The sequence below is a fragment of the Oceanobacillus polygoni genome (assembly GCF_008304605.1).
Lineage (GTDB): Bacteria > Bacillota > Bacilli > Bacillales > Amphibacillaceae > Oceanobacillus > Oceanobacillus polygoni.
Genome location: NZ_PIJY01000026.1, coordinates 1 through 57,671, shown reverse-complemented (window position 1 = coordinate 57,671; position 57,671 = coordinate 1). Strand labels below are relative to the sequence as shown.

Annotated in this window: 54 protein-coding genes (1 of these 54 running past the window's edge); 40 read left to right on the top strand and 14 right to left on the bottom strand. The window is 37.3% G+C overall.

Translation table 11 applies throughout. From position 1 onward, the window contains the following. On the top strand, positions 1-271 hold the 3' end of the coding sequence (gene tkt / locus F1560_RS12175; protein ID WP_149474905.1) for a transketolase. Its footprint begins 1,727 nt before the window's first position; only the last 271 of its 1,998 coding nucleotides appear in the window; the start codon falls outside the window, past its left edge; its stop codon occupies positions 269-271. A gap of 93 nt (positions 272-364) precedes the next feature. Next, positions 365-1,165, top strand: coding sequence for a histidinol-phosphatase HisJ family protein (locus F1560_RS12170; protein ID WP_149474904.1), 801 nt, complete (start codon positions 365-367; stop codon positions 1,163-1,165). A gap of 186 nt (positions 1,166-1,351) precedes the next feature. Here F1560_RS12170 and F1560_RS12165 read toward each other — a convergent pair whose 3' ends face one another. The 5 genes from F1560_RS12165 to F1560_RS12145 all read right to left on the bottom strand — a co-directional run bounded on the left by F1560_RS12165 (position 1,352) and on the right by F1560_RS12145 (position 5,512). Continuing rightward, the gene (locus tag F1560_RS12165) at positions 1,352-2,206 is read right to left on the bottom strand and encodes an ROK family protein (RefSeq protein ID WP_149474903.1); all 855 of its coding nucleotides are present in this window, start codon (positions 2,204-2,206) and stop codon (positions 1,352-1,354) included. 349 nt (positions 2,207-2,555) lie between these two features. Further along, a complete protein-coding gene (locus F1560_RS12160; protein WP_149474902.1) occupies positions 2,556-3,233 on the bottom strand; it encodes an N-acetylmannosamine-6-phosphate 2-epimerase in 678 nt (225 codons plus the stop codon). A gap of 17 nt (positions 3,234-3,250) precedes the next feature. Then, on the bottom strand, positions 3,251-4,135 hold the full coding sequence (locus tag F1560_RS12155) for an ROK family protein (protein ID WP_149474901.1): 885 nt from the start codon (positions 4,133-4,135) through the stop codon (positions 3,251-3,253). Between the two features lie 10 nt (positions 4,136-4,145). Then, positions 4,146-4,817: a FadR/GntR family transcriptional regulator gene (locus F1560_RS12150; RefSeq protein ID WP_149475323.1), complete on the bottom strand. Its 672-nt coding sequence runs from the start codon at positions 4,815-4,817 to the stop codon at positions 4,146-4,148. Positions 4,818-4,819: 2 nt separating this feature from the next. After that, complete coding sequence (locus F1560_RS12145) at positions 4,820-5,512, bottom strand: FadR/GntR family transcriptional regulator (protein ID WP_149474900.1); 693 nt, start codon at positions 5,510-5,512, stop codon at positions 4,820-4,822. Positions 5,513-5,688: 176 nt separating this feature from the next. Here F1560_RS12145 and F1560_RS12140 point away from each other — a divergent pair, with 176 nt between their 5' ends. From F1560_RS12140 to F1560_RS12100, 9 genes are all read left to right on the top strand, one after another. Next, on the top strand, positions 5,689-6,558 hold the full coding sequence (locus F1560_RS12140) for an N-acetylneuraminate lyase (protein WP_149474899.1): 870 nt from the start codon (positions 5,689-5,691) through the stop codon (positions 6,556-6,558). Between the two features lie 272 nt (positions 6,559-6,830). Continuing rightward, positions 6,831-8,342, top strand: coding sequence for a sodium:solute symporter family protein (locus tag F1560_RS12135; RefSeq protein ID WP_149474898.1), 1,512 nt, complete (start codon positions 6,831-6,833; stop codon positions 8,340-8,342). A gap of 210 nt (positions 8,343-8,552) precedes the next feature. Continuing rightward, complete coding sequence (locus F1560_RS12130; RefSeq protein ID WP_149474897.1) at positions 8,553-9,476, top strand: Gfo/Idh/MocA family protein; 924 nt, start codon at positions 8,553-8,555, stop codon at positions 9,474-9,476. 213 nt (positions 9,477-9,689) lie between these two features. After that, positions 9,690-9,998 carry a PTS sugar transporter subunit IIB gene (locus F1560_RS12125; protein WP_149474896.1) on the top strand — a complete coding sequence of 103 codons (309 nt, stop codon included), beginning with the start codon at positions 9,690-9,692 and terminating at the stop codon, positions 9,996-9,998. A 23-nt stretch (positions 9,999-10,021) separates the two neighbouring features. Then, complete coding sequence (gene celB, locus F1560_RS12120) at positions 10,022-11,305, top strand: PTS cellobiose transporter subunit IIC (RefSeq protein WP_149474895.1); 1,284 nt, start codon at positions 10,022-10,024, stop codon at positions 11,303-11,305. 84 nt (positions 11,306-11,389) lie between these two features. Next, a complete protein-coding gene (locus F1560_RS12115) occupies positions 11,390-11,695 on the top strand; it encodes a PTS sugar transporter subunit IIA (protein WP_149474894.1) in 306 nt (101 codons plus the stop codon). A 16-nt stretch (positions 11,696-11,711) separates the two neighbouring features. Beyond that, the gene (locus tag F1560_RS12110) at positions 11,712-13,100 is read left to right on the top strand and encodes a glycoside hydrolase family 1 protein (protein ID WP_149474893.1); all 1,389 of its coding nucleotides are present in this window, start codon (positions 11,712-11,714) and stop codon (positions 13,098-13,100) included. Between the two features lie 250 nt (positions 13,101-13,350). Continuing rightward, a complete protein-coding gene (locus F1560_RS12105; RefSeq protein ID WP_149474892.1) occupies positions 13,351-15,273 on the top strand; it encodes a BglG family transcription antiterminator in 1,923 nt (640 codons plus the stop codon). A 249-nt stretch (positions 15,274-15,522) separates the two neighbouring features. Next, complete coding sequence (locus F1560_RS12100) at positions 15,523-16,302, top strand: Cof-type HAD-IIB family hydrolase (protein ID WP_149474891.1); 780 nt, start codon at positions 15,523-15,525, stop codon at positions 16,300-16,302. An 89-nt stretch (positions 16,303-16,391) separates the two neighbouring features. Here F1560_RS12100 and F1560_RS12095 read toward each other — a convergent pair whose 3' ends face one another. Beyond that, positions 16,392-17,846: a DASS family sodium-coupled anion symporter gene (locus F1560_RS12095; RefSeq protein WP_149474890.1), complete on the bottom strand. Its 1,455-nt coding sequence runs from the start codon at positions 17,844-17,846 to the stop codon at positions 16,392-16,394. Positions 17,847-18,537: 691 nt separating this feature from the next. Beyond that, positions 18,538-19,455: an SDR family oxidoreductase gene (locus F1560_RS12090; RefSeq protein ID WP_149474889.1), complete on the bottom strand. Its 918-nt coding sequence runs from the start codon at positions 19,453-19,455 to the stop codon at positions 18,538-18,540. 137 nt (positions 19,456-19,592) lie between these two features. Between F1560_RS12090 and F1560_RS22150 the strand changes: the two genes are divergently transcribed. From F1560_RS22150 to F1560_RS12045, 9 genes are all read left to right on the top strand, one after another. After that, the gene (locus F1560_RS22150; protein WP_187773718.1) at positions 19,593-19,763 is read left to right on the top strand and encodes a hypothetical protein; all 171 of its coding nucleotides are present in this window, start codon (positions 19,593-19,595) and stop codon (positions 19,761-19,763) included. A gap of 141 nt (positions 19,764-19,904) precedes the next feature. Further along, on the top strand, positions 19,905-20,816 hold the full coding sequence (locus F1560_RS12085) for a DMT family transporter (RefSeq protein WP_245347584.1): 912 nt from the start codon (positions 19,905-19,907) through the stop codon (positions 20,814-20,816). Positions 20,817-21,350: 534 nt separating this feature from the next. Further along, positions 21,351-21,755, top strand: a complete 405-nt coding sequence (locus F1560_RS12080) for a hypothetical protein (RefSeq protein WP_149474887.1) — start codon at positions 21,351-21,353, stop codon at positions 21,753-21,755. A 751-nt stretch (positions 21,756-22,506) separates the two neighbouring features. Further along, positions 22,507-23,142 (top strand): YdhK family protein, encoded by a 636-nt coding sequence (locus F1560_RS12075; RefSeq protein ID WP_149474886.1) that lies wholly within the window; start codon positions 22,507-22,509, stop codon positions 23,140-23,142. Positions 23,143-23,487: 345 nt separating this feature from the next. Then, positions 23,488-24,042, top strand: coding sequence for a hypothetical protein (locus F1560_RS12070; RefSeq protein ID WP_149474885.1), 555 nt, complete (start codon positions 23,488-23,490; stop codon positions 24,040-24,042). A gap of 834 nt (positions 24,043-24,876) precedes the next feature. Beyond that, on the top strand, positions 24,877-26,289 hold the full coding sequence (gene nhaC, locus F1560_RS12060; RefSeq protein WP_149474884.1) for a Na+/H+ antiporter NhaC: 1,413 nt from the start codon (positions 24,877-24,879) through the stop codon (positions 26,287-26,289). Beyond that, positions 26,289-27,143, top strand: coding sequence for an MBL fold metallo-hydrolase (locus tag F1560_RS12055; RefSeq protein ID WP_149474883.1), 855 nt, complete (start codon positions 26,289-26,291; stop codon positions 27,141-27,143). Before nhaC ends, F1560_RS12055 begins: the two co-directional genes overlap by 1 nt. A 528-nt stretch (positions 27,144-27,671) precedes the next feature. After that, positions 27,672-28,550, top strand: a complete 879-nt coding sequence (locus F1560_RS12050; protein WP_149474882.1) for an ATP-binding protein — start codon at positions 27,672-27,674, stop codon at positions 28,548-28,550. A gap of 15 nt (positions 28,551-28,565) precedes the next feature. After that, positions 28,566-30,479, top strand: coding sequence for a vWA domain-containing protein (locus tag F1560_RS12045; RefSeq protein WP_149474881.1), 1,914 nt, complete (start codon positions 28,566-28,568; stop codon positions 30,477-30,479). 114 nt (positions 30,480-30,593) lie between these two features. Here F1560_RS12045 and F1560_RS12040 read toward each other — a convergent pair whose 3' ends face one another. Continuing rightward, positions 30,594-30,902: a hypothetical protein gene (locus F1560_RS12040; protein WP_149474880.1), complete on the bottom strand. Its 309-nt coding sequence runs from the start codon at positions 30,900-30,902 to the stop codon at positions 30,594-30,596. Between the two features lie 242 nt (positions 30,903-31,144). Between F1560_RS12040 and F1560_RS12035 the strand changes: the two genes are divergently transcribed. Continuing rightward, positions 31,145-32,113, top strand: a complete 969-nt coding sequence (locus F1560_RS12035) for a ring-cleaving dioxygenase (protein ID WP_149474879.1) — start codon at positions 31,145-31,147, stop codon at positions 32,111-32,113. 43 nt (positions 32,114-32,156) lie between these two features. On the opposite strand, the gene rpsN is transcribed toward F1560_RS12035, so the two are convergent. The 5 genes from rpsN to F1560_RS12010 all read right to left on the bottom strand — a co-directional run bounded on the left by rpsN (position 32,157) and on the right by F1560_RS12010 (position 37,132). Then, positions 32,157-32,426, bottom strand: coding sequence for a 30S ribosomal protein S14 (rpsN, locus tag F1560_RS12030; RefSeq protein ID WP_149474878.1), 270 nt, complete (start codon positions 32,424-32,426; stop codon positions 32,157-32,159). 31 nt (positions 32,427-32,457) lie between these two features. After that, the gene (locus F1560_RS12025; protein WP_149474877.1) at positions 32,458-33,438 is read right to left on the bottom strand and encodes a CobW family GTP-binding protein; all 981 of its coding nucleotides are present in this window, start codon (positions 33,436-33,438) and stop codon (positions 32,458-32,460) included. 128 nt (positions 33,439-33,566) lie between these two features. Beyond that, positions 33,567-34,910 carry a metal ABC transporter solute-binding protein, Zn/Mn family gene (locus F1560_RS12020; protein ID WP_149474876.1) on the bottom strand — a complete coding sequence of 448 codons (1,344 nt, stop codon included), beginning with the start codon at positions 34,908-34,910 and terminating at the stop codon, positions 33,567-33,569. A gap of 433 nt (positions 34,911-35,343) precedes the next feature. Continuing rightward, positions 35,344-35,817: a DUF3887 domain-containing protein gene (locus F1560_RS12015; RefSeq protein WP_187773717.1), complete on the bottom strand. Its 474-nt coding sequence runs from the start codon at positions 35,815-35,817 to the stop codon at positions 35,344-35,346. Positions 35,818-35,833: 16 nt separating this feature from the next. Further along, positions 35,834-37,132, bottom strand: coding sequence for an alpha/beta hydrolase (locus F1560_RS12010; protein ID WP_149474874.1), 1,299 nt, complete (start codon positions 37,130-37,132; stop codon positions 35,834-35,836). Between the two features lie 129 nt (positions 37,133-37,261). On the opposite strand from F1560_RS12010, the gene F1560_RS12005 reads away from it, so the two are divergent. The 4 genes from F1560_RS12005 to F1560_RS11990 all read left to right on the top strand — a co-directional run bounded on the left by F1560_RS12005 (position 37,262) and on the right by F1560_RS11990 (position 40,714). Next, the gene (locus tag F1560_RS12005) at positions 37,262-37,669 is read left to right on the top strand and encodes a secondary thiamine-phosphate synthase enzyme YjbQ (RefSeq protein WP_149474873.1); all 408 of its coding nucleotides are present in this window, start codon (positions 37,262-37,264) and stop codon (positions 37,667-37,669) included. Positions 37,670-38,005: 336 nt separating this feature from the next. After that, entirely contained in the window at positions 38,006-39,016 is a 1,011-nt protein-coding gene (locus F1560_RS12000) for a DUF3231 family protein (RefSeq protein WP_149474872.1), read from the top strand. Between the two features lie 24 nt (positions 39,017-39,040). Next, entirely contained in the window at positions 39,041-39,502 is a 462-nt protein-coding gene (locus F1560_RS11995) for a hypothetical protein (protein ID WP_149474871.1), read from the top strand. Positions 39,503-39,772: 270 nt separating this feature from the next. Next, entirely contained in the window at positions 39,773-40,714 is a 942-nt protein-coding gene (locus F1560_RS11990) for a nuclease-related domain-containing protein (protein WP_149474870.1), read from the top strand. A 485-nt stretch (positions 40,715-41,199) separates the two neighbouring features. Here the strand turns inward: F1560_RS11990 and F1560_RS11985 are convergent, their stop codons facing one another. Then, a complete protein-coding gene (locus tag F1560_RS11985; protein WP_275955840.1) occupies positions 41,200-42,285 on the bottom strand; it encodes a C40 family peptidase in 1,086 nt (361 codons plus the stop codon). A gap of 533 nt (positions 42,286-42,818) precedes the next feature. On the opposite strand from F1560_RS11985, the gene F1560_RS11980 reads away from it, so the two are divergent. The 15 genes from F1560_RS11980 to F1560_RS11910 all read left to right on the top strand — a co-directional run bounded on the left by F1560_RS11980 (position 42,819) and on the right by F1560_RS11910 (position 57,075). Next, positions 42,819-43,583 (top strand): YveK family protein, encoded by a 765-nt coding sequence (locus tag F1560_RS11980; RefSeq protein WP_149474869.1) that lies wholly within the window; start codon positions 42,819-42,821, stop codon positions 43,581-43,583. Next, a complete protein-coding gene (locus F1560_RS11975) occupies positions 43,561-44,253 on the top strand; it encodes a CpsD/CapB family tyrosine-protein kinase (protein ID WP_149474868.1) in 693 nt (230 codons plus the stop codon). The genes F1560_RS11980 and F1560_RS11975 overlap by 23 nt, the downstream gene beginning before the upstream one ends. Positions 44,254-44,747: 494 nt before the next feature. After that, the gene (locus F1560_RS11970; protein WP_149474867.1) at positions 44,748-45,512 is read left to right on the top strand and encodes a tyrosine-protein phosphatase; all 765 of its coding nucleotides are present in this window, start codon (positions 44,748-44,750) and stop codon (positions 45,510-45,512) included. Between the two features lie 81 nt (positions 45,513-45,593). Beyond that, a complete protein-coding gene (locus tag F1560_RS11965) occupies positions 45,594-46,247 on the top strand; it encodes a response regulator (protein WP_149474866.1) in 654 nt (217 codons plus the stop codon). Between the two features lie 113 nt (positions 46,248-46,360). After that, entirely contained in the window at positions 46,361-46,555 is a 195-nt protein-coding gene (locus F1560_RS11960; protein WP_149474865.1) for a hypothetical protein, read from the top strand. A gap of 21 nt (positions 46,556-46,576) precedes the next feature. After that, entirely contained in the window at positions 46,577-47,041 is a 465-nt protein-coding gene (locus F1560_RS11955) for a LuxR C-terminal-related transcriptional regulator (protein ID WP_149474864.1), read from the top strand. 34 nt (positions 47,042-47,075) lie between these two features. Further along, complete coding sequence (locus F1560_RS11950; RefSeq protein ID WP_149474863.1) at positions 47,076-48,905, top strand: polysaccharide biosynthesis protein; 1,830 nt, start codon at positions 47,076-47,078, stop codon at positions 48,903-48,905. A 100-nt stretch (positions 48,906-49,005) separates the two neighbouring features. Beyond that, a complete protein-coding gene (locus F1560_RS11945; RefSeq protein ID WP_149474862.1) occupies positions 49,006-50,352 on the top strand; it encodes a nucleotide sugar dehydrogenase in 1,347 nt (448 codons plus the stop codon). An 87-nt stretch (positions 50,353-50,439) separates the two neighbouring features. Beyond that, positions 50,440-51,324, top strand: a complete 885-nt coding sequence (gene galU / locus F1560_RS11940) for a UTP--glucose-1-phosphate uridylyltransferase GalU (RefSeq protein WP_149474861.1) — start codon at positions 50,440-50,442, stop codon at positions 51,322-51,324. 39 nt (positions 51,325-51,363) lie between these two features. Next, complete coding sequence (locus F1560_RS11935) at positions 51,364-52,017, top strand: sugar transferase (RefSeq protein WP_149475321.1); 654 nt, start codon at positions 51,364-51,366, stop codon at positions 52,015-52,017. Next, the gene (locus tag F1560_RS11930) at positions 51,992-52,858 is read left to right on the top strand and encodes an NAD-dependent epimerase/dehydratase family protein (RefSeq protein ID WP_149474860.1); all 867 of its coding nucleotides are present in this window, start codon (positions 51,992-51,994) and stop codon (positions 52,856-52,858) included. Before F1560_RS11935 ends, F1560_RS11930 begins: the two co-directional genes overlap by 26 nt. Continuing rightward, positions 52,845-53,681, top strand: coding sequence for a glycosyltransferase (locus tag F1560_RS11925; protein ID WP_149474859.1), 837 nt, complete (start codon positions 52,845-52,847; stop codon positions 53,679-53,681). The genes F1560_RS11930 and F1560_RS11925 overlap by 14 nt, the downstream gene beginning before the upstream one ends. A gap of 16 nt (positions 53,682-53,697) precedes the next feature. After that, positions 53,698-54,957 (top strand): TolB-like translocation protein, encoded by a 1,260-nt coding sequence (locus F1560_RS11920; RefSeq protein WP_149474858.1) that lies wholly within the window; start codon positions 53,698-53,700, stop codon positions 54,955-54,957. Continuing rightward, the gene (locus F1560_RS11915) at positions 54,950-55,885 is read left to right on the top strand and encodes a glycosyltransferase family 2 protein (RefSeq protein WP_149474857.1); all 936 of its coding nucleotides are present in this window, start codon (positions 54,950-54,952) and stop codon (positions 55,883-55,885) included. Before F1560_RS11920 ends, F1560_RS11915 begins: the two co-directional genes overlap by 8 nt. A gap of 140 nt (positions 55,886-56,025) precedes the next feature. Continuing rightward, positions 56,026-57,075, top strand: a complete 1,050-nt coding sequence (locus F1560_RS11910) for a glycosyltransferase (protein WP_149474856.1) — start codon at positions 56,026-56,028, stop codon at positions 57,073-57,075. The last annotated feature ends 596 nt before the right edge of the window (positions 57,076-57,671 follow it).

Below are 57,671 nucleotides of genomic sequence, written 5' to 3'. Positions count from 1 at the left end.
AGGCATCCATGTAAATGTTGTAAGCATGCCATCATGGGACCTTTTTGATAAACAATCAGCAGAATATCAAGAAAGCGTATTTCCTAGCAATCTACAAAAACGTTTAACAGTAGAAATGGGCTCTAAGCTTGGATGGAGAGAGTATGCTGGAAGTGAGGGTGACGTAATGAGCATTGATACATTCGGCGCATCGGCTCCAGGAGACCAAGTAATTGAAGAATATGGTTTTACTGTAGAAAACGTCGTAAATAAATTTAAAGCATTATTGTAATGGATAGAAACAAAAAGGTAGCCTTTATGGTTACCTTTTTGTTTAAACTGAATAAAGGAATAGTTACTCCAACTAGAAGAGGTGAAATTAGACATGTATCTTACTGAATATCATCATCATACAGATAACTCATTTGACTCCAAAGCTAGAATGGATGATGTCTGTGCAGAAGCTGTAAAAAGAGGGATTGATGAGATCTGTTTTACAGAGCATTTTTCAGTCAATCCGAATCTTCCAACTTATGGACATCTAGATTTTGAACGATATTTTTCTCAAATCCACCATGTCCAAGATAAATATAGAGGAAGCCTTGTAATCAAAGCAGGCATCGAACTCTGTGAGCCACATTTAATGAAGGATGAATACAATCAAGTACTACAAGAATTGGAATTAGACTTTATTCTTGGATCTGTTCATAATATTGATGAAATAAAGTTGAGAAAGTACATGGAAGATAAGAAACCGTTTGATGTGTATCACGACTATTTTACTGAGGTTTATAAGCTTGTCTCTGAAGCAGATATTGATGTTATTGCTCATTTGGATTTAATGAAACGTTATGCGACGGAGGCGAAGGGTAATTATCAATTTAACGATTTCAACGAGATTTTGGAAGCGATTCTTAGAAAGGCTATTGAACGAGGGATTGGTATTGAAATTAACACATCGGGTATTTCTAATGTGAAGGTTAAAAAGGCATTTCCGACACAGAGCATTTTAAAACGATACCAATCTCTTGGTGGTGAAATATTGACAATAGGTTCTGATTCTCACCGGGCAGAAACGGTAGGTTCCCACCTTGATGATGCCCTAAACATGGCTAAAGCTGCTGGATTTAAGTATGTTTTTACATTTGATAAACGAAATGCGCGTGGGGTGAAACTGGATATATAGTGGAGGAGGGTATAAAAGTTTACTTCTTAATGTAACGAATGCAGTTACTTTCTCGAATAGCGGCCATGACAGAAATCAACCATTAGTTCATGAAAATCATTCTACAAAAAAGGTTCCTTCACAAAGGCTGTTGCTCGGAACCTTTTTTACGTTATTCATGAATAGTTATGTCTCAGCTTTTCCCGTTCACCCCAACAAAGCTAACGCAATAGCACCCTTAATCCCCTGCTCATCATTTAATTTTGGAGCTACAATCATCTTATCCAAATTTTCAAGCTGCATATATGTATTCGAAAGATCACGTACTTTCTTACGGATTAGTGGGTACAACTGCTCTTGTTTCATTACGCCGCCACCAATAATCACTTTTTCAGGAGAAATAATAAGAAGATAATTAATGATTGCTTGTGCTAAATAGTCTGCTACCATATCCCATGCAACATGATCTGCTGTTAATAAATCTCCTTTTTTACCAAAGCGTTTTTCAATCGCTGGTCCTGAGGCTAAACCTTCTAAACAGGTACCATGGTAAGGACAGTTTCCTTCAAAGTTATCGTCTTTTCTTTGTTGAATAAAGATATGGCCCATTTCGGGATGGCTTTTGCCAATATAAGTTTGGCCGTCTTTCACAAACCCAGCTCCAATACCAGTTCCTACAGTGATATAAAGGACACTAGCAGCTTTTCTTGCAGCACCATATTTGTATTCTCCTAAGGCTGCAGCATTGACATCTGTATCTAATGTTACTGGTATATTATAATCTTGTTTTAGCTGATCTAATAGATGGAACTGCTTCCATTTTAGTTTTGGCGTATTTAAAATACTGCCAAATGTTTTGCTTTTTTTATTCAAGTCCACAGGGCCGAAGCTTCCCACTCCTAGTGCTTGGATATCATGTTTGTTGAAGAATTGCTTTGCTGCATCTAGTGTTTTGGCTGGGTCTTCTGTAGGAAATGTTACCTTGTCGAAAATATTTCCAGATTCATCACCAACAGCACATACAAATTTAGTACCACCTGCTTCAATTCCACCTATAAGCATATCGTTCCTCCCCTAAATAATATTTTTATCATTATACATTATATAATAACAACATAAACGTACATTAACACAAAGAGTAGCATTAATGTTATTGTAAAAACCACTATAAAGGTAGATTTAAAGCCATAATCTAAATTACTCAACCAAGGAAGAGTTAGTGTTAAGTGGCAGTAGCCAAAAGAACGATGTCATTTGTAAAAAGTTTAAAAGCTCCAAATCTATCAATTCAAATTTTCGGGGTTGTTGTTAAAGAACTACGCAATACTACGAACCAAATTCTAGAAAACCCGGTGTGGGGGAAATCCGCACTCCGGGTTCTGAGGTATTATTCACCAATCCTACTTAATTGTCACTCCATCATTCCAACAAAACGTTTCGTAATCTCTTTCGGTCTTGTAATCGCTCCACCAACGACACTCGAATATGCGCCAAGTTCCATGCAACGCTTGTACATCTCTGGTGTGATCACATTCCCTTCAGCAATAATTGGTATGTTCACATTTTCCAAAACATCCTTCAAAAATTTAAAGTCATCATGGTAAAGCTTTTTACCTTTTGTTATTTCGGTGTAACCATGCAAAGTAGTGGATATGCAGTCAAACCCAAGCTGCTCTGCCTGAACCGCCTCATCGAGTGTAGCAATATCGGCCATGAGCTGAATAGTACTATTCTTTTCCCGTGTATAGCTCACAAGCTCTGCAAGTTCAATATTATTTGGGCGTTTCCTGTTTGTCGCATCCATTGCAATCATTTCACAGTCGCTTTCCATTAATTCGTCTATTTCTTTATAAGTTGCAGTTATAAAAACAGAGCTATCTTCATAATCACGTTTTACAATACCTACTACTGGCAGATCGACTTCTTTTTTAATTTCGATAATATCCTCTTTAGAGTTGGCTCGAATGCCTTTTGCTCCACCTTCCAGTGCTGCTAATGCCATTTTGGACATAATAAATGAACTATGTAATGGTTCATCAGGTAATGCCTGACAGGATACAATCAAATTTCCTTTTATATTTTCTAGCATATCTTATTTCCCCCTATTCAAAAAGTGTTATTTTTCTTATTTAAAAAAGGATACACAGCTCCATATAATGCAGCGTCATTAAATAATTCAGCTATCTTCAGCTCCGTTTTCAGGAAATTATCCGGTAAGAATACTTCGAGCTGATTTTGAATCTGTTTGAGAAGATAATCACCTTGAGCTGAGACGCCACCACCTATTAGAATGCATTTTGGGTCTGTTATTAAAATAATTTGCGCTAATCCCTTTGCTACTTCTTTTGCCCAGGACTCAATAATGGAAATACAGGATTCATTTCCATTTTTCGCATGTTCAAAAACGGATTGCACTGAAAATTCGCTTCCTAATTCTTCTTCTATTCTCTTATGTAAAGCTGCTGTTGACGCGCGTTCTTCATAGTTTGTTCCTGTTTCTTGGTCATACAATAAATATCCCACTGAATTTGCCTGGTGATTAAATCCATCCTTTAGTTGGTGATCATAGTGTGCACCGCCAATTCCTGTACCCAAGGTAATGCATATAACATGATTCTGATTTCTGGCAGCACCTTTCCAAATTTCTCCGAGCAGTGCTGCATTTACATCATTCTCAACATGGACCGGCAGCTTGTATTTGTCAGTCAGCAAAGATTTGAAAGATGTACCTTTATAGTCTTTAATGGTCGGTCCAGCGTAAATTATTTCCCCTTCTGTCCTGTCTACAATCCCTGCAGTGCTGATGCCGACTCCATCAATCTCGTACTTAACTGTTGTGTTCTCTACTATTGTTTCAATCTGTTTTAAAATGGCATGGTTGATATTTACGGGTGTATCAATCTTCTGATGGTTATAAAGTCTATGCTGCTCATCCATCAGGGCATATTTAATGTATGTACCCCCAATATCAATGGACAGGTAAATCCCCATATGAATCCCCCTATACCTTTGTGTTTTGTATATGTCTTGTGAGTAATGATTTTGCTTGTTCAGCATTCCCTTTAATCATTGCTTCTACAATTTGTAAATGTTCTGATGTAGCTTTTTGATATTCGTCTATTGTCATTTCAATATATTCTGTTTTGAAAAAATAGGTTGTAATCATGTTCGTCATTTGAATAAACAGCTTATTATTAGTTGCTTCTAGAAGATGCTTATGAAAAGCAATATCCGCTTCTCTGAATTTCTCCAATGATTGGCAGTTTTTACTGTCATCCACCATGTGTTTTAATTCATTTAGTTCGTCCATTCGATTTTGCCGAATAATTTCATCAATGGCACTTGACTCAAAAATGATTCTTAAGCTTAATATGTCCTCGATTTGCCCATCATTAACCTGCCAAAGGAAGAAAAAGCTGTTCAGGAGATTTTCTATGTTTGATTCATTTATGAATGCGCCTTTTCCCTGTGTTGTTGTAATAACTCCAGTATTTTCGAGATAACTTAAGGCCTCTCTGACCACAGACCTACTTACCCCGAACATCATAGTGAATGTGCGCTCTGTTGGAAGTTTGTCTCCTGCCTTTAGTTGCTTATCGATTATATATTTTTTAATTTCCTGTATGACTGTTTTTTTGAGAGACGTTCTTTCTGTCATTTCCACTGGATCCATTTTCACGATTCTTCCTCCATTTTCTTAATAAAAGTAAAAATAGGTTCAAAGTGGTCATTCATTGTTTTCTGCGCATGAAGCAGATCATTATCCTTAATAGCATCAACAATTTCATTGTGCTGTTTGTACGATTTTATTAAGGATTCCTGATTCTCTGTTAAATCTATTCTTACGAGAGCAAAGTACTGATGAATAATTTCACTGAAGTCATAAAAGGTATCATTATCAGTTGCTTTAATAAGGGATTGATGGAAAATACGATCGAATTTTTTCGTATCCCCATTGGTTGTAATCGCTTGTAGATAGGACTCATTTATTTCTCTCAGCTGTTGTATATCCAATGGAACCTGCTTTTCAATAATCAGACGCAATGCCCCAAGTTCGATGATTTTTCGAATTTCGATTAATTCCCTTATTTTTACACCATGTGTTTCATAATGATGTTTTAAAATGGAATTGATCGTTCCAAGCTTCGTGTCCGCAATATAGATTCCGCCACCGGGCTTAATCTTTAAAATCCCGACAGCTTGAAGTGAAATTAACGCTTCTCTTACTACAGTTCGGCTCACCTTCAGCTGCTCCGTCAGCTCTTTTTCCGTTAAAAATTTATCATTTGGTTTTAACTTATTTTCTAAAATATAGTTTTTAATTTTTTCGATAACAATATTCACCAGTGAAGTCTTTTGAATTACCACGTTGATCCCTCGTTTTTTCCTAAATCATATCATATTTTCATAGTTGTAATGAAACCCCTTACGAAAAGAGTTGACATTTTATGAAAACCCTTTTATGATGAAATTGAAAATTGGTCTGACAATATTATAACTTTATGAATGCGTTTTAGCAATTATAAAATGAAGGAGGATTTTTCATGAAAGGTATATTTTCAGCATTACTCGTTCCTTTTGATGATCAGGGGAGAATTAAAGAACAGGGGTTACGTGAAGTAATCAGAAATAATATCGACGTGCAGCAAGTTGATGGGTTATATGTAAACGGCAGTTCTGGAGAGAACTTCATGCTGACAACCGACCAGAAGAAGCAAATTTTTAAAATTACACATGAAGAAACGAATGGAGCAATTAAATTAATCGCACAAGTTGGCTCAATCAATCTAGATGAGGCTGTGGAACTTGGGAAGTATGCAACAGAATTGGGTTATGACAGCCTTTCAGCTGTTACGCCATTCTATTATAAATTTACGTTTGATGAGATCAAAAATTATTATGAAACGATTATTGAAGCAACAGGCAACAATATGATTATTTACGCTATTCCAGCTTTGACAGGCGTATCCATGTCATTGGAACAGTTTGATGTACTTTTCCAAAATGAAAAGGTTATCGGTGTTAAATATACAGATGGCAATTTCTTTATGTTAGAGCGTCTGCGTAAGAAATATCCAAATAAACTGATCTATTCAGGATTTGACGAAATGCTAATATATGGCGCGGTATCCGGGGTGGACGGTGCAATAGGAAGTACCTATAATATTCATGGTAATCTTGCAAAACAAATTTTTGAAATGGTGGAGCAAGGCGAAGTTGCAAGGGCCTATGAAGTGCAGCATATCATGAACGATATCATAGAAAAAGTTTTAGAACTTGGGTTGTATCAGACATTGAAGGAAATATTGAATGTGAAGGGCATCGATGCCGGAACAGTGAAGCAGCCAATGAGTCCATTTGATTCAGGTAAAAGGGAAGCTGTGGAAAAACTGGTGAAAGATTTTAATTTGTGATTGAAGCAAAAAGTATATTCATATTTTTTCTTTACAAGTGGGCGGGTAATACTTCAAAAGCACTTGTATGCAGAATTATGCCCGCTCAGAAAGCTTGTATTTAAAGAATAGAATAAGAGTTTCTAAGAAAGCAAAATAGGCTTTCAAGAATTCCTTTACCGAATGCCAAGTTTTCATAAGACCAAACAAGGAAAAGTAGTTATACTGCTTTTCCTATCAATTAATTTTTTGAATAATAAATATTTAAGCGCATACAAAGAGGGGGAAAAATAATGGAAAAAGTGGGTCTTGGTACAGTAAACTGGATCGTATTAGTTGTTTATTTAATCGCTATGCTCGGCGTAGGTCTATACTTCACGAAAAAGGCCGGTAAGGATACGGATGCCTTCTTTAAAGCAAGTGGTAAAATTCCTGCATGGGCAGCGGGATTTAGTATTTATGCGACAACTTTGAGTGCTATTACATTTATGTCTACACCAGAGCAGGCATTTTTAACGGACTGGTCCTATGCAGCAGGGAACCTTGCAATATTTGCAATTATCCCGATACTGATTTATTTCTACATTCCATTCTTCAGAAAGCTTAATATAACAACAGCGTATGAATATTTGGAAGAAAGATTCGGACCTTCACTAAGGGTAATTGGAAGCTTATTATTTGTTTTATTTCATATTGGACGAGTAGCGATTGTTATTTACTTACCAACATTGGCCATTACTTCCGTATCAGACATTAATCCAGTGCTCATTGCTGCAGCTGTTGGAGGGTTGTGTATTATCTACACATTCTTAGGTGGTATGGAAGGCGTAATCTGGAGTGATGTTATTCAAGGGATTTTATTACTCGGTGGTGCAATCTTAGTTGTTGTACTTGGTATCTCAGCAGTTAATGGTGGTTTTTCAACTATATTGAGTGATGCGATTTCTAATGAAAAATTTATTACAGCGCAAAACTTTCAGTTTGGTACTGCAGCTGCAGCAATACCAATTATTTTCCTTGGTTCCATTTTCAATAACCTGCATCAGTATACCGCGAGTCAGGATGTGGTACAGCGCTATCAGACAACAAGTTCTATCAAGGATACAAATAAATCCTTGTGGACAAATGGAATTCTTGCATTAATCACAATTCCTATATTTTATGGTATGGGGACGGTGCTTTACAGCTATTACAATAATGTGGAAGCTCTTCCTGAAGGATTCAACACATCAGCAATCGTTCCATATTTCATTGTAACGTCATTGCCAGTCGGTGTTGCAGGTTTACTAATTGCTGCTATTTTCGCGGCTGCTCAATCTACCATTTCATCAAGTCTTAATAGTATTTCAGCTTGTATATTAGTTGACTTTAAGCAACGATTTTTCAATAAAGATAAATCAAATGATGTTGCACTTGCAAGATGGGTAGTTATCATTGCCGGTATTCTTGGATTAGCTGCTGCTTTGTATCTCATTTCCACGAATCGGGCTGAAACATGGAACTTATTTTTGGCTATAACTGGATTATTTGGTGTGCCGATTGCTGGTATATTTGCACTTGGGATCTTCACGAAACGTGCAAATGCTCCAGGTGTATTAGTTGGATTATTCCTTAGTGCAATTGCTTCGTACTTTATCCAACAAACTGAGTTAACCCCATTTGCTGTAAGTATGGTTTCTTTCTTCACATCGTTTGGATTTGGATATATCGCAAGTTTCTTCTTTCCTAAATTCAATAAAAACACAACTGGTCTTACAATATTCAGTAAGAATGAAAAGTATGTGAAAGAAAAAATAGGAGCTTAAAGTAATTATCGAGTAATCACAGATAGAAGTGATTACTCGTTTTTTTGTTTGTAATGCTATTGTTTATGGGCGGATTAAAAGCACCGACATGAATCTTAAAAAACTCCAATAAGCATGTTTCACATCTACTAAGTACTTGTTTTCTTACTCCATATAAAATAACATGAAAGCGCATAAATAAAAAGAATAGCTTAGTTGAGGAGTGTTTAAATGAAACAACCAAGAATTGCCATGATTGGTCTTGGAGGTATCGCACAAAAAGCTTATTTACCAATTTTAACGAAAGAAACGGAGTGGCAATTTGTCGGTGCTTTTTCTCCGAACGCGAAAAAAAGAAAACAAATTTGCCAGCAATATCGAATTCAGGATTTCCATAGTATCTCAGCATTAATACAAGCAAGTGATGCGGTATTTGTTCATAGCTCTACGGAATCTCATTTTGAACTAGTATCGGAACTTCTTAGAAATGGAAAAGATGTTTATGTGGATAAGCCACTTGCTGCTACAGTTGAAGAAGCGGAAAAACTAGTCGAGTTAGGTGAAAAAAATCGTCGAAAGCTAATGGTTGGATTTAATCGTCGTTTTGCACCGATGTATGTGGAAGCGAAGCGAGGTGCAGGGGAGCCTGCTGCAATTTATGTTGAGAAACACCGTACAAATAGCATCGATCCGGCTAATTATCGTTTTACGATGCTTGATGATTACATTCACATCGTTGACTTAATAAGGTGGTTTGCTGGTGGTGAATTAAAGTTGATGTATCAAAAGCTAAAAACTAATTTGGCTGAACAGCTCGTTTTTGCTCAGCATGTTTTTGAAGCGGACAATGGAACTTCCTTTAATCTTTCTATGCATCGAAAGGCTGGAACGAATTTAGAGCAATTAAGGTTACTTACCGATGGGGCACTAATTAAAGTAAAAAACTTAAATGTGATGGAAACGGATCTAGATGGTAAACTTACCATCCAAGCATCTCCTTCTTGGGAAACGATTTTAAAGCAAAAGGGTTTTGTTGATGCGGTTGAACATTTCGTGGAATGTGTTACCCACGACTCACAACCTCTCGTCGATGGGGTAGAGGGATTAAAATCACAACTAGTTGTAGAAGAGTTACTGGTTAAAGCTGAAAGTTAAATGGTAAAACTCCTTACTGATGGTAGGGAGTTTTTAATTCTACTAATGAATAATAATTGCGATTTTTGGCTGATAAAATATTCAAACAATGAAAGCGTTTAATAACTTCCTCTTTAAAGAGGAAAAACAATGCGTGTTAATGAAACCGCTTTAGCGGTACTATAAATATAGATACAAAAACAAATTGCATTATAATCCAGGGGGAATTATCAGATGAAAAATATATTATTAGCATGCTCATCAGGAATGTCAACAAGTCTTTTAGTGAACAAGATGAAGGAATCAGCTGCTTCTAAAGGGATTGAAGTCAATATTTGGGCTGTTGCACAAGATAAAGCACCAAGTGAAATAGAAAAGGCAGATGTTCTTTTAATCGGTCCGCAAATGAGATTTATGAAGAAGAAATTTTCTGTAGTTGCAGAGAAAGCTGGAGTTCCATTAGACATTATTGATCCCATGGCTTATGGTCGCGTAGATGGAGAAGCGGTTTTAAATAAAGCATTGGAGTTAATTGGTGAATAATTACCAAGAGGGGGAGCAAAAAAATGAACAGGTTTATGGAGGTCTTGGAAAATATTCTATTACCAATTGCAGACAAGCTAAATAATAACAAATATTTGACGGCTTTGCGTGATGGTTTCATGGTTTCATTACCATTAATTATTTTTGGTTCAATATTCGTTGTTTTAGCAAACCTGCCATTCTTAGATAAGCTAATTGGTGAAGAGGCATTTGCAACGTATCAAACTGCATTAGGGCCAGCTTCAGCCGCAACCTTAAGTATTATGGGCTTGTTCGTCATAATTGGTATCGGATATAAGCTAACTGAGCAATATGGTTTGGAGGCTATTTATGGTGGAGCAGCTGCTTTAGCTTCGTTCTTAATCTTAACACCGCAAGTTCTTGAGGGAGTAGCAGGTGTTATTCCAACAGTAAGCTTAGGTGCACAAGGTATGTTCTTAGGAATCATTACGGCGTTTGTTTCGGCTGAGCTATACCGGTTCTTTACTCAGAAAAATTGGACAATCAAAATGCCACCAGGCGTTCCGGATGCAGTTTCTAAATCATTTAGTGCATTAATTCCAATCACGTTAACGTTATCATTCTTTTTAATAATTCGTATTATTTTCAGCTATACACCATTTGAAACCATACAGAACTTTATATATACCATTATTCAACAGCCATTGACTACTCTAGGTAGTGGTTTGCCAGCAACTATTATTGCAGTACTTTTAATTCAAGTTTTCTGGTTCTTTGGATTACATGGTCAGATTATCGTAAACTCTGTATTTGATCCAATTTGGTACACCTTAAACGATGAAAATTTACAAGCATTCCAAGCAGGTCTTGAGTTGCCAAACGTTGTAACAAAACAGTTTATTGATACTTTCTTAGTTGGTATGGGTGGAACTGGTATGACGTTAGCGGTTATCATTCTTATCTTTATGATAGGCAGAAGCAGGCAGTTAAAAGAGCTAGGGAAGCTCGGTGCGCCAGCGGGCATATTCAACGTAAACGAGCCAATTATCTTTGGATTGCCGATTGTTATGAACCCATTAGTCCTGATTCCTTGGATTATCGCTCCAGTGGTTATAACGATTATTACGTATATTGCGATGTCAACTGGAATAGTACCGAAGCCAGCTGGAATTATTGTCCCGTGGACTACGCCGCCGCTGATAAGTGGATTTTTAGCAACAGGTAATGCGTGGCAAGGTGCAGTACTGCAGGCATTTAATTTAATGGTTGTTATGGTGATCTGGTGGCCGTTCTTGAAAATTCTGGATAAAAACTATTATGAGAAAGAGAAAAGCGGGAGTAAGTAGGTAAAATAGTGGCCCCATTTTATAAAATTGGGGTCATCCTATTTGGGGATAGATGGAGCTAGCAACTTAGAGAGGTGAAGGGGAATGGACAACATAACAGAAATTGCATTTCAAATTATTTTATATGCAGGAAATGGACGTTCTAGTGCAATGGAGGCTATCCAAGATGCGAAAGAGGGGAATTTTGAAGAGGCTGATCGAAAAATAGTAGAAGCGGGTGAAGAGCTAACAAAGGCACATGGTTTCCAGACTAAGCTATTACAAGAAGAAGCTAGTGGTGAAGGGGTAAATGTGAATGTTATTTTAATTCATTCACAGGATCATTTAATGAACGCCATGACTGTTCGTGATTTGGCAGTAGAATTTATTGAACTTTATCGCAGCAAATAATGAGGAGGTATATGAAATGTCAGTTCAATATAAATTTCCAGAAGGATTTTGGTGGGGAAGTGCAACATCGGCAACGCAAATGGAGGGAGCAGCCAATGAAGGAGGAAAGGGAAAAAATATCTGGGACCATTGGTACGAAGTCGAACCAAATCGTTTTTTTGAAGGTGTAGGTCCAGAATCCACATCTGACTTTTATTACCGTTATAAAGAAGATATCCAATTAATGAAGGAGATTGGTCACAATACATTCCGTCTATCAATCTCTTGGTCTCGCCTAATCCCTGGTGGACGTGGTAAGGTAAATCAAGAGGCTGTGAAGTTCTACAATAATATAATTGATGAACTACTTGCTAATGGGATTGAGCCTTTTGTAAACCTATACCATTTTGATATGCCATTCGAGTTACAAGAAGAAGGTGGCTGGGAAAGCAGGTCTGTCGTTGATGAATATGCAGCATATGCCAAAGAAGCTTTCCGCCTGTTTGGTGATCGTGTTTCAAAATGGTTTACATTCAACGAGCCAATTGTACCGGTAGAAGGCGGCTATCTATATGATTTCCATTATCCAAATGTAGTCGACGGAAGACGTGCGGTACAAGTTGCTTATCATACAATGGTTGCTCATGCAAAAGCGGTGGAGGTTTTCCGTACATTTGATATTAACGAGGGGAAAATTGGTATCATTTTAAATCTGACGCCATCTTATCCGCGTAGCCAAAACTCCGCTGACTTAAAAGCATCTCGAATTGCGGATTTATTCTTTAACCGTAGTTTCTTGGATCCAGCAGTCTTAGGAGAGTACCCTGAAGAGTTAATCGAAATTTTGCGTGAACACGGTCAATTACCTATGACAGAAAATGGAGATCGCGAGCTAATTAAAGCAAACACTGCTGATATTCTAGGTGTTAATTATTATCAACCACGCCGTGTTAAAGCAAAAGAACATTTGCCAAATCCATATGGACCTTTCATGCCAGATTGGTTCTTCGATAATTATGAAATGCCTGGACGTAAAATGAATCCATATCGCGGTTGGGAAATCTATGAAAAAGGCATCTATGACATTATGATTAATCTAAAAGAAAACTATGGCAACATTGAATCCTTTATCTCGGAAAATGGTATGGGAGTTCAGGATGAAGAACGGTTCCTAGAAGACGGGGAAATCCAAGACGACTACCGAATTGACTTTATCCGGGAACATCTAACGTGGCTGCACAAAGCAATTCAGGAAGGCTGTAACGCAAAAGGCTATCACCTATGGACGTTTATGGACAACTGGTCCTGGATGAACGCCTACAAAAATCGATATGGATTCTTCTCAGTCGATGTAAAGACAAAAGAGCGCAAACCGAAGAAAAGTGCACACTGGATCAAAGAGGTATCCGAGCAAAACGGGTTCTAATAAGAATTAGATAGTTTTCCTTTTGCATAATAAGGAACAACTAATAAAATAATTGTGCGGTTTAGAGGAAGTTTATAAAAATGAGCGGAATTATAGGCAGCTCTATTATAATAGTATTTTTTGTGAAAGGTTCTGGTTCTGCATAGGTATCAGAGCCTTTTATAGTTAAAATAAATATAGAGGGCAAAATTAGGTATAAAAGGTTCGTGTTAATAGTAATTGTTACACCGAAAGTAGGTGGAATAAAAAGATGCTAGAATATAGAATGAAAATGATATTACGAGAATTAATTGCAGTTGAGGCCCCTATTACAGGTACCTACTTAGCTTCTATTACCCAGGTAACGGTACGAACCACAAGAGAAGATATTAAAAACCTTTGTACGTTACTAGAGGGAAACGGAGCTATGATTGAGTCATTAATGGCGAAGGGATATCAGCTGAAAATTATGGATGAACAACTTTTTCGGGACTTTTTAACAGAAATATCAAGTGATGATCAGTCAATGAAAGAGTTTGTTCCAAATACACCTGAAGAAAGAACGAAATATATCATCATACGACTTCTGCTTCATAAAAATTATATTAAGTTAGATGATTTAGCAGATGAGATGTATATTAGCAGGTCTACTATTCAAAATGATTTAAAGCAAGTAAGAGAAATATTGTCTAAATATGATCTTAACTTAGAAGTGCGTCCAAATTATGGTTTGAAAGTAAAAGGGAATGAAATGAAGCTTCGTTTTTGTATGGCTGAATATATTTTTGATTGGGATGAAGATATTGGAGAGCAATTGATGGATTCATATTTAGCCTCCTTTGATCAGAAAGCACTCGATGTTTTTTTGAAGATTATCATCAAGCAAATTAACTCCCATTGCATCACTTTATCAGACATAGCTTTAAATAACTTACTTGTTCATATTGCCATCGCTTATAAGCGGATAAAAAGTGGTAATCATGTGAAATTATACCATATGGATTTACAGGATATTTTGAAACAAAAAGAATATCAAGTGGCTCAGGAAATCGTAAATGAGATAGAAGAGAAGTGCCAGGTTGAATTTCCACAATTGGAGGTAGCTTATATTGCAATACATTTACTTGGGACAAAAATGCTTTCGCAGGCAAATGATGCCGTGGAAGAGGTAATTGATGAGGATATACTTCATCTTGTGACATTGGCGTTGGATAAAATCGAGCAGGAATTAAACCTTGGAATTAATGATGATAAGGAGTTAATTCTTGGATTGAGTCTTCATTTGAAGCCGGCTGTTAATCGGTATAAGTATGGCATGAATATCCGTAATCCGATGCTGGAAGATATTAAAAAGAATTATCCATTGGCATTTGAAGCAGCTATTTATGCCGGAATAATAATTGGCAAAGAAACAGGAACTGAAATAGACGAACCCGAAGTTGGCTATATTGCGCTTCATATAGGAGCAGCGATTGAAAGAAGGAAGCTGAAAAGTGGACCAAAACGCTGTTTAATCGTCTGTGCATCTGGCTTTGGAACAGCGCAACTAATTTATTATAAATTGAAAAATCAATTTGGTAAGGATTTGGATGTTGTTGGAACAACGGAATATTATAAATTACGTGAGTACAATTTGAATGATATAGATTTTATTGTCAGTTCGATTCCAATTCAAGATAATATCCCAGTACCGGTTATTCAAGTTAATGCTATTTTAGGTGATAGTGATTTAAGAAAGATTGGACGATTTGTCGTGGAGCAGGCTCACTCTATGAATACTTATTTTAGTGAGGAGCTAATGTTTCTTCGGAAAAAATATCAAACGATGGATGAGGTTTTGAGTTTTCTAAATGATGAATTGTTTAAAAGAGGAATAGTAGACGAGACGTTTTTAGAAGCAGTTTATGAAAGAGAAAAAGTGGCACCAACTTCATATGGCAATTTAGTAGCAATACCACATCCCATAACACCTAAGACGGAAAAAACTTTTCTAACTATATGTACCTTAGAAAAGCCAATAAAATGGATGGATAAACCTGTGCAATTTATTTGCCTCCTATGTGTTAAAAGAAATTCTCAAGAAGACCTGCAGGCAATGTACGAAATGCTTGGGGAGATAATTGATAGTAGTACAATCGTTGAAAGGTTGATTAAAGCAAGGAATTATAAAGAGTTTGTTGGGAGTTTGCAGTAATGGGACGTTTTTAATGCGTCTCATTTTTCGTTTAAGTAGGCTAAGGATAAAGGTACTTTACTCCATAAAAGGCCGATGACGGAAGGGGAATTAAGGATAAGATTTCAGCAGGAAAGGAAGGTCGACTGTCTATTTTTATAATAATTAGAAAATTATAGTTTCCTACCATTTCCTCAACCGAATCAATTGCATTCCCCCACCATTTCCCGTAAGCTAAACAATAGAAATACCATAGAAAGAGGTATCAACATGCAAAAAAAGTTAATTATTTTTGATATAGATGGAACACTGTATGATGATGAGAAACTACTTCCTGCTTCAACAAAGCAAGCTATTCAAGGACTGCAGGAAGAAGGACATGAAATTGCAATTGCAACAGGGCGTTCGCCGTTTAACTTTAAAGACCTGCGCGAAGAGTTAAATATCAACACATTTATAAGTTTTAACGGGCAATATGTCGTTCGGGACGAAGAAGTTGTTTTCAAAAATCCAATCAAACGAGACTTGCTGGAGCAATTAACTGCTCATGCCGGGAAGCAGGAACATCCGCTGATCTACATGGATCATGAAGGCTGGTATTCAAATGTGGAAGACCATGCTGAATTGGCTGAAGCAATTGATACGTTGAAAGTGAATAATAAAGTAGGCTTTGACCCGAGTTTCTATGAAAATAATGAGATCTACCAAACGTTGCTTTTTTGTAAGGATGAGCATGAAGCAGTATACAAAGAGGCAGTGGATCAACTCGATTTTGTCCGCTGGCATCAATATTCTGTAGACGTTTTGCCATTAGGCGGGTCAAAAGCGAAGGGCATCGAAAATCTAGTAAAGCATTTAGGAGTTTCCCCTGAGCATGTTTATGCATTTGGTGATGGGTTAAACGATGTTGAGATGCTGACGTATGTTCACAATAGCGTTGCAATGGGCAATGGACATGATTTAGCTAAAAAAGCTGCTAAATACGTTACGAAAGATGTAGGCGAAGATGGAATTTTACACGGACTGCAGTTGGTTGGTCTGTTGAAGTAGCATAGTATACATTAATATGGGGAGCTTGAATTTAGAAAAAAGGGCAGTCGCTTTGGGCTGCCCTCTTTTCATTTGATGTCGTTGATCGTTTACAACAATCCGACCCATTTCCAATATGTTGCACTGAACAGAAGGATAAGCAAGTAACCGACGACCGTAAGTGGGATACCGGATTTCAGCAGCTGTTTCATCGTAAATGTACCTGTTCCATATGCAAGCATATTCTGTGGTGCGCTGACAGGTAATAGGAACCCGAAGCTAATTACAAATTGCATAATTAATACAAGACCTGGACCATTGAATGATGTTGGTTCCATCGAGCCAACGAGTGCGATAACAATTGGAATAAATGCAGATGCTAAACTTGTTGCACTTGCAAATCCTAGATGAATTAAAATATTAAATAGTGCAAGAACCGCAATCATTAATACCAAAGGCATAGCTGTTACACCAAGTGCCTCAAATGAATTAGACGATAGCCATGTTGCTCCTTCTGTCGCTAATAGAACGGTTCCTAAGGAAATGCCTGTCGCAAATACAATTAATGTCCCCCATGGAACTTTGGCCTGCACTTCTTTCCAAGAAAAAATTCCGATTATCGGTGTTAACATAACAGCTACTGCTATAATCGTAATTGTCGTTGAATCTAGTGGATGTAATGTTCCCTCTGTTGACCAAAAGAGTAATAATAATCCCGCTATGATAATTAGCCGTAACTCTTTTCCACTGATTTTTCCGAGCTCCTGCAGTTGCTTTTTAATGCTTGCTCCTTCTTGAAATTCCGACATATCCGGCTTAATCAGATTGACCATAACAAAGTAGAGGAGAATCGACATCAGAATCGCCCACGGGGCAGCGTATAAGAACCATTCTCCCCATGTAACATCAATTCCAAATGCCGTTTCCATAAAACCAAGAGCAACCATGTTTTGAGCTGCCGCGGTTTTAATCCCGATATTCCAAATGGAAATCGATTGGACAGCTGTAATCATCAGTAATGCAGCTAATTTGCTTTCTTTAGCCAGTCCAAATGCAGCGATAATACCAAGCAGGATTGGAACCAATGTACCTGCACGAGCAGTTGCGCTTGGAACAAATAATGCAAGCACGAAGCTAACGATAATCGTCCCGAGAACGAGTGCACCAGGCTTTGTCCCAACTTTTGACATAATGTACAGGGCAATTCGTCTGTGCAATCCGGTAAGTTCCATTGCTGTTGCAAGAACAAGCGCTCCACCGACAAGCAATACAGCGGATGAACTAAATCCATCGACGGCCATACTGAGGCCTTGTTTCGTACCATATACAATTGTCGGATCTTCCACTGTTGGGGAAATACCAATAAGAACAGCCAGCAAACTAACAATCATGACAGCACTTACAGGATACGTTACAGCTTCTGTCACCCACAGGATAACAGCAAATGCAAGTACAGCAAGCGCACGCTGACCTACAATAGGAAGCGAATCTGGATTCGGTAACAAAATAATAATAATCAGTACTGCAAATGCAAGTAAAAGGGCAACTAAATCTTTCTTTTTCATAGGAAAAACCTCCCTTTATCTACCTTTATTATAAGCTATAAATAGTCGAATGTAAGCGATTTTCATGTTACAAAAAAGTAAATAAGTGATATGATTCACAAATAGTTCAAATCTTGATTAAGAAAGGCTTTTTTAGTATGGTTTATTTTCAGGTGTACATGTAAGGAAATAGAAAAATAAGTATCAAGTAAAAGATTGATCATAATTGCTAACTAATTACCCATTTATAAAGTAAACAAAACAAACGAAGAATGGAATAAGACACCATAAGGCCCTGCTAAAGCACCAAATCAAGAAATAAGACACCATAAGCCCCTGCTATAGCACCAAAACTAAAAATAACGCACCATAAGGCCCCGCTAAAGCACCAAAACTAAAAATAACGCACCATAAGGCCCCGCTATAGCACCAAAACTAGAAATAAGACACGATAAGGCCCTGCTATAGCACCAAAACTAGAAATAAGACACCATAAGGCCTTGCTATAGCACCAAAACTAGAAATAAGACACGATAAGGCCCTGCTATAGCACCAAAACTAAAAATAACGCACCATCTCCGCACGTAACGCTCCACCCGCTCTAGAAAATAACGCTCTTCTCACACTCAACATTTCTCCAAATAAAAAAACTCTCCATATTAATACAGGTGAAGAGTTTTTCGCTCGCTAATTTATGAGAATAGTCCAGTACTTATGAAAGCACCTGCCCGCCATTCACATGCAGCGTTTGGCCAGTTACGAATCTTGAATCATCTGAGGCAAGGTAGACGAAGGTTGGTGCTACTTCGAATGGCTGACCTTGGCGATCCATAGGATTACCAGAAAGAGGAACTTGATCAGCAGAAAAACTGGATGGAATAAGCGGTGTCCAAATCCGTCCTGGTGCGATTGCATTAACACGAATACCTTTACTTACTAAGCTGTTTGCCAATGCTCGTGTAAAGCCAATGTTTGCAGCTTTAGTTGCTGTGTAATCAATAAGCTGGTTATTTCCGTCAAAAGCAACAACAGAAGAGGTGTTAATAATGGAGCTACCTGCTTCTAAGTATTTAAGAGCAGCGCGTGTGGTATAAAAATGAGAATAGATATTTACCTTAAACGTGTCATCGAATTGTTCGTCGGTAATATCGAGCAAGCTTAATTGTTGAAATTGAATACCTACGTGATTGCACAGAATGTCAAGCTTCCCGAAAGTCTTGATCGTCTCTTCAACGATATCGATACATTGCTGTTTATTTCTTAGGTCACCAGGTAACAGGAGGCAACGCTTGCCCAGCTCGTGGATTCTGTTTTTCGTTCGGTTCGCATCATCATGTTCATCCAAATAGGAAATAGCTATATTTGCTCCTTCTTTTGCAAAGGCTATGGCTGCAGCAGCTCCCATCCCACTGTCACCGCCAGTAATCAGCGCAACTTTACCCTTTAATTTTCCACTTCCACTATAATTCGGATTTTCGATGATTGGTCTTGGGACCATTTTGGCTTCTACACCCGGCTGCCGGTACTGACGTTGCTCGGGTACCGTAATAGCGATATCTTCGTAACGCGTAATCTTTCCGTAATTGGGATACATGGGATAGGCTTGCTCATTTCCGTAATCCTTTGTCATCGTATTCCCTCCATCATTCATGCTGAAATTAATTTATGTAAGATGGGCGCATGTTGTGCATTGTATAAATGTACGTGCTCATGAATGGTGTGAGGCGAATAAAGTAATTGGGAAGCATAGGCAGGAGGTTTATAACAATGCATGATTATTACAATCCAGAGGTAAAGCTGTTATTAGTGACACATTCCGATGAAAAAGAAAAAATGCGGTATGATGATAATCCGAATTTGTGGCTCGTTCCGAAAATCGGCCCAAGACCACCTTATTACTGTAATCCGAGATATGAGCAGTATTATCCGAATATTTAACGGTATAGACATAGCCCGGCTAAATCCAGCTGGGCTATTTTACATGCTCTGCATTGCTTGACCAAATCCCCATCTATAAGCTACATTAGACTATTGTTACTACTAGAAGAATTAGCAGGAGATGAATCAAACGTGAAAAACATGTTTCAACATAAATGGGCAGTCATTGGGATTGCAGTTTTTTGCTCGCTATTATGGGGGAGCGCTTTTCCTGTTTTAAAGGTAAGCTATGAAGAACTGCAGATGGCGCCAGATGATACATTCGCAAAAATTGTCTTTGCAGGATGGCGGTTTTTACTAGCTGGAATTATTGTACTTGTTGGACTGCTTCTAACCAATCCGAAGAAAGTCATCATAACAAAAAGACAGCTGATGGTCATCGTTATTCTTGGATTTATCCAAACGTCCTTGCAATACTTTTTCTTTTACAATGGTTTAGCAAAAGTGTCAGGCATGCAAGGCTCTATTTTATCAGCAAGTGCCACCTTCTTTACCGTTATCCTAGCACATTACTACTACCGAAATGATCGGATGAATTGGAAAAAGGTTATCGGTTTAATCGCCGGTTTTGCCGGAATTATCGTTGCAAATTGGGGACAAGAATTCGAGCTGGCATTCCAGTTCACTGGAGAAGGCTACATGATATTAGCCGCACTGACAGGAGCAATTGGAACAATCATGGCAAAAGAATTAGCGGTTGGTATCCATCCATTCGCATTGACAGGCTGGCAGCTGACGATAGGTGCCGTACTTCTACTTGCAGTCGGCTATCCGCAGCTCGGTGAAAATGCAATTACCTTTAATGGACTCGGAACGATTTTATTTATCTATTCCGCAATTCTATCTGCCGTTGCATTTGCACTCTGGTACTCGATTTTAAAATATAACAAAGCTGGCGAGATAAGTATTTACAAATTTGTCGTCCCTGTTTCGGGAACTGTGCTATCAGCGATGTTTATTCCTGGGGAGACGTTGAATGTGTTTATTCTTTTTGCGATTTTGCTGGTGGCGGCTGGGATTATTGTGATTAATTGGCGGGGACGAGCCTCTTGATTCATGACTTGGGATTTAGTTATGGGGTCTAAATGCTTTGTACACAAGTAACAGATGCGAGGAAACTTATAAAAAAACCGCTATTCTCCCACTCCATTTAAATCAATGGGAGAATAGCGGTTTTTAAAACTCTGGTTATTTCCTGATTTCGATTGCTGAAGCATTGTTGTTCCAATCCGAAGCCATATTAGCTGTTTTACCATACCAATCGGAATGTCTAAATGAGACTCCTTTGCCTTTTCCTTGATTTGACGTATGCTCCCATAGAATTGAATTAGGAGAACGGATAAACTCTCCTCTACCTCCCCACTTTCTTATGAAGTATTACATTTTGATCTTACTTATTTATATGTCAATTATTATTTTTCATTTTTAATACATTATTTTCAGTCCGATTAAATAACAGTAAATACTCTGTAAATAGCCAATATTTCAGGAAAGGCTTGTATATATTAGTTTTAGATATAGCGAAAGGAGTTGAAACGCAGACATTTAAGTAAACCATCACTAATGAAATCTTTAGGAGGAGTAAAAATGAATTTTAAAAAACGAATGGCGGTATCCGTACTTTTATTAACGCCTTTCTTTGCTACAGCATGTAGTAATGGACAAGAAGAACCTGCTAATGGAGAAATGGAAATGGAAGATCCAGCATCAGAAGAGTTTGAAGATCCATCCGGTGGTGAAGGAGAAGATCCAGCATCAGGATTTGAAGATCCATCAGGTGGTGAGGGAGAAGATCCAGCATCAGGATTTGAAGATCCATCAGGCGGTGAGGGAGAAGACCCGGCATCAGGGTTTGAAGATCCATCAGGTAGTGAGGGAGAAGACCCGGCATCAGGGTTTGAAGATCCATCAAGTGGTGAGGGAGAAGACCCAGCGTCAGGATTTGAAGATCCATCAGGTAGTGAGGGAGAAGACCCTACATCGGGAGAGTAAGATAGATCTTTACAATAAATAATTATAGAAAAAATATTGCTTATCTATCTTTCAAAGAATGTGTTGAATCACAAAATAAAAATGTACAATGAATGGAGCATCAAAACTAAATATAATTTGATGCTCTTTTTTTGTTTTTATTCCAAAGCTTCGCAAATTATAAATTGCCGATTGTTATTAATAAACAGTAGCAATGTTTTGTGAATACATGTATTAGTTCGTTAATTCTAGAAGGATTAACGCCATGTGTTAGTGGGAGGGCAGTACGGTTGTTATTGTATAGTATCAAAAAGAAGGCGCTATCCAATATACAATATGGGAGAACAACGGAATCTGAAATTTCTACTTTTGAAGGTGACAATACCTGCATAACAATGATGCAGTTGATATAGTAGATAGAATATATGTGGGTAAATATGATGGTTAATTTTTCTTGATAAGGCCTGATATAAATTTTATTCCATGTATGTTTAAACATACATAAGGAGTGGAAAGTATATTAGTGTTAGATTTTTATGTAAAATGATTTTATAGGATAAGGCAATCTTAAATGTTATTTTCCAAGTGCAATGTATTTGCACTTTTCTCTTTCGTAAAAATATACCATACGGGGGAAGAGGATAATGACCAGGGAAATGTTGTGCAATTTTTATTGCACTGAAATTGCGGCAAAGTGAAGAATGCATTGGACCTAGTAATGCTTAGCGTCTAAATAATGAAGTTGGACAAATTTATAAAATGGAGGGGAAAAATGATGAATAAGAAATTAATGATAGGAATTGTGGCTTTATTGATGGCTGTTGGATTAGCAGCTTGTGGCGGAAATGAGGAAACTGCACCTGATAGTAACACAGATACTGAGAATGACTCAAGCGAAAACACGGAAATGAATGAAGAATCTAACTCTGAAGAAGAAAATGATTCCATGAAAAAAACAGATCATTCAGGTATGGATCATTCAAGTTCAGGTGAAGTTCCTGAGGATTTAGCGAATGCAGAGGATCCAACATATCCAGTGGGAAGTGAAGCTGTGATCAGTGCAGATCACATGAAAGGCATGGATGGTGCTGTTGCAACCATTGAAGGCGCTTATGACACAACAGTTTATGCTGTAACCTATACACCTACAACTGGTGGAGAAGAAGTGGAAAATCATAAATGGGTTATCCATGAAGAAATTGAAAATCCAGAAGAACAACCATATGAGCATCGAGATGAAGTTGTGTTAAATGCAGATCATATGGAAGGAATGAAAGGAGCTTCGGCTATCATTGATTCTGCAGAAGACAACAATGTCTATATGGTAAGCTATACAGATTCAGAGACTGGAGAAAAAGTTGAAAATCATAAATGGGTAACGGAAAACGAACTATCACCAGTTGAATAATATAATTCGTAAACAAAAATCCCTCATTTAATAAAAGTGAGGGTTTTTTTGAATAAAAGTTTAAAAAGGTGGATTCTTGCAGTGGTTAACGCCTTGCGCTGTATGGTATGTGTTACGATTGTATTATAGACTTACTCCATTAACTGGTAAAATAGTTAGATAAGATGATTCTAAAAAACTTAAATAGAATAGACCATTAAACCATTTCTTTCAATATATATTGAAAAAATAGTCGAGAAATGTAAAACGATTATTAAAGGAATTTCGTTCCCTCTTGTAGAAATGAATTAGTATAAGGACATTGTCTCGGGAGCACTAATCGAATATACAAGGAAGGTGAACGATATGCTCAAGAAAAATTTTCTTTCAAGAACTTTATTAAGATGGATGCCAACCAATGAACAAAGTGTGTATGAAAAAAAACTTATTGGTGTTATGAAACGTTTAAAGGTTCAAAATTACAAGTTTAATTGGGATCGTACGAGCTGCTTTGTTGAATTTAGTTACAATGGGAACCTTTACAGACTCGAACACTCTATTGAAAAGGCAAAGAAAAATGGATTTTTTTTACACAATGGATTGGATTGTTTGATGGAGTTGACCCAGTCATTGGAAGATCTATGCGGTATAATTGATAGAGGAATGTATGACTTCGAAACATGGATATCCGGCATGAAACAGTCACCTTCAGAAACAATGAAGCCTGGATTCCAAGAAGAATTTGAAATAAGATATAAGACAATGGAAAGACAACCTCTTGCGGTATATAACACAGAGGAACTGAAAGAACTTTTCCCTTTTGGAACGGAACGACCACTAAAAGAATTTAAATCAAATCAGAATAATCAACGATCACTAAATAAAAAAGCTAGATTTGAAGAAATAGTAGGCAAGATATAGGAATATAAACGTCAACATTATTTTATATTTGTATTTCTGTATCTTTCTATACGAGAGTATTGAGAATACGATGGAGAAAGCACTTAACGCGGATAATTATGATATAAAATTCATATTGATGGATGTTCATCCCAAGTTATGAATTAAATTTTTTCTATAACCATTGCTTTATTCAAATAACTTTGATGGCTTTCATTTAAACAAAACTAGTTTAATGCGAGCACATCCTTTATTGCACTATAGTTAAAAGGAGCAACGTAAATTATTTGCGTTGCTCTTTGGATTCTTAAAATATTTTGTATAAAATCTTGCCGGAGTCTTCCACTTAATTCCGCATAAATTTGAGTAGCCTCGCTTTTTTCATGTTCTAGAAGACTTTGTTGGACAAAGTCAGGAGAAGTACCTTTGTTATAAAAAATCTCAAATTATATTTTGCTTAAATTTAGATAAAGCGAGATGAAATTGCGATAAACACACTATGGCTTCTATTATTTATTGCGTTCCGTACTCTTCCTTTTATCGCTATGCTGACATAAAAGGATTTAAAGATCTAAATTATTTAGCAAGAAGTATACATAAAATTTATGTATAACTTTTAAATAAGCGTAGAGCATATTAAGTAGCTTTTAATCTTAATAATTCCAAATTTCCCTTTGTTTATCCATTCGATCACAAAATAGTCGCTGTTGTTTGGAAGGAAAGCTCTTAAAATCTCCAACTTCCTAAATCTAGTAATACATTTTCTACTATTGACGTAATTTTTCAAACAATATAAAGTAGTCATATATTAATTTGCAACTAAGATAAGATGCGTCATGAAAGGGAGTTTATGTGATGAAAGGAAGAGAACCAAATCTAGTACTGGCACTCGTTCCGCTTATTATTTTAATAGGTGCTGCAGCGATGTCGATTTTTTACTGGGATGCAGGAATGTTTATCCCGCTTATTAGTGGAATTATAGCCGCATGTATCGTTGGGAAAATACTAGGATACCAATGGGATGATTTGCAAAAGTCCCTTTCCGATGGTGTTTCGAAGGCACTTCCAGCTGTTTTTATTTTATTTATTATCGGTACCATTATTGGAACATGGATTTTAAGTGGAGTTATCCCAACGCTTATTTATTATGGACTTGCAATTGTGAATCCTACTTTTTTCGTCCCGCTTGTATGTCTTGTAACGGGGGTTGTCTCCTTAATACTAGGAAGCTCTTTTACTTCCATTGCCACTGTTGGACTGGCATTTATCGCAATTGGCCAAGGGATGGATTTTCCGCTGCCACTCGTTGCAGGGGCTGTGATTTCCGGAGCTTATTTCGGTGATAAATTATCACCGTTATCTGATACGACAAACGTAGCGCCTGCGATGGTTGGTGAAAATTTATTTGATCATGTGCGTCATATGCTATGGGACACGATTCCAGCTTTTGTATGCTCGATCGTATTATATTGGATTGTCGGTCTGAATTATGTGTCCACCGCCGCTAGTCTGGAAAAAATCGGGGTAATCATGCAAGGATTGGAAGCCCAGTTTTTTATCCATCCATTGCTTTTTGTTGTCCCAATCTTTACATTATTTTTAATGCTAAAGCAATATCCAGCGATTCCTTCTCTTTTACTCATAGCAGTTCTGGGTGGCGTTACAGCTATGCTTGTGCAAGGGAGTAATTTGACAGAGGTTGTACAGGCAATGACTTCTGGATATGTGTCTGGAAGTGGAATAGACGAAATTGATTCATTGCTGTCCAATGGCGGCATCAACTCGATGCTCAGTACGATTGGCCTTATTATTATAGCAACAGCACTTGGAGGCGTGCTTGAAGCTACTGGCGTATTTAAAACAATTGTTTCTACCATTGTTTCTAGAATTCGTTCGGTAGGCTCATTGATTTTATCAACCATTCTATCAACCTTTATTGTAGCTTTTGCCAGTGGTGCACAATTTCTTGCAATCATATTACCTGCAAGGGGTTTCCTACAGTCGTATAAAAAGTTCGGGCTTTCGCCATTGAATTTATCGAGAAGCGTAGAGGCCGCGGGAACAGTAGGGATAAACCTTGTTCCATGGGGAGTGCCAGCTGTCTTTGCAGCAAGTGTGCTTGGTGTTCCGGCAATTGAATTTATTCCGTTTATCTTTTTTGCCTTTCTTGTACCACTCATAAATATTATATTTGGCTACACAGGATTCTCGATAAAACGGATTCCCGCGACTTCATCATTGCAAAATACAAAGGAGAAGATCAAATAATGTTTGTCAAAGTTCTAGGAACAGCACAAGACGCAGGAGTTCCTCATCCAAATTGCTTTTGTGAAAACTGTGAGCAAGCAAGGCTGGATAAAAATTTTCGCCGCTTTGCTGCATCACTATCATTACATTTCGAGGAAAGTAATAAGTGGTATATGATCGACCCATCGCCAGATTTCAAAGAACAGCTTATGATGGTCCAGCAACAAAAGCAATGGAGAAAAATGATGGATGGCATTTACCTTACCCATGCACACATTGGCCACTACACAGGTCTGATGTTTCTAGGGAAAGAAGCAGTTTCAACTAGCAAGCTCCCTGTCATGGCGGGGGAAAAGATGAACGATTTTCTATCCTCTCATTATCCGTGGAAGCAGTTAATTGATTTTGAAAATATTGATTTACACCCATTACAAGCGGGACAAGCCTATGATTTACCAGAAGGTGCGAGTATTATACCGCTATCTGTCCCACATCGGAATGAGTTTTCCGAGACGTTTTGCTTCCTTATACAAGGGAAACGAAAACGATTATTATATATTCCAGATATCGACAGATGGGAACAATGGGATATAAATCTCGATGAACTAATGAAAGACATCGACTATTGCTTTATTGATGGTACGTTTTATTCTACGGAAGAGTTTGAACAAATTGGTAGATCGTATAACGATATTCCTCATCCATTAATAACTGTTTCAATGGAAAAGTTTAAAGCCTATAAAGATACATGCAATATTTATTTCACCCACTTTAATCATTCGAATCCCGTAATTGGTTTGAATAAAAAATATAGAGAATGGATTGAAGCGGCTGGATTTTTTATTTTGGAGGATGGACAGGAGTTTTGTTTGTAACTTTATCTATTGCTTGATTAGCTAATAACTGAATATAAGATTTAACTACAAATAGGGATAGCTTATTAGATGAGGGCTTTTCCCTTTTTGTTGTACCGCTCGTCTAAGCACCAAACCCAAAAATAAGACACCATCCCCACACGCTAAAGCACCAAAAGCAAAAATAAGACACCATTCCCACCCGCTAAAGCACCAAACACAAAAATAAGACACCATCGCCACCCGCTAAAGCACCAAACGCAAAAATAAGACACCATCGCCACCCGCTAAAGCACCAAACGCAAAAATAAGACACCATTCCCACACGCTAAAGCACCAAACGCAAAAATAAGGCACCATTCCCACAAGCTAAAGCACCAAAAGCAAAAATAAGACACCACCGCCACAAGCTAAAGCACCAAACACAAAAATAAGACACCATTCCCACACGCACTCCCTCCAAAAAAATAGCATCGCCATAAAGCAGAAGCCAATCTTTGATTTCTCCCCCCAATCACGTATACAATGTCCTAGGAAGGAGTTTTTACAATGAATATAAACTATCAGTTACCTGAAAATATAAAACAACAACTAGAGGAAACTCTAGAAGTAAGACAGGACGAGGAGTTTCAAGATTTAATACGAGATGGGGGCTATGTTCCACCACATATGGATTTACTTACGGACGCTATTACTGCATTAAGTATGGGGAAAAATATCTTGTTAAAAGGTCCTACTGGGGCAGGGAAAACGAAATTTGCGGAGACGCTATCCCAGCTGTTCCAGCAGCCGATGTTCAGTGTGAACTGCTCGGTGGATTTGGATGCGGAGAGCTTGCTTGGATTCAAAACGCTTGCTTATGAGGGTGAAAAGCAGGTGATTGAGTTTATCCCGGGACCTGTCACAAATGCGATGAAGGCAGGATGCTTCCTATATATTGATGAGGTAAATATGGCTAAGCCGGAAACATTGCCGCTTATTAATGGGGTGCTTGATTATCGGAGAACGATCACGAATCCATTTACAAATGAAATGGTTACTGCCAAAGAAGGATTTGGCGTGATTGCTGCGATTAATGAAGGGTATATTGGTACCGTTCCACTGAACGAAGCGTTGAAAAACCGTTTTATTGTTATTGAGGTTCCATACATCGAGGGCGAGCAATTGAAGCAGCTCATTGTTTCCAATACAAAGTTAACAGATGAGACATTAATTAATTTATTTGTAAAATTATCTGGAGATCTAATTACAGCTGTCTTTCAAGGAAAGCTATCCGAGGATGCGGCGTCAATTCGTGCTTTATTGGATGCTTGTGATTTGAGTGTCTTGATTCCTCCAAAACGGGCAATTCTACGTTCGATTGTTGACAAATTGGATGAAGAGCGAGAGCGCGAATTTGTGAAGAACCTAGCAGAAACGTTATTTTAAAAAGGAGAATGCTGGATGAACCGTTTCCATGATTCGAAAGTGGACACCAAACTTTTTATGCAGTTACAAGACCTAGCGACCGTTTTATCTGGAAATCCTAATCTAGACTTCGAATATAGCTACGGCTCACATATTGATCTAATTGATGAGAGGGTTACAGTAAGCCAGATTTGGCGCAAGCTGGATCAGGACACGAAGGAAGCTGGGTTTAAATCGGATGTGCTCCTGCGAACAATCGGCACGCTTCATTATTCTGACATACCCACGATGCAAGCATATATGGAAAGCATTCAAGAATCCGATCTGCCTAAATTCGCTACACAATTATTCGCGCTCCTTGAGGACATCCGTTTAGAAGAAATTGTGAAAAAAAGCCGCCCGGGAACAGTGGCGATGTTTCAAAAACGGAGAAATTATTTAAGGAATTACTTTGACATGCAATTAGCGGCAAATGTGACGAGAAGTTTTGCATTGGATGAATTATTCTGCCTTATCTATTTGCTGATTCAAGCAGACAATCCAGATCCTAATTTTCCAAGGGCGAATGAGGAGCAGCTTACACACCTTGAACAGCTGAAACCGCTGCTTTATGCTGTTTATGAAGCAACAAGTACGGATGAAACCGCAAGAATTTGCGAGCAAATTGTTTTTCGTTTGAACCGCGATTATAAGGATTCCATTAATGAATATTTTATTTTCCCAATCGGCCATTTGGAGACCTATACGAAAAACACCCTTTTTGATGAGCTAACCCGTACGGATGAATTGGTCAATGATGAGGAAGACGAGGTCAATAAGGAAAAAAGTGAATACTTTGATGAGACGTTTTCTACTTGGCATCGGGAAAATAAAAATGAAGATAGGAAGCAAAACTTCCTGCAATTTGAGCTGGAGCAAGGTTCGAAAACAAGTATGCTAGGCGGCGGAGCACGCGAAACCGAGGATGCCGATCAGGCGATGGCTTCCATTCAAGGAACGTCCGGTGAAAGTAAGCAAGAGGACTATTCGAAGATGGAAGCAGTGGATAAGCAGGAGGCAAAGGACCAGAAGCAAGGATCGGAAAGCAGCTATGGGGAAGAAAATGCCGATGCTGTTAAGCTGATAAAAGAAGCGCATGCCCCGTCGTTAGAAGATGAGGAGCTTTACCGGGAGTATGTAGCGGAGATTGACCTGTTCCACCGCAAGCTCGCAAATACGATTAAGAAGACAATCGAACATAAGAAAACGACACCGAGAAAAGATCTGCTAGCAGGACGATTATCGAGAAACTTATTGCCGCTTGTATTGGATGATACTTCACGAGTCTTTTATAAAAAGGATGAGGAATCGAAGGAATTCGATGCGGTTTTTACATTGCTAATTGACTGTTCCGCTTCCATGGTTGGAAAAATGGAAGAAACGAAAAAAGGAATTGTGCTGTTTCATGAGGTGCTGAAGCAATTACAAATTCCACATGCGATTATCGGTTTCTGGGAGGATGCGAATGAAGTGAAGGAAGGCTATCAGCCGAATTATTTCCATATGATTCACACGCATACGGATTCGTTCTATCAAAACAATGGTCCAAAAATCATGCAATTAGAGCCTGAAGAGGATAATCGTGACGGCTTCAGCATTCGCGTTGCATTAAAGGATTTAGAAGCACGGCGCGAGAAAAATAAATTCCTCTTAGTATTTTCCGACGGAGAGCCTGCAGCAGCGGGTTATGATCAAAATGGTATTGTTGATACCCATCTCGCCGTTTCCGAAGCGCGTAAAAAAGGAATTGATGTCATCGGAATGTTTTTATCCGATGGAGAGATTGGCGAGCGAGAAGATGTGACAATGGAAAATATCTATGGCAGGGAACGTGTGATGGTACCAAGTGTCGCTGAACTACCGGAGCATTTTGCCCCGCTTTTGAAAAAGTTATTGTTAAAAGCTATATAGATAAGAGAAGAGCAGGTGGGGTAGCATGTCCAACCTGCTCTTAGCGTGGGTAAAAATTGTAGTTTTTGTTTTAAGAAGAAACATGGGGGGAATGTTTATAGAAGAATCATTTGTTTATGCCATCCCCATCATTTTCTTGATACGATGTATGTCTACTTTATTTGTCCACGTGTCATTACGTAGAAGCTCCTGATTAATCGAAATCGTATTTATTTCTTCTTTCAATTCTCCAAATTCTTTTGCATTTGCTAGTTTCATGCCGTCCATCTCTGCTTTTAAATGATCCTGTCCCGCTCGCAATGCAGTTAAAATTTGACCGTGTTCCTTTAATTGAGAGCCGTGGTTTTCTAGTGTTTGACTATGCTCATCTAACTTACTCATCACTTTTCCGAGCATTTCAATAATTTGATCGGACTTGTCCATGATTATCACCTCCTCGTTTGTATTATAGCATAGAAAGATACGAACAAAATATGACATTCTTCTCAGCTAGAATACATTTAAAAACCTTTAAATTTAGATAATATGTTTCTTACTCGCCATATTCGGTTAAGTTATTTTTAATCCGTTGACAAATGATAAAATAAAATGTATTATATAATTAATTAAAGATAAGTTAATTAAAAATAATTTAATTCATAATAAATCCACTAGGAGGAATAGCCATGCAATTAAAAGGAATCCATCACGTTTCTGCGATTACTGCCAATGCAAAAGCGAATTACCATTTTTACACAACTGTCCTTGGAATGCGTCTCGTTAAGAAAACAGTAAATCAGGACGATACATCTATGTACCATTTATTTTATGCAGATGAGGTTGGGAATCCAGGAACAGATTTAACGTTTTTTGAGATCCCGAGAGCAGGGAATACGTATCCAGGTGTGAGCAGTATTTCGGGTACATCATTACGTGTATCGAATGATGCTGCACTTACTTATTGGGAAAATCGCTTCAATGAATATGAGGTCGATCATGATGGGATTATGGAGCAGGCTGGACGCCGTGTCATTCACTTCCGTGATCCAGAGAAGCAGCGATTAACCTTAGTTTCAGATGAAACGAATCAAGGAGTCGCAGGTGGAACACCTTGGGATCGCAGTCCAGTTCCGGTGGATACAGGTATTGTCGGGCTTGGTCCAGTGAAATTAACGGTTCAAGATCCTGCACCAACAATTAAAGTTCTTACAGAGCTGCTAACATTTACACAAGTTGGTAGTTATGCCTCAACGGTTGAGGGGCAAGATGATATTTTAATTTTTTCAACTGGAGAAGGTGGAACAGGAGCAGAAATCCATCTAGAAACACGAAACGATCTACCAAAAGAGCGACCTGGACGCGGTAGTGTGCACCACGTTGCATTCCGTGTCGAAAATGAAGAGGAATTGAGAAAATGGCGTGACCGTATTACAGAAGCACGCTTTGGTAACTCAGGTGTTGTGGAGCGGTTTTACTTTAAAGCCCTTTATTTTAGAGAGCCTAATGGCATTTTGTTTGAGCTTTCTACAGATGGTCCTGGATTTACGTCAGATGAGGATGTCGAACATTTAGGTGAGTCACTAGCATTGCCACCTTACTTCGAAGATCAACGGGAAGCAATCGAAGCGCGGTTAGAACCACTGGATACGAAGTAATTAAAAAGGTTCTCCCCAGATTTTGAGGGAGAACCTATTTTTACTACCAGCTCGATTTTTTCACACCAGGTACTTGTCCTTTATGTGCATATTCTCGAAAAGCAATCCGGGACATGCCGAATTTTCGCATATAGCCCCTTGGGCGACCCGTTACTTCGCAGCGATTTTTCAATCGAGTAGGGGAAGAGTCCCTTGGCAGTTTGCGAAGTGCTTCATAATCTCCTTTTGCTTTTAATTCTCTTCGTAAATCAGCATACTTTTCAACGAGTGCTTGTTGCTTCTTTAATTTTGCGACCTTTGATTTTTTAGCCACTGTATTACCTTCTTTCCGTTTACTAGATTATTCATTGCAGACAATCGTAAAATCCTTTTTCTAATTCATATTTATCCAAACCTTTTCCAATAAAGACGATCTCGCTTTGCTTCGTTTCCTCTGGTAGCCATGGACGATCATTTGTCCCGGAAAATAACATATGCACACCTTGGAAAACAACTCGTTCTTCCATTCCGTCAATATGAAGAATTCCTTTATATCGATACAGGCTTTCCCCTTTCACTTGGACTAGGTAGCTGAACCATCTATTTACACGGTCCAAATTAAGCGGGCGATTGTCGGTAAATACAAAAGAATTAACGGTATCATGATGATGGTGGTGCTCATCCGTTAATAAATTGGGATGTATTTGAAGCTTATGTCCGAGATCAAAAGATTGAATGCCGATAATATCACTTGTATGAATCTCACAATTAATGGAATGTAACACTTTTGCATTTGGGTTCATTTGTGTAATTCGCGTTTGTAGATCCTTCAGTTCTCCTTCATTTATGAGATCTGTTTTATTAAAAATAAGTACATCTGCAAAGGCGATTTGCTCCTGTAACTCCTCTGAATCGATATGTTGAGGAAGGTGCTTCGAGTCGAGAACCGTACAAACGCTATCTAGTTCAAACCAGCGGGACATGGCCTCATCCATTAAAAAGGTTTGAACGACAGGCGCTGGGTTGGCAAGCCCTGTCGTTTCAATAATGACCCGGTCAAATTGAACCTCGCCATTTAATTGTTGCCGCAGCATGGAGGAGAGAATGGAAATCAAATCACCTCGCACATTACAGCAAATGCAGCCACTATTAATTTCAATAATCTCTTCCTTTGTATCGGTGATCAGCTGACTATCAATCGATAAATCGCCATATTCATTCACAATCACAGCTGTTTTCTGCTGCGAATCTTCATGAAGAATACGATTTAATAATGTGGTTTTTCCTGCGCCTAGAAATCCGGTGAGAATCGTAACTGGAATTTTATGTTGTCGTAGCAAATTCATTGTCCCTCCATAAATTAGCTGCCCTTTAGAAAACCTGGCATTCACCTAAAGGCTAGGAGAATGCTTTAGTTGTACTTATGCAGAAAGGAAAGTTTTACACTTTCCTTTCTGGCAAGGGCATCAAATAATTAGTTCGTCACTTGGTCAAGTATTTCTAAGTTATATCGCATTAAGGAAATATAGTCTTCTTCATTTTTAATATCTTCATCTGTCAGGACAGATAGATTATGAATTGTTAAAGCTTGGGCGCCAATTTGTTCTTGGATAACCTCCGAAAGTCGATTTGGACTGTTTTGTTCGTAGAGAATATAATCCAAATTATGTTCCTCAGCCTGGTCAATAACCTCAGTTAATTGCTTTTGCGACGGCTCTTGACTCGTGGATAGTCCGCTAATCGCAATCTGTTTCACACCATAACGCTCCTCCCAATATCCGTAAGCAGCATGTGGGACAATGATGTGTTTGTTGTCTTTGGTCGCTAACAGCTCTGAAAATTCCTCATCCAGTGCTAGAAGTTCCGCTTCTAATGCTTCAAAATTCGCATTGTAATCAGCCTCGTGATCAGGATTTAATTCGATCAGCTCATCTTTAATAATGCGAGAGATCTCAATCATACGTAATGGATCAATCCAAAGGTGTGGATCATGGTCGCCAGTATGGTCATCGATTGCAATTGTTACGGCTTCTGATTCTGCTACTACATCATGATCGTCTCCAAAAAGAATTGCTTTAATTTGCTGTCCATCCATAGTAGCCTCGCCATCATACGCGTCAGTTCCATTATCAGGTACTGTTACCCAATCGTCAGCACCAGGATCTAACGTATACCAGTGCCAATGATCATGGTCAGAGTCTTCGCTTAGCTGGGCGGTTAATTGAATAGAATCGCCAGTATGGTAATGTCCAGCCAGACCATCGATAGTAATGGAAACACTATTTTCGTCATGCGTATTGCTAGTGGCTTCGTGACTATGATCATCTTCACTATGACTGTGCTCACTATCATCGTGTTCGTGATCATGCTCGCTGCCATCATGCTGGTGATCTTCGTCATGTCCGTGATCATGATCCTCCTCCTCATGAGCGTGATGTTCACTATGCCCATGGAAAAGTTCTTCGTATTCTCCAATCTCCATTAATGCTACATCTTGATTGGCAAGCGCATTTGCCGCACTTGTTGCAAAGCCCTCCATACCTTCACCTATAAAAATAAATGCATCACTATTAGCAATTGCTGTCATATCTTTAGATGTCGGCTCATATGTATGTGCATCCGCGCCAGGTGGGTAAACAGTTTTGGCTTCAACAGTATCGCCACCAATTTTCTCCACAGCATACTGAAATGGATAGACTGACGTGTAAACAGTAAGCTTATCCGAATCCGTTGCATTGGCTGAATCGTCTCCTGAAGAACAACCAATGAGTAAAAACGATGTAAAACCAAACATAAATAATGCCTGAATAAATTTCATTTACCGTATTCCTTTCTTATTTTGGATATTTAATATTTCTTATCATATCGTAACGATTACGATTTGTAAACAGTAATTGTTACGATTTATGTTTTTTGATTAGATAGTGGGAGAGGGGATTGGGTGGATGGTGGTGTGTTAATTTTGTTTTTGGTGTCTTAGCGTGGGTGAATGGTGCTTTAATTTTGCTTTTGGTGTCTTAGCGTGGGTGGATGGTGCGTTAAAATTGCGAATGGTGTCATAGCGAGAAGGGATGGTGCGTTAAAATTGCGAATGGTGTCGTAGCGAGAAGGGATGGTGCGTTAATATTGTGTATGGTGTCCTAGCAAGGAGGTATGGTGCGTTAATTTTGCATTTAGTGTCATAGCGAGGTGGGATAGAGCGATAAAAATAAGATGGAGAGTTTTAAGCTCTCCATCATTAAGTGAAAAAATTATTGAATATAAAAACCAGCAATTTGATTGTTATTATCAAAAGCGACACTAAATACGACATCAGATCCTTCGAAAAGTCCATCGATTAATACAACCTGGTGGTCATCCACTTCTTCGATAGAGTTATATTCTTGATCGATAAATGCACCGAGTTGATCCTGAAGCGCGACCCATAATTCATCGAGTGCAACGGTTGTGAGCTGGGCTTCCATCATTTCGTTAAAATGCTGTGTTGCCGCTTCGAATTCCTCATTAGCAAGCTGCCCGATAAATTCTTCTGCTAGAGCGATAACCTGTTCTGAGTCTGCATCTGCACCGTCCTGCTCACTAGAATCTGCACCATTTTCTTCATTTGAAACCTCGTCATCTACTTGCTCCCCAGCCTCGTTATCTGTTTCAGCTGGTTCGTGTTCATCGTGGCTGCATCCAACTAATACAAATAATGCTAGTAAGATAAATAAAAGCTTTTTCATCATTTAGGTTCACCTTTCATTGGTTTGTTTGCTTCAGGATCCAATCTGTCATGTCATGGATTACTTGCTCATCGACAACTCCAGGATGCTCGTATTCAGTAATTGTTCCCGCGCCAGGGCCGTCATAGTCAACGAAAAAATGATTCAGCCCAGGATAGCTAATAAAGGTTGTGTTCTCTTTGTCCGCTAAGATTTCCTGCCATATCGCAAAATCCTTATCGAAGTAAACCTGGAAATCATCTTCCCCTTGCAAAATCAGTAGGGGTTTTTCAGAATCTGCAGCTAAGGCGCCCGCATCAAAGGTATCCATTTCCTGAAAATAATATGCAGGGAGGCCGAACACCGTTTCTGACAAAGCCTCTTCCTTTGTCAGGTCCGTTAACCCCTGGGATTTTTCATATTCATCCTGGGCAAACTTAATCTCATCTTCGTCTTCCAGCATAGCCATACTTTGATCATAAATAATTTCCGCCAGTGTTCTTGGTGAGCCGGCAAGTATAAGAAGTCCTGCAAAATCTCCCTCCATATCAATCCTTGGAGCAAGCATTCCACCGAGACTATGCCCACCTAAGTAAACGCTACTCGAATCAATGCGCGAATCATTTTTTAATAGTTCAGCAGCTCGAACAGCATCTTCCACCGTTTCCTCGTAGACTGTTAAGGATTGCAATTCTTCAGGTGACATCGTGCTGCCATAGGTATACGTTCGTTTATCGTATCTTAATACTGCAATCCCTTGTTCAGCAAGTCCCCAAGCAATATCTCGAAACGGCTTATAGCTAAATACAGCTTCATCTCTATCGCTCGGTCCAGACCCTTGAACAAGTATAACTGCTGGCAAATTATCTGACTCTTGATTGGGAAGCGTCAATGTACCCTCCAGCTCATATTCTGTTCCTTCTCCGACCACTACTTGCTCTTCCGTGACATTATCTGGTGCAGCGACATTCGCACCCTCGCCAGCTAAGTTTATTCCGACCAATTGCAGTGCTTCATCGAATGTCATTCGGACTTGGAAAATCACTCCACTATATTCGATTTCAGCTTCAACAACTTGATAAGAGTCGCCCCTTTCTGAAGATTCTAATGATCTTACACCATTAAATGTTCCACTTGTTTCCGCTTTCCAAACTTCTTCTAATTCTTTTAGAGATGTAGATTCCTGTAATTTCTCAGCAAAAAAATCATCGTGGACCTTTTCAAATTCTCCATCTACAAGAAGATCAATCACTTCCTGTGCAGTCTCCTCAACTGTAGGCGATGCGGACGAACAACCAGCTAATAGGACTAATCCGATCAATAGAAAGTTCTTCATTATATTCTCCTCTTCAAAATAATCTTCTAACTCAATTATACGAGTCTACATGAAAAAGGTTTCGCGATATATTTGGAAAGGAAAGAAAATTCAGCTATGATAAAAAGAAGAATGTTAGGAGTTGATTTTATGAGTAAAAAATTACATAAATTTTCTATCCATACAAACGAAAAGCAATCCTTTACAAATGTAGACCAATACCTAGAAGAAGCGTTGGCTGAAAGCAATGTCCAAGATGGAATCATGTTTATCTTTTGCCCGCATACAACCGCAGCAATTACGATTAACGAAAATGCGGACCCCGATGTAAAAACCGATCTCAAACTCGGTCTTGATGAGACATTTCCCAACAAGCAGGAGTACATTCATATGGAAGGAAACTCGGATGGACATATGAAATCCTCTGTTATCGGAGCAAGTGAAACTTTAATTATTTCAGAAGGACAGCTTGTATTAGGTACATGGCAAAGTGTTTATTTTTGTGAATTTGATGGACCGAGAAATCGAAACTTTTACGTGAAGATAGTGGAGGGGTAAGGCAGTATAGATGTGTGCGTGTGAATAAAAGGAATTTAGGACAGCTACCATCAAAGCAATGTGCTTTGGTGGTAGCTTTATTGTTTGAAAGGAAGAGAACTCTTACATATTAATCCACTTGGTACGGGATAGTGTGCGAAACAGAAAACCAACTGCTATTTGTATTTGGGTGGTTAACAAACATAACAGCGATTTCCGTTATGCATTGTAGTCTAATAAGTAGACCTTCAATCCAATCAAAATCCAAAATAAAAGAAAAACATCTTGCATACTTTACCACGAATAACAAAGGATAATTACGAAGAAAAGTTATTCTACAATAATGGAGGGTTTTGTGTGCAAGAGGATAAACAAATAAGACTGACCTCTGGAGAATTATCTCAGCTTCTTAATCAATACATGGAAGAGAGTGCAAGTATATGTGCCTTAAGCTATTTTCTTGAAAAAGCTGAGGATGAGGAGATTAAGCCAGTTATCGAACATGCATTGAAATTATCTCAGTCACATTTGCAAAAAATCACTTCGATTCTTACGGAGGAAAAGCATCAAGTCCCTCTCGGCTTTACAGTGGAGGGAGATGTTGATTTAAACGCACCCAGGTTATACTCTGATGGATTCGTATTAAATTTTATCCATCAAATGGGCGGAATAGGACTTTTAATGTTAGCAACTAGCCTGTACTCTTCCGCAAGGTCAGATATTACAGCTTATTATAAAGAATGTCTTACGGAGACAATGGAATTATACGAGATGGCAAAGGATCTATTGCTAAAAAAAGGAATGTATATTAGAGCGCCATACATGGCTGATCACACTGAAATTGAATTTGTAAAAAAGCAAGGTTTTATATGGGATGTTTTTGGAGAGAAAAGGCCATTAATAGCATCAGAAATAGCTACACTTTATTCGAATATCCAAAGAAATGCTTTAGGATCGGCAGCATTAACTGGTTTTAGTCAAGTATCTCAATCCAAAGACGTCACAAAATTTATGCTCAGATGCATCGAGGTTGCTAAAAAGCATATTGAACTGTTTAGTGGAAAATTGAAGGAGAGCAATATGCCTGTTGTGATGACATGGGATGACGATATAACGACCAGTACAGCTTACACATTTTCGGATCGATTAATGATGTATTTTACAACTGCTTTGATTGCTTTGAGTGTTGGCTTTTATGGAACGAGTACCTCAGTAAGTCCTCGAATGGATTTAGGTGCCATGTATAGCAGACTATCGCTTGAAATTCAGAAACTTTCCGAGGATGGAGCCAATATCATGATCAAAAACCAATGGTTAGAGCAGCCTCCAATGGCTCCAAACCGTAAGGATCTGGCAAAAGATAATTGATATTAAGGTGGTCATTGAGATGTCATGGCAGATAGGGACGTAGTTGAAAAACTATTATGGAGTATTGCTTTATCAGGATTAGGTCAACTATTAAATAGAAAATATTTCAAAGGAATCCTCGTGATCTTTTTAGAAATTTTGATTAATATAGAGGGGAATCTGCATAGAGTTGTCGTGCTAAGCTACCATGGAGAAATAGACAAAGCAATTCAACTAGCCGATTATCAATGGCTCCTGTTTTACCCTTGTTTATACTTTTTTGCAATGTGGGATGCCTTTAAAGATGCGGGAGGAGGAAAGCGAGCCTTTTCCTTTTTGCCGTTTGTCTTTTCCGCCTATTTCGTGACATTGGGATGTATGTTTTCAGCTGAGTTAACGCTGTTTGGGGTGTTACTCGGACCAATTTGGCTTTCCGCTTTGTTTATTATCCCAGGTGTGGTGGTGGGATTTATATTGCAAATAATCATGCTAAAAGCAACGAATTAAGTAGAACAAAAAATACCTTCGAAGATACTGTTTGGAGGTTTTTTGCGTGGGAAATTTATAGCATTCTCGCCTGTTTGCATTACCCCATTATGAAGAAACTACTAAAATGCAGTTATTAACTAATTTACTCCTTCAATTTTAAATTTCTCATCTAGATTGATTTGAATTCCATGGTCGGAATAGAATCGATTTTTAAATTTTGTCCTTTTGTACGCATTATCCATTCGGTATATATTAAGAAGAAAATGGATAATAAGGAGGAACGGTAAGTTGAATATAAAAAAGCGTACAAAACCTTTGATACTACAGAAATATGAAGTGCTCCGGACACGGTTAAAAAGTGATTTTCCTAGAGTGCATCACATCGAAAGGGAGTATGGAAAATACTTAAAAGGGTATATGGGTGAAGTGAACGTCGATTATTTTCTGCAGTTTCTTGAACCAATATCTACAATTCTTCAGGATATCTGCTTAAAAGTGGGCGGTAAAAGTGTTCAGCTTGATAATATCATCATTTCGCAGCACGCAATCTATATTGTGGAAGTGAAAAACTATAGTGGCACGATTATTTTTGATACAACGCTTAACCAGTTCACACGAGATGATGGGAAGAACGAGACAGGATTTAGTCACCCAATCGCACAGGCAAAACTGCAACAGCTAAAACTTCAAAACTGGCTTCAGCATAACGGCTACACAAACATTCCTATTTATTATCTCATTGCCATAAGCGAACCTACTACACGAATAAAAGTTATTGGAGATACAGAGTCAATCGCTAAAGTAGTCGCACATGGCGAACGAATTCCTCACATCATATTAGACATTGAAAAAAAGCTTGAGAACCCGAATAAAATTCTTCATCAAAAAATTGGACATCTCATGTTGAGGAAAAACATCGACTTCGATCGGGATATTATGCAAGAACACAGGATTAAGAGACAGGATTTAATGAACGGCGTAAAGTGCACAAACTGTGAAAGACTAGGGATGCAGCGGACACCCAGAAGCTGGGTTTGCCCAAAATGCGGCCATAAAGATCGGCACGCACACTACCTTGCGATACGTGAATATTTATTGCTGTTCCCCTGGATAACGAATCCAGAATGTAAAAATTTCCTCCAAGTAGACTCCCGCCATATGGTAAACAAAGCATTAAAAAATGTAAATCTAACCTATGAACCAGCACACAAAAGATGGCTACGTAAATAAATGAATCAAAACCCGCCCAGGCCAAGCTAAGACACCAAAAGCAAAATTAACGCACTATCCGCCCATGCTAAGACACCAAAAGCAAAATTAACGCACCATCCACCCACGCTAAGACACCAAAAACAAAATTAACGCACTATCTGCCCAGGCTAAGACACCAAAAACAAACTTAACGCACCATCCACCCAAGCTAAGACACCAAAAACAAAATTAACGCACCATCCGCCCATGCTAAGACACCAAACACAAATTTAACGCACCATCCACCCAAGCTAAGACACCAAAAACAAACTTAACGCACCATCCGCCCAAGCTAAGACACCAAACACAAATTTAACGCACTATCTGCCCAGGCTAAGACACCAAAAACAAAATTAACGCACCATCCGCCCAAGCTAAGACACCAAAAGTAAAATTAACGCACCATCTCTACCCCGCACCCAAACAAAAAAACTCCAGCAACGGGCTGGAGTTTTTCTATCATTCTAGTAAAATCGCTTATAGCTATCAAAGTGTTTTTTCCAATAAGAGTTGTCTAAGCTTGTGATTGTTACGCCGCTTGATGATCCTGCGTGAATAAATTGGTTGTTTCCAATATAGATTCCCATATGAGAAATACCAGATTTATATGTACCCGCAAAGAATACTAGGTCTCCTACTTGTGGTGTGTTCACGTAATAGGAACGTTCGAAGTAGCCTGCTGCTGATGTTCTTGGTAGGTTCATCCCAGCTTGTTTGTATACATAGTAGATGAATCCGCTACAATCGAATCCGCTCGGTGTAGATCCGCCCCATACATATTTAATGCCGCTCAAGCTTTTAGCTGTACTAATAAGCGTGTCCACATTGTAACTTACGTCAGTTGCTGGAGGTTTGCTTCCGCCGGAGTTCCCGCTTGAACCAGATCCTGATCCATTAGCACTGCTGCCGATACTTAGCTTCTGTCCGATTAAAATTAGATCAGAGTTTAAGTTATTCCATTTTTTCAAGTTGCTAACGGTAACACCGTGCAGTGAGGCAATGCGTGATAGTGTGTCGCCCGACTTAACTGTGTAGACAGAAGACGAGCTTGAAGAATTGCCGGATGAACTTGATCCAGAAGAACTAGATCCTGAGCTTGATGATCCAGAATTTCCAGTAGATCCATTCTTACTAACAACTAAAACATTCCCAGGGAAAATTAAGGTTGTGTCTAAGCTGTTCCAACTCATTAAGTTAGATAGTGAGATTCCATGCTTTGAGGCGATGCCGCTTAATGTGTCCCCTCGTTTTACTGTATATGTAGATTTATTAGTTGAAGTTTGGTTATTGTTCGTATTCGAACTTGATGATCCCGTGTTTGAAGAAGATTTCGTAGTCTCAATCACTTGATTCGGGAAAATTAAATCCGATGACAAATTATTAATCGATTTCAGATCAGATACGCTTGTACCATATTGCTGTGCAATCTTCCATAGTGAATCTCCACTCTTAACCTTGTGTGATGCTGCTTCTGCTTCTTCAGCTGCAAAAATAGCTGAGGCAATCGCTGCACTTGCAGTAACCGACATAACAATTTTCTTATTTGCCAATTTTTTTATCCCCCTGTTGTAATCGAATATAATATTAATTCCAGTGCATACTGGTTTGTTCGCTAGATAGTGCTTTTTTCCTGGAAAATTCGCCAATTTATTTCTGTATATCCATGTTCTAACAGAAACTAACACTATTATAGCTATTATTTCAAAATTATTATAGATTAATAGGACATTTGTAACATGATTGTAATGTAAAGGTTTGGTAAATATCTAGAAAACAGTTAGACTATCGCATGATATTCTTGACTTATTCAAAATCAAAACCAATCGCCCAAGCCTCTTATCACTCCCCCAACCTCACACCTTCAATTCGATAAAAATCTACCATTAAGACCCCCAAAAAAGCTACTTGACCTAAATTTAACCAAAATTTATTTCTGAAAAGTTATGGAAATATGTTATAATTCCCTTTATAATGTCGAAATAGATATAGGATAAAAAAAATTTAGTTAAGAAATAGCACTTATTATCCGAAAAATAATCCCCTTAAAAAGTAAGGGGGAACCAAATTTAATGGAGGTACAGCAATGGAGGAAACGATATCCCTCAAAGAGATTTTTGAGGTCATCAAGAAGCGCTTGTTACTGATTATTGCCTTAATGTTGGGGGCGGCGCTAGTAGCAGCAATCATTAGTTATTTTGTATTAACACCGACCTATCAAAACAGTTCACAATTTCTTGTAACGCAAAGCAACAATACGGACGTGAATGCACAGCTTACGCAAGCAGATGTCAGAACGAATGTAGAGTTAATTAATACATACAATGTAATAATTACAAGTCCAGCAATTCTTGAACCTGTTATAGAAGAATTGAACTTAGATATGAACAGTAGGCAACTAGCGGAGAAGCTTCAAGTAGCAAGTGCTGATAACTCACAGGTTGTAACAGTAACTGCGACAGATCCTGATCCAGCACTAGCAACAGAAATTGCGAATACAACGGTTGAAGTTTTCCAAGATAAAATTCCGGATTTAATGAATGTTGATAATGTCTCCATTTTATCAGAGGCACAATTATCGGAAAATCCATCACCAGTAGCACCGAATCCGATTCTGAATATTGCAATCGCAGTTGTGCTTGGTGCCATGATCGGTGTTGGTATTGCATTCTTGCTAGAATACTTAGATAACACGATTAAATCAGAAGAGGATATTGAAAAGAAACTAGGAATTCCAGTACTTGGCGTTATCTCCCATATCGATGAAAAAGATATGCGCATGGAGAATTTCGAAGCTCGTGAAATGAGAACGGTAAGGGGTGGTCTAGATGGCGCGAAAAAAACAGTTTAAAAATAATAAAATGCGTCACTTGATTACAAAAATAAGTCCACGCTCACCAATCTCAGAGCAATATCGTACCGTTCGTACAAACTTACAATTTGCCTCTGCAGATGAAGAAATTCAAACATTGCTGTTAACCTCAGCTGGACCATCTGAAGGAAAGTCGATGACGACAGCGAATCTTGCAGTTGTTTACGCACAGCAAGGGAAAAAGGTGCTTTTAATTGATGCGGATTTACGTAAACCGACCATCCATTATACATTCCGCTTGGATAATCTAAAAGGACTCAGCAATGTGCTTGTTGGAGATATTGCTTTGCAAGAAGCAATTGTCCCAAGTGCAGTGCAGGACTTAGATTTAATCTCTTGTGGCCCGATCCCGCCGAATCCTTCTGAGCTGCTTGGTTCGAAACGCATGCAGCGAATGATTGCCGAAGCACGTGAACTTTATGATGTGATTATTTTCGATACACCACCAGTGCTTGCGGTAACAGATGCACAAATTTTATCTGCTTTTGTGGATGGATCTATTCTAGTAGTACGAAGCAAAAGCACGGAAACGGAATCAGCACAAAAAGCGGTTGAATCATTAAGAGCAGTAAATGCCAAAGTACTTGGTACGGTCTTAAATGACCGGGATAAGAAAGAATCCAATCACTATTACTATTATGGAAGTTAACACATAACATAAAACTCCTTGTCACCCACTTTGGGTTGATAAGGAGTTTTTTTCATGAAAAAGCATGACTAAAGTTTAGTTTTATGGTATTGCTATGACTTTTTCGTGACTTAAGTAACCTATATTTTTACAATTTATTATGATAAACTATTTGTAGGTAAAAATGCTTAGTTAACTCCCAAATAAATACATCATGAATAGTAAGCAGAAATGACATACTTAGAGTAACCCATTCGTTTTGTATCTTGTGTGGTCCAGCAAATAGAAACATTTTGTTTTCTTAAATAGAAGATTTGAACCCCATAGGATTAGACTCCTTACCGTATGATGTAAGGAGCTTTTTCATCATGTGCTTACAAAATATTTCCATGCGTAAAGACTTTATCCTACTAAAGTGTTAATTTATTAGGGATTAATTGTAAACTATTATCGATTCTTGTATAATTTTAACTAATTCATTTTTTTGAAAAATAAAACGGAGAGGGAGTGGCAATGTGATCGATATACATTCTCACATCTTACCTGGAGTAGATGATGGTGCTAAAACGGAAGAAGACAGCTTAGATATGGCCAGAGCAGCAGTTGCTCAAGGGATAACGACAATAATCGCAACCCCTCACCATAAAAATCGAAAATACGATAATGATGCACAGTCCATCTTAAATCATGTGGACATTTTAAATGAACTGTTTACGAAAGAAAATATTGGTCTGAAAGTTCTTGCAGGGCAGGAAACGCGCATCAATGGAGATATGATTGAAGATATTGAAAAAGGGGAATTGCTGTCGTTAAATGGATCGAAGTATTTATTCGTAGAATTTCCGTCAGGACAGGTTCCTAGATATGCAACTCAAATGCTATTTGATATTCAAGTCGCAGGTTATACCCCAATTATTGTTCACCCAGAACGAAATCAAGAGCTCATTGAACATCCTGCAAAGCTCTACGAATTTGTCAAAAAGGGTGCTTTAACACAAGTGACTGCTGCGAGTCTTGTTGGAAAGTTTGGCAAAAATATTCAAAAGTTTTCGAATCAACTCATCGAATCAAATCTCACACATTTTATTGCATCCGATGCACATAATACAAATTCACGTGGTTTTGTCATGGATGAAGCATTCCAGCAAATAAAGCATGCATATGGCAGTGACTATCACTATATGTTTTTGGAGAATAGTGAGCTGTTAGTTGAGAATAGCAATGTGAACCGTATGGAGCCAGGTATGATAAAGAAAAAGAAATTTCTTGGCTTATTTTAATCTCACATCGCTTTAGAACTAAACTAGAAAATGAAGTCGATCGAATAGAGAGAAAAATTTCTATAAAAAGGGGTTAATCAGGTGATACATGTTCTCATTGTAGAAAATCAGAGGTTACTCCGGGATGGCATCGAAGCTATCATTGAGAGAACGGATGATATAAAGGTTATCGGGGCAGTGGATAACGGAGAAACTGCGATCAAGCAGATGGAACACCTAAAAGCTGATATTGTCATCATGGATATTCAGTTGCCGCAAATGGACGGGATTCGCACAACGAAATTAATAAAAGAGAAGTATCCAGAAGTAAGTGTGATTTTGCTTACCTCAAAGGTCAACGATCTCGTCATTTCGGGAATTAATGCTGGCGCAGATGGCTTTTTAGTAAAGGCATTATATGCGGAACGCTTACTGGAAGCCATTCGAATCGCCTATCGTGGAGAAACAGTCCTCTCCGGTGAAGTAGCACGGATGCTTGCTGGAAGAATACGTGAACTGACGATGAATAATAAGCAAATATTTACTTTACGACTTGAACGTCTCGGTTATTCTTTTACAAAGCGTGAGATTGACATTGCATTTTTATTAAAAGAGAACCATACAAACCAGCAAATTGCCAACAAGCTCTTTCTTGGCGAAGGTACAGTGAAAAATTACATTAGCGAGATTTACAATAAACTGAATATACGCAACCGCGCAAAGGTTATTGACTTTTTCGTTAATATAATGCGGTAATAATTAAATAGGGAAATTTGCCTAGAAGTGACTTCCTATGTAGTAGAATAAAATCTTGTTAGTACGTGTCGTGAAGACGGTAAAAATGAAAGAATAGGTAGGAAAGTTGAATGATGACTGTTTTATACATAAGTAAGGCTCCCTTTTCTGACTTGATTATACAGAAAATTAAGGAACAATCAGAATTGGAGTTAATGGGGTGTGTGTCGTATACAACCACCGGTTTCGATAACGAAAGTCGGCCGGATGTTGTTTTATTGGACACGGAATTCATCCCGATACCTGATGCAACGGCTGCTATCCAATAACTAAAAGCAGCTATTCCCTTTGTGAAAATCATCACGATAGTAGCACCTTCACAGCTTGAAGCATCTCTATCATTCATTGATGCAGGCAGTGATAGTATCATAGAAAAGCAGAATGAAATTGCAGGTAGTGTGTTGCAAATCATGCTTTCCATTCAAGATGCGCATTATTATATTCCTTCCAGTATGACCGCAATACTATTGAAGAGACTGGCTGAATTAAAGAATGATAACTTTGATTTATTTCGTAAACGTCTCTTGGAAAATGACATTCCTATTTCCACGAAAGAATCACTTGTTGCTTACTTTCTCAAGAAAGACTTACGAAATAGCGAAATCGCACAACGTATCCAGTTAAGAGAGGGGACTGTAAAAGTACATATTAGTCAAATTTATAAAAAAATTAACATTAAAGGCAGGGAAAATATGGTACAATATTTAAATGAAATAATGTCGAATCATGTACGTATGGAAGAAGCTAGCCAATGAATGAAAATTAAAACATCAAAAAGGAGCGTGTACGATGTCCTATCGTAAGAGACTCACATTGCTTATCTTACTAGACTCCGTAATCGTCAGTACAGCTATCTTCATAGCGACTTGGGTGGTGTATCCAGCACATACCGAGCTTTTACGCACAGAAACAATTCTATGGAGCGCAATTGCACTATTAATCTTTCATCATTTATTTGCATCCATATATAGGCTCTATCATAAAGTGTGGGCGTACGCCAGTGTTGGAGAGTTAGTAACGATTGTAAAGGCGATCACCTTTTCCATTATTGGAGCGGGTATTGTGCAATATTTTATCAATGATTTTTCTCTTTATTCGAGAGCATTACTGGTTACGTGGATGCTGCATATTTTATTAATCGGCGGATCCCGCTTTGTGTGGCGGATTTTCCGCGATAGTTATGTAAAAAATGAAGAAAATCAAAAGAAAACCCTAATCGTAGGTGCGGGGGCTGCAGGAGCAATGATTGCTCGCCAGCTGAAAAATGAGCATAACTCAGAATTAAGACCAATTGCTTTTGTTGATGATGACATGAGCAAACAGAAAATGCAGGTATATGATTTACCTGTAGAAGGAACAACGAGCGATATTGCAACTGTTGTTGAGAAGTTACAAATTGAGCATATCGTTATTGCAATTCCATCCTTACGTAATGGCGAATTAGAGAAAATTGTCGCAGAATGTAATAAAGCAAATGTAAAGGTACAAATGATTCCGAAAATAGAAGATTTGATGACTGGAAAAATATCCGTTAGTAACTTAAAAAACGTCGAGGTCGAGGATTTACTCGGTCGAGAACCAGTAAAACTCGATATTGGTGCTATCTCAGAATATGTTACAGGAAGCACGGTTATGGTTACTGGTGCTGGCGGATCAATCGGATCTGAGATTTGTCGCCAGTTGATGCGCTTTACACCGGAAAAGATTTTGTTAGTTGGTCATGGAGAATTCAGCATTTATTCAATTGATATGGAACTTAAAAATAAATACCATGATACAGAAACAGAAATCATTCCAATTATCGGTGACGTCCAAGATCGTGAGCGTATGTTCAACATCGTCGAAGAGCATCAACCAAGAATTATTTACCATGCTGCAGCACATAAACACGTACCACTTATGGAATATAATCCACATGAGGCAGTAAAAAACAATGTGATTGGTACGAAAAATGTGGCGGAAGCAGCAGATACATTCGGTGTCCAAACGTTTGTGATGGTATCAACCGATAAAGCTGTAAACCCAACGAATGTAATGGGCGCAACAAAACGTGTTGCGGAAATGGTTGTCCAACATATGGCACAGCAAAGTAAAACGAAATTTGTTGCTGTCCGATTCGGTAATGTACTTGGAAGCCGTGGTAGTGTAATTCCTTTGTTTAAGAAACAAATTGAAAAAGGCGGTCCAGTGACTGTAACAGATCCTGAAATGACTCGTTATTTTATGACCATTCCAGAAGCATCGAGACTTGTTATCCAAGCAGGTACACTTGCTAAAGGTAGCGAGATCTTCGTGCTAGATATGGGTGAGCCAGTTAAAATTGTTGATTTGGCGAAGAACCTTATTAGACTATCGGGCTATACAGAAGATGAAATTCCAATTGAATTTTCAGGTATTCGTCCAGGTGAGAAGATGTATGAGGAACTGCTTGGAGAAGATGAGGTTCATCCAGGGGAAGTTTATGAGAAGATTTATGTTGGCAGGACGGTTGAAGTCGACCAAGGAGTACTATTATATTTAATTGATCGATTTGAACAGTATACAGCGAAAGAATTAAAGGATGAATTGATGCAGATTGTTTATATGAAGAAGACACTCCTTGAAGTAAAGGGGTCTTAACAAACTTGAGTATAAATTGTTAATCAAATTAAATAAAAATAAAACTGGTCTATAAAAATGTAAATTAAGGCCTCTTATGACATGAGGAGATGTTTTGAAAGTGACTCTAAATACTGTTGAAGTAGAAAAAAACTTAGCAAGCGAATTAATAAAAAAAATAAATGAAAAAACAGCTGTTATTGGTGTCGTAGGATTGGGGTATGTAGGCCTCCCTCTAGCAGTAGAAAATGCAAAAGCAGGCTATCAAGTAATTGGCTTTGATGTACATACTGAGAAAATAGAAAAAATAAATCGGGGAATAAATTATATTGGTGATGTGAATGACGAAGAACTAGCTGAATTAATTGAAGCTAATCAATTCATAGCAACAGAAGATTATTCTTTAATAAAAAATGTTGACGCAGTTGTTATATGCGTACCAACACCATTAGATGTACATAAACAGGCTGACACATCTTATGTAGAAACTGCAACGAAAGAGATCTCAAACTATCTACACAAAGGAATGCTGATAGTTCTTGAAAGTACTACTTATCCAGGAACAACTGAAGAAGTTTTAAAACCAATACTTGAGCAACCTGGTTTATCTTGTGGAAAGGACTTTTTCTTAGCTTATTCACCAGAACGTGTCGATCCTGGTAATAAAACATTTAAAACTTCGAATACACCTAAAGTGGTTGGCGGAATGACAGAAAGCTGTACAGAAGTAGCTGTAACTATGTATAAAAACGTGTTGGAGGCTGATATCCATGAAGTATCGAGTCCTGCAGTAGCTGAAATGGAAAAAATATTAGAAAATACGTTTAGGAATATAAACATAGGTCTAGCAAATGAAATGGCAATTCTATGTAATAAGATGGGTATTGATGTATGGGAGGTAATTGATGCTGCTGCAACAAAACCATATGGATTTATGCCTTTCTATCCAGGCCCAGGGTTGGGTGGTCATTGTATTCCAATTGATCCGTGGTACTTAACATGGAAAGCAAGGGAATATAATTATCATACAAAACTAATAGAGTCTGCTGGTGAAATTAATAATGCAATGCCTGAATATGTAATCAATAGATCTATGCAATTGTTAAACAAAAAAGGTAAGGCATTAAATGGATCCAATATATTAGTTTTCGGCGTAGCTTACAAAAAGGATATTGATGATTATCGTGAATCACCTGCAATTCCAATTCTAGAAATGCTTGACGAAATGGGAGCAAATTGGAAAGTTGTTGATCCATATGTAAATCATTTTGAACTTAACGGAAGCTCGTATACAACTGAAAATGATATAACAGAACAAATGCTTAAAACAGCAGATTTAGTGTTAATTATTACTAATCATAGTAAATTGGAATATAAGTTAATCGCTGAAAAAGCAAATCTGATTTTTGATACAAGAAATTCTTTTTCAGTGGATATGGAAACAAAAGGTAATTATTTTAAATTATAAATTAAAAACTTTCATCTTATAGAACTTAATTAAATATAAAATAAAATGTTTCAACAAACGATAAGAAGTGACTTGGAGGCAGGTAAAATGAAGACTGTAAAGAAAGCTATTATTCCGGCAGCTGGATTAGGAACTAGATTTTTACCAGTAACAAAAGCAATGCCAAAGGAAATGCTCCCAATTGTGGATAAACCGACAATCCAATATATTGTTGAAGAAGCAATTGAGTCTGGCATTGAAGATATTATCATTGTAACTGGTAAAGGTAAACGTGCTATTGAAGATCACTTTGATCATAATTTCGAATTAGAAGAGAACCTGGTAAAAAAAGAGAAGTTTGACATCTTAGAGAAAGTTAACGCTGCTTCTAATGTTGATCTTCATTACATTCGTCAAAAAGATCCGAAAGGTTTAGGTCACGCGGTATGGTGTGCGCGCAAGTTTATTGGAAATGAGCCATTTGCTGTGTTATTAGGTGATGATATTGTACAGGCAGAGACACCAGGGCTAAGACAGTTAATTCAACAGTATGAAGAAACCCAATGCTCTGTGGTAGGCGTTCAGCAAGTAGCGGATAATGAAACACATCGTTACGGAATTGTCGATCCAAGAACAATTGAAGGACGTCGTTATCAAGTAAATAATTTTGTTGAAAAACCAAAGCCTGGAAAAGCTCCTTCAAATTTAGCAATCATGGGTCGCTATGTATTTACACCAGAGATTTTTACTTTCCTTGATAAGCAGCAAATCGGTGCTGGCGGAGAAATTCAGTTAACAGATGCAATTCAAATGTTGCATGAGTTACAAAATGTATATGCTTATGATTTTGAAGGTAAACGTTATGATGTTGGGGAGAAATTAGGTTTTGTAAAGACGAATATTGAGTTTGCTTTGAAAAATGAAGAGATAAAAGAAGAACTTTATGAGTATCTAGTTCAGAAAATGAAAGAAACAAAGATAGTAAAATTGTAAGTTTGAAGAAGTAATTGATGGTGGAGGTTTAAACGAATGATCTATCCTAAATTTAAAAGATTGATAGATTTTGTCCTTTCCTTTCTCGGATTAGTTATTCTGTCACCGGTATTTTTAGCTCTTATTGTTGCCATTAAGTTAGATTCTAAAGGTCCTGTCCTTTTTAAGCAAAAACGTGTAGGAATTCATAAGACGCATTTTCCTATTCTTAAATTCCGAACGATGAAAATTGATACACCGAAGGATACTCCAACTCATCTTTTAGGGGACCCAGAGCAATATATTACACGAGTGGGGAAGTTCTTACGTAAAACATCGCTTGATGAATTGCCACAAATTTTGAATATATTCATCGGGCAAATGAGTATTATTGGCCCCCGTCCAGCCTTGTGGAATCAATACGATCTTATTAAAGAAAGAGACAAATATGGTGCAAATAATGTGAAGCCAGGGTTGACCGGTTGGGCACAAATTAATGGAAGAGATGAACTACCAATTGATGTGAAGGCTAAATTAGATGGAGAGTATGTTAATAGGATGAGTTTTGGTTTTGATGTGAAGTGCTTCATAGGAACACTTATAAGTGTAGCGAAGAGCGACGGAGTTGTAGAGGGTGGAACTGGCACAGCCGCTAAGGAAGAAATTGCTAGTGATAAGGAGACGTTATATGAAAAGAATTCTAATCACTGGTAAAAACAGTTATGTTGGTAATTCCTTTGAAAAGTGGCTAGAGAAATTTCCTGAGAAATATATGATAGAAAAAATTAGCTTGCGAGATGAGTCTTGGAGGAAACAGGATTTGTCTATTTATGATGTTATTCTGCATGTTGCTGGGATAGCTCATATCACAGAAACAAAGGAAAATGAGAATTTATATTATACAGTGAACAGCGATTTGGCATATGAGGTTGCTAAGAAAGCCAAAGATGATGGTACCAAACACTTTATATTTTTGAGTTCTATGAGTGTTTATGGAATAGATACAGGGGTAATTGATCATGATACAATACCTAAACCTAACAGTAACTATGGTAAATCTAAATTTCAGGCAGAAGTATTAATAGGTTCTCTTGGTAACGATTCATTTAAAATTGCTATTCTGCGCCCTCCTATGATTTATGGCAAAGGGTGTAAGGGTAATTATCCAAGATTAGCTAAGTTAGCTGCAAAAACACCAATGTTCCCAAATATAGACAACAAACGTAGTATGATTTATATTGATAATTTATCGGAGTTCATAAGAAATATAATCGATAATTATGAGAAAGGGATTTTCTGTCCCCAAAATAAAGAATATGTAAATACAAGCAACCTAGTTTGGGAAATATCTCAAGCCCTTGGTAAAAATATTCGATTAACAAAGTTCTTCAATCTACTAATAAACAATTTAAATCATACTACCATTAACAAAGTGTTCGGTGAATTAATATATGAAAAAAAAATCTCTAATTTTGAAAAAGACTATAATATAATAGGTTTTAAAGAATCAATTCATTTAACAGAGTGTGGGGATAAATATAATGACAGGATATAATTACAGTGTTTTGATGTCTGTATATGAAAAAGAAGATCCAGAATACTTTAAGTTAAGTATAGAGAGTATGCTAAATCAGAGTCTACTACCAAATGAAATTGTTATTGTAAAAGATGGTAAGCTAACTAATAAACTAGATGAAGTGATTGAAACATATCTATCTTTATACCCGGATTTATTTAATATCATACCTTTAGAGCAAAATGTAGGATTAGGAATGGCTTTAAATGAGGGTTTAAAAGTATGTGGAAATGATTTAATTGCAAGGATGGATACGGATGATATTTCCATCCCTCAAAGATGTGAATTACAGATTGATGAATTCAAAAAAAATAGTAGTCTTAGTATTATAGGTTCGAATATAGATGAATTTTACGATACTCCAAATGAAATTGTATCATCAAGAATTGTACCGTCTCAACATAAAGATATCTTGAAGTTTTCAAAAAGGAGAAATCCTTTTAATCACCCAACAGTAATGTATAAGAAATCGGAAGTATTAGAACTTGGGGGTTATGGTGACTTTAGAAGAAATCAAGATCTAGATTTATTTGTTCGTATGTTAAATAGTGGGTGCATTGCTGCAAATATAAATAAATCATTACTGTTATTTCGTGCAAATAAAGATAATTTGAAGAGAAGGAAAAGCTGGGAAAAGTGTAGAAGTTATATCGGAATGATCTATAATTTTTGGAAAAAGGGATATTCAAGTTTATTGGATTTAATTATTGTAACAGCCAGTCAACTAGCTGTCTTTATTGCTCCAACTAGTTTTTTGGAGTGGTTATCAAATAATTATCTAAGAAAAACACATGCTAAATAAGAGAGTTGATTATATAATGAGTCTTGAAAATAAAATTAATACCTTTTTAAATAGTGTACCAGCAATAAAAAAAATTGTGAAAAGGTCATATCAATTATCTATGTACGCTATTTCTCCTAAAGTGAAATATGAAGGGGATATAAAGCGAATTTCCCCAGATGATGGTATGGAGTATTTTTTTGGGTACTATGATAAATCCCCATGGGATGCCACTGATAGATATATGCTTTGCTTAAGAGCAAAAAATACTTATTCCTTTGTTGCTCCAAAAGAACCAGCTGAAATTGTTCTGCTAGATACACAAGATAATAATTCATATAAAGTGTTAGGGAAAACACGTACTTGGAATGTTCAGCAAGGGTGTATGTTGCAATGGTTAGGACCAGATTATTCTGAAAGAATTATTTATAATGATCTACGAGATGGTAAATATTGTTCGGTTATCTTAAATATAAATACAAGTGAAGAAACAGTTATACCTATGCCAATATATAGCGTTGCTAGCAATGGAGAATTTGCGCTCTCACTTGATTTTTCAAGATTACATCGGTTGAGACCAGGGTATGGCTATTCTAATCTACTTGATCTTAATGAAAACGAAAAGTGTCCAGATAAAACTTGTATATGGTATATAAATTTAACTAGTGGTGAAGTAAAATCTTTATTAAATTATACAGACTTTGCAAATCTCGAAACGAGACCTGAAATGAAAGATGCAGAACATAAAGTCAATCACATCATGCTAAATCCTTCGGGTAATAGATTTATGGTTCTTCATAGATGGATTAATGGATCTAATAAATACACTCGTTTAGTTACTGTTAATAGTAATGGTACAGAGATGTTTAATTTGAGCGACGATAATATGACTTCTCATTGCTTTTGGAAAAGTGATAATGAGATTATTGCCTATGCTCACAAGAAACCTGAAGGCAATGGATATTATTTGATGAAAGATAAGACGAGCCAGTTTCATAGGAAGTGGCCAGATTTAATATCAGATGGACATCCAAGTTATTCCCCCGATGGTAAAATGGTGGTTACAGATACATATCCTGATAGAGCTAGAGTTGCTACAGTTTATATAATTAACAACAATGATAACATTAATAAAGTTGCGAGAGTATTTGCGCCATTTAGATATGATAATGATATGAGATGTGATTTACACCCACGGTGGAATCGAACAGGTAATAAAGTCTGTTTTGATTCAGTTTTTGAAGGTAAAAGAGGATTATATACTGTTATTGTTAAAAGGAGTAATATTAATGAGTGAATATATACCGGGTATGGTAAGTGTCATTATCCCTACATTTAAACGAGCTGATAAACTTAGAAGAGCAATTGATAGTGTTCTTAATCAAACTTATTACAAAATAGAATTATTAGTAGTGAATGATAACGAACCAGATGATGATTTTTCAATTAGACTTGAGGAATTAATTTCATCAATAGAAGATAAACGATTATTTTTAGTACACCAAGAAAAACATGTAAATGGAGCTGCTGCGAGAAATGCTGGTATAGAGAGAGCAAAAGGTGAATACATTGCTTTTTTAGATGATGACGATACGTGGATAAAAACGAAACTTGAAAAGCAAATTAATACATTTAAAAAACATCCAAAAGTAGGATTAGTTACCACTGGTGTATATTATATTTATGAAAAAGAAAAGGTTACTTATGAAAGTATTCCAAATGCATTCGGAGATGTCTCTAAAGATATACTTATTTCAAATTGTGTTGGTGGAACTCAAGCAATGGTTAAAAAGTCTATCCTTGATAAGGTTGGCGGGTTTGATGAAAAACTTAAAGCTCTACAGGATTACGAACTATGGATTCGTGTATGCCAGTTAACAGAAGTTGCTACAGTGGAAGAACCTTGTATAAATTATTTTAATAATCGCGGAACAAATCAAGTCTCACAAGTAACAAAAAACTACGAAATATCTTTTGATCACATTAGTTGCAAGCATTCAAATTTAATAAATGATTTACATCTTCAAGATAAAAAACGAAGAATGAATGCAACATACCTTCTACTAGCCAATAAAGCTATGAGAAATAGCGATAGAAAGACAGCAATTAAATATACAACAAAAGCATTTAAAACCAAACCATCTGCAAAAGTAGCTGTTTATGGTCTAATGTCACTACTTGATTATAAGTATGTGTTAAAAGCAAGGAAAAAAATGAAAATTTGATTTTGAGTATAAATCAAATTTAAACAAATTAGCTTAAGCTTAAATACTTTACTTAACATAATGAAATAAGAGTAGTTTTTAAAAATTGGCTAGCTAAATTTATTTATCTATAGTTGTATCTATGAAAAGGTGGAAATTGTATGTATGCATTAATTCAAGATGATGATATTAAATCTCAAATGCTTGCAAAAGAGATCGAAGATATTGAATTATTCAAGATGAAAGGGTCTACTAATATAATACCCATTCATCTTATTAAACAAATTTTAAAAAGAAAGAAATTGCCAAAAGCGGTTATTTTACGGTACTTAAATGATTCGAATTCATTTATAAAGTCATTTATCAGGTTTATCACTAACATAATAACTGTGTTATTAATAAAAATGTTTGGAATTAGATTAATCTGGATATGTCATAACGTTGATAAAGAATCGAAGGAATACTATCCTTTTTTAGTTAAAATTAGAAGGGAAATTGTAACTAAATTCGCTGATAAAATATTGGTAACTGACAAGTTTTTAACTAAACATGCAGTTCGTATTTTAAAAGTAGATGATTCAAAGGTAGATTATATAACTTTTGGAAGACCTGATTCGAATGATGACTTAGATTTTAATGACGATATTCATCAAGAGATAATTAAGTTTGTACAGAACGATAAGCGAAAGGATACTTTAGTTGGGTTTTCAATTGGAAATCCAAATGTAAAAGTGTTACAGCCTTTTTATACAGATGAAATAATAAAAAAAGCAGCTGCCAATGGAATAAATGTAAAAATTATTTTAGGTGGACCATTAGGTGAATTTATAAAAAAATATGATATTAATTTATACAAAAACTTATTATCAAATCCTAATGTTCTTTTCTTAGATAGGAAAATAAAAATAAATGAAAGTTATATATCCAAATATATTGATTTTTACTGGAGAGTTTATGACGATTATTCTGTACCGTTCACAGTGTATAATGCTGCTTATTTAAAGAAACCTATCCTCACAATGAATAAGGGTTTCTTGAAAGAAATGGTTATGGAATATAATTTGGGTTGTGTGCTAGATAATGATATGTCTAATGTTCTTCAAGCAATGAATGATCTTAAACATGATAGAACTGAAGCATTTGATGAGTTTATTAAGACACATAATTGGTGTTATGGAGCAGAGAAGCTTTATACAGTAATAAGTAATTAGTTTGTAGATTTATTTTTAAATTTTAAAATACTATTCAACAGTACATATCAAAAAAGAACTGCCTTTCACGTAAATTTCAATTATACTGCAGAAAGCTAGCAATTTTAAGTAAGTTTTTAGTCAAAAGTTATACTTTTAAGAAATATAGATATTGAGGTATTTTATGATGACAATTAATAAGTTTCTATCTGTAAATCTGGCCGTAATATATTCACTCTTTTCTTTAGGATTAAGTGGTGGAGATTTAGGTTTACCATCAGTTTTTACAATGAGAACAATCGCGCTTGCTTTACTAATATTTTGTTTTTTCTTTGTTTTTATTTATGAAAAAGATTTTAATTTAAGAATAAACCAATACTTTTACTTTGTACTTATTGTATTTTTTCTAATATTTATGTGGATTCTATTATCATATCTGTTTTCCTCTTATCAAGAATTAGTAAGTGTTACAGATATATTAGCTTGGCTTACTATTCCAATTTGTATGTTATTAACTTTTAAAATTATAAAATACTGGATCTACGTCAATATTTAGGACACATTTAAGTTAGTTTTTTGGTTGTGCTTTGAAGCTTATTTGAATAGATATGTGAAGG

Coding starts and splice junctions, on each gene's coding strand:
- nhaC (WP_149474884.1), top strand. CDS start 24,877: ATGAAAGGAAGAGAACCAAATCTAGTACTGGCACTCGTTCCGCTTATT.
- F1560_RS12135 (WP_149474898.1), top strand. CDS start 6,831: ATGGAAAAAGTGGGTCTTGGTACAGTAAACTGGATCGTATTAGTTGTT.
- F1560_RS12095 (WP_149474890.1), bottom strand. CDS start 17,846: ATGAAAAAGAAAGATTTAGTTGCCCTTTTACTTGCATTTGCAGTACTG.
- F1560_RS12165 (WP_149474903.1), bottom strand. CDS start 2,206: ATGCTTATAGGTGGAATTGAAGCAGGTGGTACTAAATTTGTATGTGCT.
- F1560_RS11975 (WP_149474868.1), top strand. CDS start 43,561: ATGGCGCGAAAAAAACAGTTTAAAAATAATAAAATGCGTCACTTGATT.
- F1560_RS12075 (WP_149474886.1), top strand. CDS start 22,507: ATGATGAATAAGAAATTAATGATAGGAATTGTGGCTTTATTGATGGCT.
- F1560_RS12140 (WP_149474899.1), top strand. CDS start 5,689: ATGAAAGGTATATTTTCAGCATTACTCGTTCCTTTTGATGATCAGGGG.
- F1560_RS11995 (WP_149474871.1), top strand. CDS start 39,041: ATGGCAGATAGGGACGTAGTTGAAAAACTATTATGGAGTATTGCTTTA.
- F1560_RS12115 (WP_149474894.1), top strand. CDS start 11,390: ATGGACAACATAACAGAAATTGCATTTCAAATTATTTTATATGCAGGA.
- F1560_RS12045 (WP_149474881.1), top strand. CDS start 28,566: ATGAACCGTTTCCATGATTCGAAAGTGGACACCAAACTTTTTATGCAG.
- F1560_RS12150 (WP_149475323.1), bottom strand. CDS start 4,817: ATGGATCCAGTGGAAATGACAGAAAGAACGTCTCTCAAAAAAACAGTC.
- F1560_RS11980 (WP_149474869.1), top strand. CDS start 42,819: ATGGAGGAAACGATATCCCTCAAAGAGATTTTTGAGGTCATCAAGAAG.
- F1560_RS11925 (WP_149474859.1), top strand. CDS start 52,845: ATGACAGGATATAATTACAGTGTTTTGATGTCTGTATATGAAAAAGAA.
- F1560_RS12105 (WP_149474892.1), top strand. CDS start 13,351: ATGCTAGAATATAGAATGAAAATGATATTACGAGAATTAATTGCAGTT.
- F1560_RS12085 (WP_245347584.1), top strand. CDS start 19,905: ATGTTTCAACATAAATGGGCAGTCATTGGGATTGCAGTTTTTTGCTCG.
- F1560_RS11950 (WP_149474863.1), top strand. CDS start 47,076: ATGTCCTATCGTAAGAGACTCACATTGCTTATCTTACTAGACTCCGTA.
- F1560_RS11960 (WP_149474865.1), top strand. CDS start 46,361: ATGACTGTTTTATACATAAGTAAGGCTCCCTTTTCTGACTTGATTATA.
- F1560_RS12080 (WP_149474887.1), top strand. CDS start 21,351: ATGAATTTTAAAAAACGAATGGCGGTATCCGTACTTTTATTAACGCCT.
- F1560_RS12005 (WP_149474873.1), top strand. CDS start 37,262: ATGAGTAAAAAATTACATAAATTTTCTATCCATACAAACGAAAAGCAA.
- F1560_RS11915 (WP_149474857.1), top strand. CDS start 54,950: ATGAGTGAATATATACCGGGTATGGTAAGTGTCATTATCCCTACATTT.
- F1560_RS11930 (WP_149474860.1), top strand. CDS start 51,992: ATGAAAAGAATTCTAATCACTGGTAAAAACAGTTATGTTGGTAATTCC.
- F1560_RS11920 (WP_149474858.1), top strand. CDS start 53,698: ATGAGTCTTGAAAATAAAATTAATACCTTTTTAAATAGTGTACCAGCA.
- F1560_RS12160 (WP_149474902.1), bottom strand. CDS start 3,233: ATGCTAGAAAATATAAAAGGAAATTTGATTGTATCCTGTCAGGCATTA.
- F1560_RS12155 (WP_149474901.1), bottom strand. CDS start 4,135: ATGGGGATTTACCTGTCCATTGATATTGGGGGTACATACATTAAATAT.
- F1560_RS12170 (WP_149474904.1), top strand. CDS start 365: ATGTATCTTACTGAATATCATCATCATACAGATAACTCATTTGACTCC.
- F1560_RS12055 (WP_149474883.1), top strand. CDS start 26,289: ATGTTTGTCAAAGTTCTAGGAACAGCACAAGACGCAGGAGTTCCTCAT.
- F1560_RS12020 (WP_149474876.1), bottom strand. CDS start 34,910: ATGAAATTTATTCAGGCATTATTTATGTTTGGTTTTACATCGTTTTTA.
- F1560_RS11910 (WP_149474856.1), top strand. CDS start 56,026: ATGTATGCATTAATTCAAGATGATGATATTAAATCTCAAATGCTTGCA.
- F1560_RS22150 (WP_187773718.1), top strand. CDS start 19,593: ATGCATGATTATTACAATCCAGAGGTAAAGCTGTTATTAGTGACACAT.
- F1560_RS12130 (WP_149474897.1), top strand. CDS start 8,553: ATGAAACAACCAAGAATTGCCATGATTGGTCTTGGAGGTATCGCACAA.
- F1560_RS12040 (WP_149474880.1), bottom strand. CDS start 30,902: ATGGACAAGTCCGATCAAATTATTGAAATGCTCGGAAAAGTGATGAGT.
- F1560_RS12110 (WP_149474893.1), top strand. CDS start 11,712: ATGTCAGTTCAATATAAATTTCCAGAAGGATTTTGGTGGGGAAGTGCA.
- F1560_RS12100 (WP_149474891.1), top strand. CDS start 15,523: ATGCAAAAAAAGTTAATTATTTTTGATATAGATGGAACACTGTATGAT.
- celB (WP_149474895.1), top strand. CDS start 10,022: ATGAACAGGTTTATGGAGGTCTTGGAAAATATTCTATTACCAATTGCA.
- F1560_RS12090 (WP_149474889.1), bottom strand. CDS start 19,455: ATGACAAAGGATTACGGAAATGAGCAAGCCTATCCCATGTATCCCAAT.
- F1560_RS12070 (WP_149474885.1), top strand. CDS start 23,488: ATGCTCAAGAAAAATTTTCTTTCAAGAACTTTATTAAGATGGATGCCA.
- F1560_RS12125 (WP_149474896.1), top strand. CDS start 9,690: ATGAAAAATATATTATTAGCATGCTCATCAGGAATGTCAACAAGTCTT.
- F1560_RS12010 (WP_149474874.1), bottom strand. CDS start 37,132: ATGAAGAACTTTCTATTGATCGGATTAGTCCTATTAGCTGGTTGTTCG.
- F1560_RS12015 (WP_187773717.1), bottom strand. CDS start 35,817: ATGAAAAAGCTTTTATTTATCTTACTAGCATTATTTGTATTAGTTGGA.
- F1560_RS12050 (WP_149474882.1), top strand. CDS start 27,672: ATGAATATAAACTATCAGTTACCTGAAAATATAAAACAACAACTAGAG.
- F1560_RS12035 (WP_149474879.1), top strand. CDS start 31,145: ATGCAATTAAAAGGAATCCATCACGTTTCTGCGATTACTGCCAATGCA.
- galU (WP_149474861.1), top strand. CDS start 50,440: ATGAAGACTGTAAAGAAAGCTATTATTCCGGCAGCTGGATTAGGAACT.
- F1560_RS12025 (WP_149474877.1), bottom strand. CDS start 33,438: ATGAATTTGCTACGACAACATAAAATTCCAGTTACGATTCTCACCGGA.